The 55,477-nt window shown below is 56.0% G+C and carries 57 protein-coding genes, 1 tRNA gene and 1 pseudogene; 43 read left to right on the forward strand and 16 right to left on the reverse strand.

What is annotated here, in order from left to right; translation table 11 throughout:
• Positions 1-123 precede the first annotated feature (123 nt).
• From INT32_RS18445 to INT32_RS18455, 3 genes and pseudogenes are all read left to right on the forward strand, one after another.
• Positions 124-1,449, forward strand: coding sequence for an NAD(P)/FAD-dependent oxidoreductase (locus INT32_RS18445; protein WP_226817275.1), 1,326 nt, complete (start codon positions 124-126; stop codon positions 1,447-1,449).
• Between the two features lie 181 nt (positions 1,450-1,630).
• Entirely contained in the window at positions 1,631-2,242 is a 612-nt protein-coding gene (locus INT32_RS18450) for a TetR/AcrR family transcriptional regulator (protein ID WP_193090175.1), read from the forward strand.
• 21 nt (positions 2,243-2,263) lie between these two features.
• Positions 2,264-2,420 (forward strand): annotated as a pseudogene (locus tag INT32_RS18455) (IS3 family transposase); the annotation flags it as partial.
• A gap of 104 nt (positions 2,421-2,524) precedes the next feature.
• On the opposite strand, the gene rpoH reads toward INT32_RS18455, so the two are convergent.
• On the reverse strand, positions 2,525-3,403 hold the full coding sequence (gene rpoH, locus INT32_RS18460) for an RNA polymerase sigma factor RpoH (RefSeq protein WP_193090176.1): 879 nt from the start codon (positions 3,401-3,403) through the stop codon (positions 2,525-2,527).
• Between the two features lie 698 nt (positions 3,404-4,101).
• Positions 4,102-4,953, reverse strand: a complete 852-nt coding sequence (gene fghA, locus INT32_RS18465) for an S-formylglutathione hydrolase (protein ID WP_193090177.1) — start codon at positions 4,951-4,953, stop codon at positions 4,102-4,104.
• A 180-nt stretch (positions 4,954-5,133) separates the two neighbouring features.
• On the opposite strand from fghA, the gene INT32_RS18470 reads away from it, so the two are divergent.
• From INT32_RS18470 to glpK, 3 genes are all read left to right on the forward strand, one after another.
• Entirely contained in the window at positions 5,134-5,850 is a 717-nt protein-coding gene (locus INT32_RS18470) for a hypothetical protein (protein ID WP_193090178.1), read from the forward strand.
• Positions 5,851-6,055: 205 nt separating this feature from the next.
• Positions 6,056-7,954, forward strand: a complete 1,899-nt coding sequence (locus INT32_RS18475; protein WP_193090179.1) for an LTA synthase family protein — start codon at positions 6,056-6,058, stop codon at positions 7,952-7,954.
• A gap of 63 nt (positions 7,955-8,017) precedes the next feature.
• Complete coding sequence (glpK, locus tag INT32_RS18480) at positions 8,018-9,502, forward strand: glycerol kinase GlpK (protein ID WP_193090180.1); 1,485 nt, start codon at positions 8,018-8,020, stop codon at positions 9,500-9,502.
• Between the two features lie 31 nt (positions 9,503-9,533).
• Here glpK and dbpA read toward each other — a convergent pair whose 3' ends face one another.
• On the reverse strand, positions 9,534-10,907 hold the full coding sequence (gene dbpA / locus INT32_RS18485; protein WP_193090181.1) for an ATP-dependent RNA helicase DbpA: 1,374 nt from the start codon (positions 10,905-10,907) through the stop codon (positions 9,534-9,536).
• A 317-nt stretch (positions 10,908-11,224) separates the two neighbouring features.
• Here dbpA and INT32_RS18490 point away from each other — a divergent pair, with 317 nt between their 5' ends.
• The 22 genes from INT32_RS18490 to tatC all read left to right on the forward strand — a co-directional run bounded on the left by INT32_RS18490 (position 11,225) and on the right by tatC (position 32,535).
• Positions 11,225-15,973, forward strand: coding sequence for a glutamate synthase-related protein (locus INT32_RS18490; RefSeq protein ID WP_193090182.1), 4,749 nt, complete (start codon positions 11,225-11,227; stop codon positions 15,971-15,973).
• A gap of 13 nt (positions 15,974-15,986) precedes the next feature.
• Positions 15,987-17,453: a glutamate synthase subunit beta gene (locus tag INT32_RS18495; RefSeq protein WP_193090183.1), complete on the forward strand. Its 1,467-nt coding sequence runs from the start codon at positions 15,987-15,989 to the stop codon at positions 17,451-17,453.
• Between the two features lie 186 nt (positions 17,454-17,639).
• A complete protein-coding gene (locus INT32_RS18500) occupies positions 17,640-18,476 on the forward strand; it encodes an ABC transporter ATP-binding protein (protein ID WP_193090184.1) in 837 nt (278 codons plus the stop codon).
• Entirely contained in the window at positions 18,473-19,255 is a 783-nt protein-coding gene (gene mlaE / locus INT32_RS18505) for a lipid asymmetry maintenance ABC transporter permease subunit MlaE (protein WP_193090185.1), read from the forward strand. Before INT32_RS18500 ends, mlaE begins: the two co-directional genes overlap by 4 nt.
• 40 nt (positions 19,256-19,295) lie before the next feature.
• Positions 19,296-19,841 (forward strand): outer membrane lipid asymmetry maintenance protein MlaD, encoded by a 546-nt coding sequence (gene mlaD, locus INT32_RS18510; protein ID WP_193090186.1) that lies wholly within the window; start codon positions 19,296-19,298, stop codon positions 19,839-19,841.
• A 102-nt stretch (positions 19,842-19,943) separates the two neighbouring features.
• Complete coding sequence (locus INT32_RS18515; protein ID WP_193090187.1) at positions 19,944-20,939, forward strand: VacJ family lipoprotein; 996 nt, start codon at positions 19,944-19,946, stop codon at positions 20,937-20,939.
• Positions 20,940-21,123: 184 nt separating this feature from the next.
• A complete protein-coding gene (locus INT32_RS18520; protein ID WP_193090188.1) occupies positions 21,124-21,732 on the forward strand; it encodes a phospholipid-binding protein MlaC in 609 nt (202 codons plus the stop codon).
• Between the two features lie 67 nt (positions 21,733-21,799).
• On the forward strand, positions 21,800-22,600 hold the full coding sequence (locus INT32_RS18525) for an ABC transporter ATP-binding protein (protein WP_193090189.1): 801 nt from the start codon (positions 21,800-21,802) through the stop codon (positions 22,598-22,600).
• The gene (locus INT32_RS18530; protein ID WP_193090190.1) at positions 22,597-23,382 is read left to right on the forward strand and encodes an ABC transporter permease; all 786 of its coding nucleotides are present in this window, start codon (positions 22,597-22,599) and stop codon (positions 23,380-23,382) included. Before INT32_RS18525 ends, INT32_RS18530 begins: the two co-directional genes overlap by 4 nt.
• A 2-nt stretch (positions 23,383-23,384) precedes the next feature.
• Positions 23,385-23,627 carry a BolA family protein gene (locus INT32_RS18535; protein ID WP_193090191.1) on the forward strand — a complete coding sequence of 81 codons (243 nt, stop codon included), beginning with the start codon at positions 23,385-23,387 and terminating at the stop codon, positions 23,625-23,627.
• Positions 23,620-24,876: a UDP-N-acetylglucosamine 1-carboxyvinyltransferase gene (gene murA / locus INT32_RS18540; RefSeq protein WP_193090192.1), complete on the forward strand. Its 1,257-nt coding sequence runs from the start codon at positions 23,620-23,622 to the stop codon at positions 24,874-24,876. The genes INT32_RS18535 and murA overlap by 8 nt, the downstream gene beginning before the upstream one ends.
• Positions 24,877-24,881: 5 nt before the next feature.
• A complete protein-coding gene (gene hisG / locus INT32_RS18545; protein ID WP_193090193.1) occupies positions 24,882-25,550 on the forward strand; it encodes an ATP phosphoribosyltransferase in 669 nt (222 codons plus the stop codon).
• Between the two features lie 9 nt (positions 25,551-25,559).
• Positions 25,560-26,870: a histidinol dehydrogenase gene (gene hisD, locus INT32_RS18550; protein WP_193090194.1), complete on the forward strand. Its 1,311-nt coding sequence runs from the start codon at positions 25,560-25,562 to the stop codon at positions 26,868-26,870.
• Between the two features lie 9 nt (positions 26,871-26,879).
• On the forward strand, positions 26,880-27,467 hold the full coding sequence (gene hisB / locus INT32_RS18555) for an imidazoleglycerol-phosphate dehydratase HisB (RefSeq protein WP_193090195.1): 588 nt from the start codon (positions 26,880-26,882) through the stop codon (positions 27,465-27,467).
• Between the two features lie 16 nt (positions 27,468-27,483).
• Positions 27,484-28,167 carry an imidazole glycerol phosphate synthase subunit HisH gene (gene hisH / locus INT32_RS18560; protein ID WP_193090196.1) on the forward strand — a complete coding sequence of 228 codons (684 nt, stop codon included), beginning with the start codon at positions 27,484-27,486 and terminating at the stop codon, positions 28,165-28,167.
• Positions 28,168-28,257: 90 nt separating this feature from the next.
• Positions 28,258-29,010 carry a 1-(5-phosphoribosyl)-5-[(5-phosphoribosylamino)methylideneamino]imidazole-4-carboxamide isomerase gene (gene hisA / locus INT32_RS18565; protein WP_193090197.1) on the forward strand — a complete coding sequence of 251 codons (753 nt, stop codon included), beginning with the start codon at positions 28,258-28,260 and terminating at the stop codon, positions 29,008-29,010.
• Positions 29,007-29,810 (forward strand): imidazole glycerol phosphate synthase subunit HisF, encoded by an 804-nt coding sequence (gene hisF / locus INT32_RS18570; protein WP_193090198.1) that lies wholly within the window; start codon positions 29,007-29,009, stop codon positions 29,808-29,810. Before hisA ends, hisF begins: the two co-directional genes overlap by 4 nt.
• Positions 29,807-30,199, forward strand: coding sequence for a phosphoribosyl-AMP cyclohydrolase (gene hisI, locus INT32_RS18575; RefSeq protein ID WP_193090199.1), 393 nt, complete (start codon positions 29,807-29,809; stop codon positions 30,197-30,199). Before hisF ends, hisI begins: the two co-directional genes overlap by 4 nt.
• On the forward strand, positions 30,196-30,582 hold the full coding sequence (locus INT32_RS18580; RefSeq protein ID WP_193090200.1) for a phosphoribosyl-ATP diphosphatase: 387 nt from the start codon (positions 30,196-30,198) through the stop codon (positions 30,580-30,582). The genes hisI and INT32_RS18580 overlap by 4 nt, the downstream gene beginning before the upstream one ends.
• A gap of 90 nt (positions 30,583-30,672) precedes the next feature.
• A complete protein-coding gene (gene tatA, locus INT32_RS18585) occupies positions 30,673-30,948 on the forward strand; it encodes a Sec-independent protein translocase subunit TatA (RefSeq protein ID WP_193090201.1) in 276 nt (91 codons plus the stop codon).
• A 67-nt stretch (positions 30,949-31,015) separates the two neighbouring features.
• Positions 31,016-31,744, forward strand: coding sequence for a Sec-independent protein translocase protein TatB (gene tatB, locus INT32_RS18590; RefSeq protein WP_193090202.1), 729 nt, complete (start codon positions 31,016-31,018; stop codon positions 31,742-31,744).
• Complete coding sequence (tatC, locus tag INT32_RS18595) at positions 31,744-32,535, forward strand: twin-arginine translocase subunit TatC (RefSeq protein WP_193090203.1); 792 nt, start codon at positions 31,744-31,746, stop codon at positions 32,533-32,535. The genes tatB and tatC overlap by 1 nt, the downstream gene beginning before the upstream one ends.
• Positions 32,536-33,123: 588 nt before the next feature.
• On the opposite strand, the gene INT32_RS18600 is transcribed toward tatC, so the two are convergent.
• A complete protein-coding gene (locus INT32_RS18600) occupies positions 33,124-34,275 on the reverse strand; it encodes a S1C family serine protease (RefSeq protein WP_193090204.1) in 1,152 nt (383 codons plus the stop codon).
• Between the two features lie 11 nt (positions 34,276-34,286).
• Here INT32_RS18600 and INT32_RS18605 point away from each other — a divergent pair, with 11 nt between their 5' ends.
• Positions 34,287-35,072 carry a Nif3-like dinuclear metal center hexameric protein gene (locus tag INT32_RS18605; protein ID WP_370540257.1) on the forward strand — a complete coding sequence of 262 codons (786 nt, stop codon included), beginning with the start codon at positions 34,287-34,289 and terminating at the stop codon, positions 35,070-35,072.
• A gap of 226 nt (positions 35,073-35,298) precedes the next feature.
• On the opposite strand, the gene mscL is transcribed toward INT32_RS18605, so the two are convergent.
• Complete coding sequence (gene mscL, locus INT32_RS18610; RefSeq protein ID WP_193090205.1) at positions 35,299-35,754, reverse strand: large conductance mechanosensitive channel protein MscL; 456 nt, start codon at positions 35,752-35,754, stop codon at positions 35,299-35,301.
• A 120-nt stretch (positions 35,755-35,874) separates the two neighbouring features.
• Here mscL and petA point away from each other — a divergent pair, with 120 nt between their 5' ends.
• The 6 genes from petA (at position 35,875) to INT32_RS18640 (ending at position 40,314) form a co-directional block, all read left to right on the forward strand.
• Complete coding sequence (gene petA, locus INT32_RS18615) at positions 35,875-36,519, forward strand: ubiquinol-cytochrome c reductase iron-sulfur subunit (RefSeq protein WP_193090206.1); 645 nt, start codon at positions 35,875-35,877, stop codon at positions 36,517-36,519.
• Between the two features lie 51 nt (positions 36,520-36,570).
• A complete protein-coding gene (locus INT32_RS18620; protein WP_193090207.1) occupies positions 36,571-37,956 on the forward strand; it encodes a cytochrome bc complex cytochrome b subunit in 1,386 nt (461 codons plus the stop codon).
• Between the two features lie 22 nt (positions 37,957-37,978).
• Positions 37,979-38,830 carry a cytochrome c1 gene (locus INT32_RS18625; RefSeq protein WP_193090208.1) on the forward strand — a complete coding sequence of 284 codons (852 nt, stop codon included), beginning with the start codon at positions 37,979-37,981 and terminating at the stop codon, positions 38,828-38,830.
• A gap of 140 nt (positions 38,831-38,970) precedes the next feature.
• Positions 38,971-39,582 (forward strand): glutathione S-transferase N-terminal domain-containing protein, encoded by a 612-nt coding sequence (locus INT32_RS18630; RefSeq protein ID WP_014749335.1) that lies wholly within the window; start codon positions 38,971-38,973, stop codon positions 39,580-39,582.
• A 45-nt stretch (positions 39,583-39,627) separates the two neighbouring features.
• Positions 39,628-40,053, forward strand: coding sequence for a ClpXP protease specificity-enhancing factor (locus tag INT32_RS18635; protein WP_193090209.1), 426 nt, complete (start codon positions 39,628-39,630; stop codon positions 40,051-40,053).
• A gap of 185 nt (positions 40,054-40,238) precedes the next feature.
• Positions 40,239-40,314, forward strand: a tRNA-Thr gene (locus INT32_RS18640).
• Between the two features lie 90 nt (positions 40,315-40,404).
• Here INT32_RS18640 and INT32_RS18645 read toward each other — a convergent pair.
• Both INT32_RS18645 and INT32_RS18650 read right to left on the reverse strand, forming a co-directional pair.
• On the reverse strand, positions 40,405-40,965 hold the full coding sequence (locus INT32_RS18645; protein WP_193090210.1) for a cob(I)yrinic acid a,c-diamide adenosyltransferase: 561 nt from the start codon (positions 40,963-40,965) through the stop codon (positions 40,405-40,407).
• Positions 40,966-41,013: 48 nt separating this feature from the next.
• Complete coding sequence (locus INT32_RS18650) at positions 41,014-41,259, reverse strand: HigA family addiction module antitoxin (RefSeq protein ID WP_193090211.1); 246 nt, start codon at positions 41,257-41,259, stop codon at positions 41,014-41,016.
• Between the two features lie 541 nt (positions 41,260-41,800).
• Here INT32_RS18650 and INT32_RS18655 point away from each other — a divergent pair.
• A complete protein-coding gene (locus INT32_RS18655) occupies positions 41,801-42,094 on the forward strand; it encodes a copper-binding protein (protein WP_193090212.1) in 294 nt (97 codons plus the stop codon).
• Positions 42,095-42,448: 354 nt separating this feature from the next.
• Here INT32_RS18655 and hslU read toward each other — a convergent pair whose 3' ends face one another.
• The 5 genes from hslU to INT32_RS18680 form a co-directional block, all read right to left on the reverse strand.
• Positions 42,449-43,780 (reverse strand): ATP-dependent protease ATPase subunit HslU, encoded by a 1,332-nt coding sequence (gene hslU, locus INT32_RS18660; protein ID WP_193090213.1) that lies wholly within the window; start codon positions 43,778-43,780, stop codon positions 42,449-42,451.
• 14 nt (positions 43,781-43,794) lie between these two features.
• On the reverse strand, positions 43,795-44,328 hold the full coding sequence (hslV, locus tag INT32_RS18665) for an ATP-dependent protease subunit HslV (RefSeq protein WP_193090214.1): 534 nt from the start codon (positions 44,326-44,328) through the stop codon (positions 43,795-43,797).
• 72 nt (positions 44,329-44,400) lie between these two features.
• Positions 44,401-44,850, reverse strand: coding sequence for an RNA polymerase-binding protein DksA (dksA, locus tag INT32_RS18670; protein ID WP_128395925.1), 450 nt, complete (start codon positions 44,848-44,850; stop codon positions 44,401-44,403).
• A 99-nt stretch (positions 44,851-44,949) separates the two neighbouring features.
• A complete protein-coding gene (locus INT32_RS18675) occupies positions 44,950-46,059 on the reverse strand; it encodes a GTP-binding protein (RefSeq protein ID WP_193090215.1) in 1,110 nt (369 codons plus the stop codon).
• Between the two features lie 372 nt (positions 46,060-46,431).
• Positions 46,432-46,917, reverse strand: coding sequence for a Fur family transcriptional regulator (locus tag INT32_RS18680; RefSeq protein WP_370540259.1), 486 nt, complete (start codon positions 46,915-46,917; stop codon positions 46,432-46,434).
• Positions 46,918-47,295: 378 nt separating this feature from the next.
• On the opposite strand from INT32_RS18680, the gene INT32_RS18685 reads away from it, so the two are divergent.
• The 3 genes from INT32_RS18685 to INT32_RS18695 are packed head-to-tail and all read left to right on the forward strand — an operon-like array spanning position 47,296 to position 49,263.
• The gene (locus INT32_RS18685; protein ID WP_193090217.1) at positions 47,296-47,592 is read left to right on the forward strand and encodes a hypothetical protein; all 297 of its coding nucleotides are present in this window, start codon (positions 47,296-47,298) and stop codon (positions 47,590-47,592) included.
• 37 nt (positions 47,593-47,629) lie between these two features.
• A complete protein-coding gene (locus tag INT32_RS18690; RefSeq protein WP_193090218.1) occupies positions 47,630-48,406 on the forward strand; it encodes a metal ABC transporter ATP-binding protein in 777 nt (258 codons plus the stop codon).
• Positions 48,406-49,263 carry a metal ABC transporter permease gene (locus INT32_RS18695; protein WP_193090219.1) on the forward strand — a complete coding sequence of 286 codons (858 nt, stop codon included), beginning with the start codon at positions 48,406-48,408 and terminating at the stop codon, positions 49,261-49,263. Before INT32_RS18690 ends, INT32_RS18695 begins: the two co-directional genes overlap by 1 nt.
• Before the next feature lie 10 nt (positions 49,264-49,273).
• Here the strand turns inward: INT32_RS18695 and xerC are convergent, their stop codons facing one another.
• The 4 genes from xerC to INT32_RS18715 all read right to left on the reverse strand — a co-directional run bounded on the left by xerC (position 49,274) and on the right by INT32_RS18715 (position 52,820).
• On the reverse strand, positions 49,274-50,242 hold the full coding sequence (gene xerC / locus INT32_RS18700; RefSeq protein WP_226817276.1) for a tyrosine recombinase XerC: 969 nt from the start codon (positions 50,240-50,242) through the stop codon (positions 49,274-49,276).
• Positions 50,243-50,294: 52 nt separating this feature from the next.
• Complete coding sequence (locus INT32_RS18705) at positions 50,295-50,957, reverse strand: DUF484 family protein (RefSeq protein ID WP_193090221.1); 663 nt, start codon at positions 50,955-50,957, stop codon at positions 50,295-50,297.
• 12 nt (positions 50,958-50,969) lie between these two features.
• The gene (gene dapF, locus INT32_RS18710; RefSeq protein ID WP_193090222.1) at positions 50,970-51,857 is read right to left on the reverse strand and encodes a diaminopimelate epimerase; all 888 of its coding nucleotides are present in this window, start codon (positions 51,855-51,857) and stop codon (positions 50,970-50,972) included.
• Between the two features lie 81 nt (positions 51,858-51,938).
• Positions 51,939-52,820 (reverse strand): lysophospholipid acyltransferase family protein, encoded by an 882-nt coding sequence (locus INT32_RS18715; RefSeq protein ID WP_193090223.1) that lies wholly within the window; start codon positions 52,818-52,820, stop codon positions 51,939-51,941.
• A gap of 348 nt (positions 52,821-53,168) precedes the next feature.
• Here INT32_RS18715 and INT32_RS18720 point away from each other — a divergent pair, with 348 nt between their 5' ends.
• From INT32_RS18720 to INT32_RS18735, 4 genes are all read left to right on the forward strand, one after another.
• The gene (locus INT32_RS18720; RefSeq protein ID WP_193090224.1) at positions 53,169-53,489 is read left to right on the forward strand and encodes a multidrug efflux SMR transporter; all 321 of its coding nucleotides are present in this window, start codon (positions 53,169-53,171) and stop codon (positions 53,487-53,489) included.
• 63 nt (positions 53,490-53,552) lie between these two features.
• Positions 53,553-53,942: a multidrug efflux SMR transporter gene (locus INT32_RS18725; protein WP_193090225.1), complete on the forward strand. Its 390-nt coding sequence runs from the start codon at positions 53,553-53,555 to the stop codon at positions 53,940-53,942.
• 71 nt (positions 53,943-54,013) lie between these two features.
• Entirely contained in the window at positions 54,014-54,553 is a 540-nt protein-coding gene (locus tag INT32_RS18730; RefSeq protein ID WP_226817277.1) for a nucleoside deaminase, read from the forward strand.
• 63 nt (positions 54,554-54,616) lie between these two features.
• Positions 54,617-55,027 carry a MarR family winged helix-turn-helix transcriptional regulator gene (locus INT32_RS18735; RefSeq protein ID WP_193090226.1) on the forward strand — a complete coding sequence of 137 codons (411 nt, stop codon included), beginning with the start codon at positions 54,617-54,619 and terminating at the stop codon, positions 55,025-55,027.
• Positions 55,028-55,477: the final 450 nt, after the last annotated feature.

Raw genomic sequence — 55,477 nt, forward strand, 5'->3', positions numbered from 1 at the left:
AAAAACTATCTTACAAACATTCACTGAAATGCGCTCGATCACGATTGCAGTAAACGACGATAGAACGGACGCGTAGAGCCCCCCTTTGACTATTTCTGTACATTTGGTGTGGCGATGCGCAAGATGAAGGATAAGAAAATGCATGATCTCAGTCACCTCCCGGTGTGCATTATCGGTGCCGGGTCTTCAGGCGTAACAGCGGCAAAACATTTAAAGGAAAAAAATGTGCCGTTCGACTGTTTCGAAGCAGGCTCTCACATCGGCGGCATGTGGAGATACGAAAATGACAACGACATGTCATCGGCATATCGAAGTCTTCATGTGGACACAAGCAGAAAAAATCTGGGATATTCGGATTTTCCTATCTCTGATCGGTATCCAGATTTTCTTTCTCATTCCGAAGTGATTGAGTATCTTGAGGCATATGCTCAAAAGGCTGGCATTTTACCCCTCATTACATTCAACACTAAAGTGCTGCGGGTCGTCCCGAATCCTGATGGCAGTTGGCAAGTTGACCTCGACACAAATGAAACACACCGCTATCGCGCCGTGATTGTCGCCAACGGACATCTCTGGGACCCTCGAGTGGCGCAGTTTCCGGGCCACTTCGAGGGCGATGCCATCCATTCGCACTATTATCGTACTGCAGATCGATTTGAAGATAAAAATGTGCTGATTGTCGGTATTGGAAACTCAGCTGTAGATATTGCCGTCGATGTGTGCAAAAGCGCCAGGCGTACTTTTTTGTCTACAAGGCGTAGCGCATGGATCATGCCAAAATATATTATGGGCAAACCCATTGACCGCTGGATTGGCTTCTTCTCAAAGAAGCTGAAACTTACCACACCATGCAGCCGCGCAATTGTCCAGAAAATTGCCTATCTGGTTACGGGCGATCAGGAACGATTCGGTATCCCAAAGCCTAAGCATCCCATCTGGCGCGAGCATGCAACGTTAAGCCAGGAGTTAATCCCTTACTGTGGACACGGCTGGATAAAAATCAAACCCAATGTGAAGGCGCTTGGAGGCGTCCACGTTGATTTTGAAGACGGCAGCCAAGAGAAAATTGATGCGATTATTTATGCAACCGGATACAAAACCACATTTCCGTTTTTGGAGGGAAATGTATTTTCTGTGCCGGATGGCAAGGCGTCACTATATCGAAGAATACTCGTGCCTGATCGGCCGGGACTATATATGTTGGGTTTAATTCAACCTGTCGGCCCGACGATTCCCCTCGTGGAAATCCAGGCGAAGTGGATGGCCTCGGTCTTAGCCGGAGAAATAGCCTTACCTGGCAAAGAACAGATGCAATCTGAAATTACACAGCACCGCAAAGGGATCGAAAAACGTTATATCGGTTCAGCCAGATATACGCTTGAAGTGGAAGCAAAAAAATACGCAAGGCAGCTGTATTCTGATATCCGGCAAGCGAAAGCCGGGTTTTGAGCACTATCGTATTGTTCTGTTGATTCATCTCACTCATGAGATCTGATGATCTGGCCTCTCACCGGTTTGGTGGGATGGCGCTTCTAATTTTCGGGTACGCACCGTTGCTGATGCTATATGAAATTGCTACTATCGATGTTTATGAATGAATCGTTCATATGCCCTCATTGGAAGATGCCGGATGGCCAAAATGACGTTAAGCAAGCAGTTAATTCTTGATACTGCAGCTGCAATATTTATGCAGCAGGGCTACCACGCCACCAGCATGGATGACATTGCCCGGGAGATGGGATCGACGAAGGGACGGCTCTATCACCACTACACTTCCAAGATCGACCTTTTTTTTGCCGTTCACCGCGAGGGTATGAGACTGCTTTTCGAGGCGGTGGTCCCTGCCTCGACCATGACCGGGTCTGGCATTGACGTCCTGCAAGCCATGCTCAAAGCGCATGCGATGGCCGTTCTTGAACATCACACCTATGAAAGCGTTGTCGCTCAAGGGGTACAGATGCATCGGTTTGGAGCCACGACGCCGAGTGAGCGCCGTACGCTGGATACACTGATAAAGTGCAGAGATGATTTTGAGGCGCTTTTCAAAAAGCAATTGACTGCTGCGAAACTCGATAAAACATTGGGTGACGTAGATGTTTCAATAGCTGTAAAAACAATGCTAGGTGGTATCCAGTGGTCATTAATCTGGTACCGGCCGGAGAAGGATGAGACACCTGAATCAAGAGCAATATTGGCTGATCAGATGACGCGAACATTGGTTGATGGGTTAAAGGCCAGGTAGAAAATGTATTTCCGACATGACGCAATGGAAAGCGTCTTCGGCACACTCAAATCAGAGTGCTTTTATCTGGCCAAATTCGGTTCTATCGAGCAACGGCAGCTAGCCCTGCATCGTTATATTCGCTACTACAATCGTCAACGCATCAAGAACCAAACTAAAAGGCCTGAGCCCGGTATAGTACCGAACTCAGGCCTTGACCCGTAATCTCCAACCGTCCAAATTAGGGCAGTTCACAGGGGTGCGCTTTGTGGCCTGTCGAAGCGACGTTATGGCTTCATGGGGTTAGGCGGCGAATGCGCCACGCATTTTCTTGAGCGCGGCCGATTCAATCTGGCGGATACGTTCGGCCGACACGCCGAATTCATCGGCCAGTTCATGCAGGGTAGAGCTACCGCCTTCGTCCTGCAGCCAGCGCGCCTCGATAATGCGACGGGAGCGGGGATCCAGGACAGCCAGGGCGTTGGATACGCCCGTGCCCTGCATATCGTCATGGGCCCGGCGGTCCAGTACCGTACCTGGTTCCTGCTCGCCTTCGTCGGACAGATAGGAAATGGGCGCGAAATCATCGCTATCGTCGTCTTGCGATTCCAGCGACATGTCGCGGCCGGTCAGGCGCACTTCCATTTCACTGACGTCTTCGGGGCGCACGTTGAGCTTGGAGGCAATGCCTTCGATATGTTCTGGCGTGAGCGTCTGGCCATCGGGACGCATGCTACGCAAATTGAAAAACAGCTTGCGTTGCGCCTTGGTGGTCGCGATTTTGACCAACCGCCAGTTGCGGATGATGTATTCATGAATTTCGGCCTTGATCCAGTGCACGGCAAAGGATACCAGGCGCACACCACGGGTCACGTCGAAGCGTTTGACCGCTTTCATAAGCCCGATATTGCCTTCCTGGATGAGGTCGGCGTGGGGCAACCCATAGCCCAGATACTGGCGGGAAATGGACACAACTAGCCGCAGATGGGACATGATCAGTTCGCGCGCAGCGTTCAGATCGCCCTTTTCCTGAAGGGTCGCGCCCAATTCATGCTCACGCTCGGGTGTGAGCATGGGGATGCGATTCACAGCACTAATGTAAGACTCAATTGTACCCAGCGCACCAGGATTGGTAATCGCCGAGGCAATCGAGTTTTGCAGTGTAAGCGCTTGATTTGACATGGTTTTGTATATCTCCTGACAAGGAATATTCAAAGTACTTATATATTAGCACTCTCTGTCGCTGAGTGCTAATATTGAGTGGGCATAAGCTAAAAAGTTCCGTTTCAAACGGTTATTTGGCGAGTTATTCGCTGTTGTGCCGGCCCTGAGGCGCTGAGACACGGCGACCTGTCTTTGCAGACAGGGCAGGCAGCACTGAGCTTGGGAAATACGCAAAAAATCGTAACAAAAACCTGTTTCGTGCCGGCAAACCTGTATCCAGACTTCATTTTCCTGCTGATGCGTTCGTTTGAATATGCGTTTTAATGTTCTGTTTTAATAACATTCTGCTCTTCTCTTAATAAGACCGCTGCTGCATCCAATCGTTCCCCCGTTCGTTTGTGTACTGCGATGCATTGTGCAATACGGGGAAGGGTGGGGCAGCATGTGCCTTTGGAAAAGAAGGTTTTTCAAAAAGGTGGCGCTCGATGGCGAGAAGGCGGCAGTTGGCTCGGTGCTACGGTCTGATGCTAATGGTCAGGTGCTTGTTTGACGATTTCCATCTGAGAGCTTTTCGATTTTAAAGAGCGCTATATCAACGCTGTATTAAAGATCTCACTTGCCCGGGTGACGGAACACACCATGACTGGTCGTTCTGGGTGGGTCAGCAACCGGATAAGACCGCAGTGGGTCTGCCGGTTGCCTGTTCAGCTCAGCCCTTACTTCAGGCGCTCTGCATGAAAGCGCAGGTGATCTTCCATGAATGTAGAAATGAAATAATAACCGTGGTCATAGTGCTCGTGGCGCCGCAGCGTCAGGGGCTGCCCGGCCTTGGCGCAGGCCGCCTCAAGCAATTCCGGCAACAGCTGGCCATCAGCCAGGAATTTGTCAGCCAGGCCCTGATCGACCAAAATCCCGTCCGGGAACGGTGTTTTGGCTTGTTCCATCAGCTTGCTGGCATCGTAGTTTTCCCAGCTTGTGCGATCCTGCCCCAGATAGCCGCTGAAGGCTTTTTCGCCCCACGGGCAGTTCATTGGGGCGCTGATGGGGGCAAATGCCGACACCGAGCGGAACAGCTCCGGGTTTTTCAGCGCAATGGTCAGCGCTCCGTGGCCGCCCATGGAGTGTCCGAAAATGCCTGTACGGCTTTGATCGCCGCCAAATTCCGGAATAAATTCCAGCAATTCTTTGGTCACGTAGCTGTACATTTTGTAGTTGTCTTTCCAGCCTGGTTCGGTGGCGTCCAGATAAAAACCGGCGCCGGTGCCAAAATCCCAGCCCTCATCTTCGCCCGGCACATTGGCGCCACGCGGGCTGGTGTCCGGCGCCACCAGCAGCAAACCCAACTCTGCAGCCATGCGTTGCGCGCCGGCCTTGGTCATGAACGTTTCTTCGGTACATGTCAGACCGGCCAGATAAATAAGGGCCGGCACAGGGCCGCGTGCCGCTTGCGGCGGAATGTAGACTGAAAACTGCATGGGCAGGCCGATTTCGCGCGAGGTATGGCGATAAAAGCGCTGCGAGCCATCAAAACAATAATGTTCACTTAAAAGTTCGAGTTTGTCGCTCATGGGAAGGCCCCTACTCCTGATATGATGATTGTTGTCGATTTTTTGCCAAATTTACGGCTATGTTCTACCATAGCATTGTTTCAATCATTGTTACAATATATGAAAAAAAACGCCGGTAACCTGCGGGTTTTGCCGGTTTCGTGGCCATGACGGCTTCGCATCCAGTGTACAGTACATTCCATGGCCCGATTACCCCGGCTTTACGCCCCCGGCATTCCGCAACTGGTTCACGCCCGGTTTCTATTTCCGCTTGCCTTGCGCGCTCGGGCTGGCAGCCGGATCCTGGACACCCTGCAGAAATGGCTTTTTGATGGGCTTGCCCGGCACGGGGTCATGTTGCATGCCTGGACCCTGACTGACGACGGTATTCTGTTGTTGGCAACGCCCGACGATGAAAAGTCCCTGTCGCGCCTGATCCAGATGCTGGGCCGTAATCTGGCAACGACGCTGCGCAGCGGTCCCGTTTTCAGCGGACGTTATCGTTCCACGCTGGTTGAGCCTGGTGTATGGGTCATCCCTTCAATGATCTGGCTCGAGTCTTGGGTGGCCCGGGAAAAGGGGGCCAGTGACAGCGAGTTGTGGCCGTGGTCTTCTGCCGGTTTTCACACTGGGGCGTTTATGGGCTCTTGCCCGGTCCTGAATGACCATGCCGATTACTGGTCTTCCGGCAACACGCCATTTGACAGGCAGGCGGCATACAAATACCGCTATACCGAGGGGCTCTCGTCAGGTCAATTGCAACAGATTGCACAGGCGCTGCATGGGCAATGGGCATTGGGTTCGCCAGGATTCATCAACCAGCTTTGCTCGGTAGCCAGCCGGCGTCCGATGCAGGGCAGGCGAGGGCGTCCGCGAATCCGGTCGGTTCAGAATCAGGGCCAGCCTCTGGAAGAATAAGTCTGAGGATTGAACTTCGGCCAGGGCTGAACAAGGCCTTCCGGTCAAGGCGCATATGCGTACATGGGACGCTTTGCGTGCAGTATCAACACGCAAAGAATGCGTGAAAATGCCGTAGCAAACGGTCAGGGTTTTACAAAAATTTTACACTCTGCCCAGTAGAGTTGCGTATACTCCACTGTTTCCTGCTGCTTCTGGAATTATTTTGCGATATCAACTGCTTACGTTTGTCCTGGCGCTGTTTCTCGTATTTTTTGTCAGTCGTGTTTTATTAGTGCTATGGCAGCGCAGGCGCGTTCAGGCGGCCCACGGCATCGGTCGCGTGTTTCTGGGCGGATTGCGCATGGACATGAACCAGATCGCAACCTACGCTGCGTTGCCCGCGGTGCTGATGCCCTGGCTGGGGGATCGCCAGTGGTTTGTTACCGTGACTGCAATCTGGTTCGGCGTGTGGTGGCTGGGCTGCGTGTTCATGGAAATCTGCACGCCGCAGTTCATTGATGAATACGATTCCCGTCCGAACCGTCTGTTCGTTGAGTATCTGAAACACCCCAAAGAGGTGTCCGGGATGCTGTGGCGCGGATACAAAAAAGTGCTGGCGCTGGGGTTGCTGGTTTTTGCCGGGATGATTGCGCTGGCGCTGCATCTGTTTTCAGGCTATACGCCGGCGCCGCTGGGCCCATGGTGGCTCAGACCCATTGAATCGCTGGTCTACGCGGCCCTGTGCTTTCTCATGATTCGCGGTACGTTGAAAAAGCGCCCCATCAATCCGTCTACCGTGGCATTTGCCGGCGATGGCATGGTCAACAGCCTGGCGTTGAACTCCATGTATAGCCTGCAATACGCCATCTATGCGATGAAGTATGAGATGTCGGCTGAAGACGTCTATGGCAAGATGCCGGCCGAGCAGATGAACCGGATTGTATGCGAGGCGGCGGGCATTGAAGTACCGACTGATCCAGGCGCGGGCCCCGCAACCCGGCACCGACAAGAGGTATCGGTCAGCAGTGCCAAACCACTTAATATCGTACTTATCGTTGAAGAAAGCCTGGGGGCGCAATATGTCCAGACGCTGGGCGGGCAGTCGCTGACGCCCAATCTGGATGCCCTGTACGAACAGGGGTGGGGCTTTACCCGCGCCTATGCAACCGGCACCCGCTCCGTACGCGGGCTGGAGGCGCTTTCAGCGGGCTTTCCACCCACTATTACCCAATCGGTATTCAAACTGCCGGGGGCGCAATGCGGATTCTTTACGATCGCCGACGTGCTGGGTCAGCAGCATGGCTATCATTCCCGCTTCCTGTATGGTGGCGAAGCCCATTTCGATAATATGAAAGGCTTCTTCCTGGGCAATGGCTTTCGCGAGGTGATTGACGGGCCGCAATTTAAGGACCCGGCGTTTCTGGGCACCTGGGGCTATTGCGACGATGATATGTTCAATCAGCTGGATCGCCTGTTGCAAGAGGATGCCACGCGTAGCGAGCCCGTGCTGACGCTGGCCTTCAGCGTGAGCAATCACTCGCCTTGGGAGTATCCCGAGGGCCGCATACAGACCACCGGCAACCCGGCAACGGTGGACAATACCGTTCGGTATGCCGACCATGCTTTGGGACAGTTTTTTGAGACCGCCAAAACGCGGGACTACTGGAACAATACGGTGTTTGTGGTGGTGGCCGATCATGATTCGCGCGTGTTCGGCGCCGAGTTGATCCCGCTGAAGCATTTTCATATTCCCGCCGTCATTCTCGGCGGCACGGTCGCGCCGCGTCGCGATGATCGCCTTATCAGCCAGATCGACCTGGCACCCACCTTATTGTCATTGGCCGGTGCCGCATGCGAGCACCCCATGATCGGCCAGGATTTGACCCGGCAGACGCCCGACCGCGCCATCATGCAATATGGTGACCGTTACGGCTACCTGCAAGGCGACCGCCTGACGGTGCTGGAGCCTCATCTGGATCCACAGCAGTTTCGCTACACGGCGCCTGAGTCGTTTGAGCCCATGGCGTCCGATGAGACGCTGGTTCGGCTCGCGCGCGCACATGCACTGTGGCCCTTCAGTGTTTACCGGGATAAAAGCTATACTGTGCCGAAACAACGTTGATCGCAGGTAACGTGCACTTGTGTCGGGGTGCGCCAGCCTGATCTCATTTTCGGAGAGCGAACCATGGATTATCTGCTGGCGCTAGATCAGGGAACGTCCAGTTCCCGCAGCATTTTATTTGATCGCAACGGGCAAATTGTGGGACTTGCGCAGCAGGAGTTTACGCAGCATTATCCGCAATCGGGCTGGGTCGAGCACGACGCGGTTGAAATCTGGCGTACCCAGCTGGTCACCATGCAAAAGGTGCTGCATCAGACCGCGGTGGACATTGCCCGGGTGCGCGCAGTCGGCATTACCAATCAGCGCGAGACAACGGTGTTATGGGACCGTCGGACAGGCGAACCCCTGGGGCCGGCAATCGTATGGCAGGATCGTCGGGGCGAACCGTTATGCCGCCAGTTGCGCGATCAGGGGCATGAGTCCATGATTCTGGAGAAAACCGGCCTGCGCCTGGATGCGTATTTTTCTGCGACCAAGCTGGTCTGGATGCTGGAGCATCTGCCGCAGGCCAGGGCGCGTGCCGAAAAAGGCGAACTCCTGTTCGGCACCATTGACAGCTGGCTGATCTGGCAACTGACCGGCGGCAACGTGCACGCCACCGATGTGACCAATGCATCGCGCACCATGCTGTTTAATGTGCATACAGGACGGTGGGACCCGCAGTTGCTGGATCTGTTCCAGATTCCCGCCAGCCTGCTGCCGCAGGTGATGGCCTCCAGCGCTCACTATGGCGATATCCCTGCCGATCTGCTGGGTTATGCGCTGCCCATTTGCGGCGTGGCGGGCGATCAGCATAGTGCGCTTTTTGGCCAGGCGTGCACGCGGGCGGGGATGGCTAAAAATACCTACGGCACAGGTTGCTTTGCTCTGCTGCACACCGGCACGCGCTTTACCGCTTCTGAAAATGGACTGCTCACGACCCGGGTTGCGCAATATGGCCAGCAACAGCCGGAGTTCGCGCTGGAGGGTAGCGTCTTTGTGGCGGGCGCGGCCGTGCAGTGGCTGCGTGACGGTCTTGGGATCATTAAAAGAAGCCGGGATGTGCAGGCGCTGGCCCAGTCGGTTCCCGATACGGGTGGCGTCATGTTCGTCCCTGCTTTTACCGGTTTGGGCGCGCCGTACTGGAACGCAGACGCCCGTGGGACGCTGGTCGGCATCAATCGCGCCACGACCGCTGCGCACATTGCCCGTGCTGCAGTCGAGAGCATTGCCTATCAGAGCGCCGCACTGCTGTCGGCCATGGCGCGCGACGGCGCGGGGTTGGAGCAGTTACGGGTAGACGGCGGCGCCAGTGTCAATGATGCGCTGATGCAATTTCAGGCCGATCTGCTGGGTATCCCGGTGTTACGTCCGCAAGTGGTGGAAACGACCGCGCTGGGCGCTGCTTATCTGGCCGGGCTGCAGTGCGGCATCTGGTCCGACGTTGAGCAGATCGAGCAGCTGTGGCGTATCGATAAAACCTTTGAGCCTGCCATGAGCCGGGACCAGGCGCAGGCGTGCATGCAGCGGTGGGAAAAGGCAGTTGCGCAAACGATTAGCGGCACCTGATGACTGGGCGACCCAGCCCGCGCAGCCGCGTTTAGCTCAGAAAGCGCATCTGGAATGATCGACCCTTGATAGGGCGCTGGCTCAGGCGCTGCAGTGTATCTTCAGCAATGCTGCGGTCAATGGCCACGAAGGCCACAAAATCAAAAAGACTGATTTTACCGACCTGATCGGCTTGCAGGCCCAGGTCTTTGGTAAGCGCCCCCAGCAGATCGCCTGGCCGCAGTTTGTCCTTCTTGCCGCCCCGAATGCAGATCGTGCGCATCGGGGGCGTGAAGGCGCCGCGAGCGCGCTTGAGCGTATTCATGTCCAGCCAGGCCAGTGGCTTGCCCAGCGCCTGTTCGATGCGTTCGGCGCGAAATTTTTCTTTGGGTGTGCACAAAGTGAGCGCCAGTCCGCCTCGCCCGGCAACCCGGCCAGTGCGTCCCACACGATGGATATGAGTTTCCGCGTTGGGCGACATATCGACATTGATCACTGCATCAAGGGTGGAAATATCCAGGCCCCTTGCGGCCACGTCGGTGGCCACCAGGACCGAGCAGCTTTGTCCGATAAAGTCGACCAGCACATCTTCGCGGTCTCGCTGGTCCATATCGCCGTGTAATGTACGGGCTTCGATGCCGCGCTCCAGCAGAGAATCGGTCAGTGCCTCGCATTGGGCCTTGGTGTTGCAAAAGGCCAGCGTAGAGACGGGACGATAGGCATTGAGCAGTGTGGCGGTGGTTTCAAACCGGTCGGCGTCTTCGGTAGCCACGAACCAGGAGTCGGTGTCGGGATGGTCGGGCTTGTCGTCTGTGCGCACATGCACCGGATTCATCAGGAACCCCTCGCTGGCTTTGAGGATGGCGGGCGGAAAGGTTGCCGAGAACAGCAAGTTCTGTCGCTTGAGCGGGCAGGCCTGGGTGATCGCGCTGATGTCTTCGTAAAAGCCCATATCGATCATGCGATCAGCCTCATCCAGCACCAAAACCTTGACTGCAGACAAATTAAGGACGTCGCGGTCGACCAGATCCAACACCCGGCCGGGCGTGCCGACAACAATATGTGCACCATGCTGGAGCGATTCTGCCTGCGGCTTCAGGGCCGTGCCCCCGTATAGTGCAAGCACTTTGATATTGCCCAGCGCGCGTGCCAGCTTGCGCACTTCCTGTGCAACCTGTTCGGCCAGTTCCCGGGTCGGGCACAGGACCAGCGCCTGGCAACCGAAATAGGCAGGGTTCAATCGTTGCAGCAGGCCCAGTGCAAAGGCCAGTGTCTTGCCGCTTCCCGTTTTTGCCTGAGCCAGTACATCCCGGCCCTCCAGGACGGCCGGCAAGCTGGCAGACTGGATCGGCGTCATCGTTTGAAAGCCGAGTTCGGCCAGATTTTTCTGCTGGGCATCGGAAAGGGGAAGGGTGGAAAAAGACATGGTGGCCTGATGGTGACGAAGGCGCAAGCAATGCGGCCTTGCTAAAAAATGAGCGCGATAGGAAAAGCGCAATGAAATCGAAGACTTATTGTACCTTAAATCGTCATAATCATTGATCTGTCCCTAATTAAAACCGAACCAAAATAGTGCACGTTATATTAGGGTCCGTCCCTTATTATTTTTCTTGCCACACTAGGGTAATCGCAGTATTCTTTCTTGTCCCTTATTGCGCTGCACGATAGCGTTTAAGTAGTTTAAGCAGTATCCCGGTCCAATCGCGGCGCATTTTTTTACGCAGCACTCTGCGGAGTTTTCCTATGTCAGTTCATTCATCTTCTTTCGATGGTCAGGTGTCGGTTGTCGACGCCTCTGCCATTGGTCATCGCCCTCATCGTATGCCCAAAGCGCAGGGCATGTATGACCCGGCCAACGAACACGACGCCTGTGGTGTCGGCTTTGTGGCCAATATCAAGGGCCGTAAAAGCCATGCCATTATTCAGCAGGGTCTGAAGATTCTTGAAAATCTGGATCACCGGGGTGCCGTGGGCGCCGATAAGCTCATGGGCGACGGTGCCGGGATTCTGATTCAGATTCCCGATACGCTTTACCGTGAGGAAATGGCCAAACAGGGCGTGACCCTGCCTGCCGAGGGCGAATACGGTGTGGCTATGGTGTTCCTGCCCAAGGAAACGGCTTCCCGTCTGGCCTGTGAGAAAGAACTGGAACGCGCCGTGCGCGATGAAGGCCAGGTCTTGCTGGGCTGGCGTGATGTACCCATCGATCATGACATGGAAATGTCGCCCACCGTACGCGATTGTGAGCCGCTTATTCGCCAGCTCTTTATCGGCCGCGGGCCGGACGTGATGGTGCCCGATGCCCTGGAGCGCAAGCTTTACGTTATTCGCAAGACCGCCAGCCACGCGATTCAAAATATGCGCCTGGCCCATGGCCAGGAGTATTTTGTACCTTCGGCCTCGGTGCGCACCGTCGTCTACAAAGGGCTTCTGCTGGCCAACCAGGTTGGCATTTACTATCGCGACCTGGCCGATACCCGGGCGGTGTCTGCGCTGGCGCTAGTGCACCAGCGGTTTTCAACCAATACGTTCCCGGCCTGGCCGCTGGCCCACCCCTATCGCATGATCGCTCATAACGGCGAGATCAATACCGTCAAGGGCAACTTCAACTGGTTGCGTGCACGTGAAGGCATGATGGAATCGGCCGTGCTTGGCGATGACCTGAAAAAGCTCTATCCGATTGTGTATGAGGGTCAGTCTGATACGGCTACGTTCGACAACTGCCTGGAACTGCTGGTGACGTCCGGCTATTCGCTGTCCCATGCCATGATGATGATGATCCCGGAAGCCTGGGAGCAGCACGCCACGATGGACGAGAACCGTCGTGCATTCTACGAGTACAACGCGGCCAAGATGGAGCCTTGGGATGGTCCGGCGGCAGTGGCGTTTACCGATGGTCGCCAGATCGGCGCCACACTGGACCGTAACGGCTTGCGTCCCGCCCGCTATCTGATTACCGATGACGATATGGTCATTCTGGCTTCCGAGGCCGGCACGCTGACCGTTCCGGAAAACCGCATTATCAAAAAATGGCGCCTGCAGCCCGGTCGCATGCTGCTGATCGATCTGGAGCAGGGTCGCATCATTGGCGATGATGAAATCAAATCGCAATTGTCCAACAACCGTCCCTATGGCCAGTGGATCAAGCGCCTGCGCGTCAAGCTCGATGACATTCTTGTGCATGAGAAAAATCACCCGCAAGCGGTCAGCTCGCCAGCGGCGCTGCTGGATCGCCAGCAGGCCTTTGGCTGGAATCAGGAAGATCTCAAGTTCATTATCGAGCCCATGTCCAAAAACGGCGAAGAGGCCATCGGCTCCATGGGTAACGACACGCCACTGGCTGTACTGTCGTCCCGAGCCAAGTCGTTCTACAACTATTTCCGTCAGCTGTTTGCGCAGGTGACCAATCCGCCTATCGATCCGATTCGTGAGCAATTGGTGATGTCGCTGGTGTCCTTCATCGGTCCCAAACCCAATCTGCTGGATATCAATAACGTTAATCCGCCGCAGCGGATCGAAGTGTCCCAGCCCATCCTGGACTTTGCCGGCATGTCGGTGTTGCGCGATATCGAAAAATATACCGACAACAAGTTTCGCAGTGCCGAGCTGGATATTACCTATCCGGCAAGCTGGGGCAGCGAAGGTATCGAGGCCTGTGTCGCCGCATTGTGTGCCAGTGCCGCCGATGCGGTTCGCAGCGGGCTCAATATTCTGATTCTGTCCGATCGCAATATGGATGGCGAGCGGGTGGCCATTCCGGCCTTGCTGGCCACCTCGGCCGTGCATCAGCATTTGATTCGCGAGGGCCTGCGTACTGCAACCGGTCTGGTCGTGGAAACCGGCTCGGCGCGTGAAGTGCATCACTTTGCGCTGCTTGGCGGGTTTGGCGCAGAGGCGATTTATCCGAATCTGGTCATGGAAAGCCTGGCTGGCTTTCCGGAACCGGAAAAGGCAGTCAACAATTATGTGAAAGCCGTGGGCAAAGGCCTGAACAAGGTCATGTCCAAAATGGGCATCTCCACCTATATGTCATACACAGGCGCGCAGATTTTCGAGGCGGTCGGCCTGCAATCGGCGCTGGTAGAAAAATATTTCTCCGGCACGCCCAGCAAAATCGAAGGGATTGATGTCTTCCAGGTCGCAGAAGAAGCACTGCGTCTGCATCAGGCGGCATATAGCGAAGATCCTGTCCTGAAAAACGCCCTGGACGCCGGCGGCGAGTATGAGTTTCGTGTTCGGGGTGAAGAGCACATGTGGACACCGGACTCCATCGCCAAGCTGCAACATTCCACCCGCGCCAATAACTATCGCACCTACAAGGAATACGCCCAGCTGATCAATGATCAGTCACGCCGTCACATGACCTTCCGCGGTCTGTTCGAATTTCGCGTCGATCCGGCCAAGGCCATTGCGCTGGAAGAGGTTGAGCCCGCCAAGGAAATTGTCAAGCGCTTTGCCACCGGCGCCATGTCGCTAGGATCGATCTCTACCGAAGCGCACTCGGTGCTGGCCGTGGCCATGAACCGTATTGGCGGCAAATCCAATACCGGCGAGGGCGGTGAAGACGAACTGCGCTATCGCAACGAATTGCGCAACGGCGTCAGCGGTATCAAAAACGGCGATACGCTGGCCTCGGTGCTGGGCGCGGATCGCATTGAAGCCGATGTCCCGCTGCAGCAAGGCGATTCATTGCGTTCCAAGATCAAGCAGGTTGCGTCAGGCCGTTTCGGCGTGAGCGCAGAGTATCTGTCCAGTGCAGATCAGATCCAGATCAAAATGGCGCAAGGCGCCAAGCCTGGCGAGGGTGGCCAGTTGCCCGGCCACAAAGTGTCCGAGTACATTGCCAAGCTGCGTTACTCCGTGCCCGGCGTCGGTCTGATTTCCCCGCCGCCGCATCACGATATCTACTCTATCGAAGATCTGGCGCAATTGATCCATGATCTGAAAAACGTCAATCCGACGGCATCCATTTCCACCAAACTGGTTTCCGAGGTGGGTGTAGGGACCGTTGCCGCCGGGGTGGCCAAAGCCAAGTCCGATCACATTGTGATTGCCGGACATGACGGCGGCACAGGAGCGTCGCCCATTTCTTCCATTAAGCACGCCGGTACCTCGTGGGAACTTGGCCTGTCGGAAACCCAGCAAACGCTGGTGCTGAACAAGCTGCGCAGCCGCGTACGCGTGCAGGCGGATGGCCAGATGAAAACAGGGCGGGACGTGGTCATTGGTGCGTTGCTGGGAGCCGATGAATTCGGCTTTGCAACGGCGCCGCTGGTGGTCGAGGGCTGTATCATGATGCGCAAATGCCATCTGAATACCTGCCCGGTAGGCGTGGCAACGCAGGATCCGGTGCTGCGCAAGAAATTCCAGGGCAAGCCCGAGCACGTGGTCAATTTCTTCTTCTTTATTGCCGAAGAGGTTCGCGAAATCATGGCGCAACTGGGCATCCGCAAGTTCGACGAACTCATCGGTCGCGCCGATCTGCTGGATACGCGTGCCGGCATCGAGCACTGGAAAGCGCGTGGGCTGGACTTTAGCAATGTTTTTCATCAGCCTGATGTGGACACCTCTGTGCGGCACACTGAAGAGCAGGATCACGGGCTGGGCAAGGCGTTGGATATTCAACTGCTGGAGCGCAGCAAGGCAGCACTCGAACGCGGCGAAAAAGTGTCATTTATTGTGCCGATTCGCAACCGCAACCGGACGGTCGGCTCCATGCTGTCGGGCGCGGTTGCCCGCAAATATGGCCACGAAGGGCTGCCCGACGATACGATTCACATTCAGTTGAACGGCACGGCAGGCCAGAGTTTTGGCGCCTTCCTGGCGCACGGCATTACTTTTGATCTGGTTGGTGAAGGCAATGACTACGTGGGCAAGGGGCTCTCGGGCGGTCGCATTATCGTGCGCTCACCCAATGACTTCCGCGGTTACGGGCCGGATCACATCATTGCAGGCAATACCTTGCTTTATGGCGCGCTGGCCGGTGATGCCTATTTCAATGGCGTGGTCGGCGAGCGGTTTGCGGTGCGCAACTCCGGCGCCGCTACGGTCGTGGAAGGCACCGGAGATCATGGGTGCGAATACATGACCGGCGGTACGGTCGTGGTGCTGGGCGAAACAGGCCGCAACTTTGCTGCCGGTATGTCCGGCGGCGTGGCCTATGTGTGGGATCCTGAAGGGGAGCTCAAATCGCGTTGCAATATGGCAATGGTAGAACTGGGCGAGGTCGCGGCACACGACGATCAGCTCAAGGAAAACCGGCAGGACGGCTGGCATTGTGTCCAGCGCGGACAAGAGCGTCAGACCGACGAATCGATCCTGCACACGCTGGTGGAAAATCATTTCCGCCTGACCGGCAGTTTCCGTGCGCGCGATCTGCTGGGTGACTGGGACAAGGCCCGCAAGCAATTTGTCAAGGTCATGCCGACCGACTATAAACGTGCTCTGGCAGAAATCTGGCAGTCAGAACAAACCGCCCGCAAAGCAGCTTAAGGAAAGATCTATCATGGGTAAAATTACCGGTTTTATCGAATTCGAGCGGGTTGCCGAATCGTACGAGGCGCCCGGTGCGCGCCTGAAACACTATAAAGAGTTTGTCCTGTCGCTGGAGGACAAGCAGGCGCAGGTGCAAGGCGCGCGCTGCATGGATTGCGGCATCCCGTTCTGCAACACCGGCTGTCCGGTCAACAATATTATTCCCGACTGGAATGATCTGGTGTACCGTCAGCAATGGAAACAGGCGCTCGAGGTTCTGCATTCGACCAACAACTTTCCCGAGTTTACCGGCCGCATCTGTCCCGCGCCTTGCGAAGAGGCCTGTACGCTCAATATCAACAATGATCCGGTTGGCATCAAGTCCATTGAGCATGCCATTATCGATAAGGGCTGGAATGAAGGCTGGGTGGTACCGCAGCCGCCGTTGAAAAAAACCGGCAAAAAAATCGCCGTGGTCGGCTCCGGTCCCGCTGGGCTGGCTGCTGCGCAGCAACTGGGGCGCGCAGGGCACAGCGTGACGGTTTTTGAAAAAAGCAATCGTATTGGCGGGTTGATGCGCTACGGAATTCCCGACTTCAAGCTGGACAAGAGCCTGATCGAGCGTCGCGTTTCCCAAATGGAAGCCGAAGGTGTTGAGTTTCAGGCATCCACTTATGTGGGCGCCGCTGGCGATGCTACCGAAGACGGCCTGAATGTCATCACGACGGCAGAGCTGGACAAGCAATTTGACGCCGTCATCATGGCTGGCGGCGCCGAGATGCCGCGCGATCTGCCAGTGCCGGGACGTGAGCTGAGTGGTGTTCACTTTGCCATGGATTTTCTGCGTCAGCAGAACAAACGCAATGCGGGCGACCGTATCGCCAATCAGATCTCGGCTGCAGGCAAGCACGTGATTGTGATCGGTGGCGGCGATACCGGTTCAGACTGTGTGGGTACAAGTAACCGCCAGGGTGCGGCATCGGTTACGCAGATTGAGCTGATGCCCCGGCCGCCGGAGCACGAAAACAAGGCACTGACCTGGCCCTACTGGCCTGCCAAGCTGCGTACTTCGTCTTCGCATCTCGAAGGGTGTGAGCGTGACTGGGCCATCACCACCAAATGCTTCAAGGGTGACAAGGGCAAGCTCAAAAAGCTGGTCTGCACACGTGTGGAATGGATCAAGGACGAGGCAACCGGCCAGATGAAAATGCAGGAAATCGAAGGGTCGGAATTTGAACTGAAAGCGGATCTGGTATTTCTGGCTATGGGCTTTGTTTCTCCCGTCGCTGCGGTACTGGACGCGTTCGGGGTGGAGAAAGACCAGCGCGGCAATGTGAAAGCCAACGTTGAAAACTATCGCTCCTCCCGGGACAAAGTGTTCACGGCAGGCGATATGCGACGTGGCCAGTCGCTGGTGGTCTGGGCCATACGCGAAGGTCGTCAATGCGCGCGTGCGGTAGATGAATTTTTGATGGGGGCCTCGCTGCTGCCGCGCTAATTTCCCCTGCCGGGCAGTGTGAAGCAATTGTTACGCTGCATTACGCAATCTCCCCGGTAGTTTGTCTTGAGCGTGCGCAAGTGCCTGTTTTCAAGTTGAGCAGGCACTTGCGCATTTTTGCGTTTTGTTTTTACCAACTCCCGTTAAACAGATACAATAGGGTCTCTTTTTCAAGAAATTTCTTTGATGACAGTAGAGTCACGTCACTCCTCCCCGCCGGTTATTCGGTTTGCGGATGTCACCCTTGGTTACGATACACGCGTCATTTTGCGGGATCTGAATCTCGAAGTATACAAAGGCGAAGTGGTTGCACTTATTGGTGGTTCCGGTTCTGGTAAGACCACCTTGTTGCGCGCAGCAACGGGCCAGATTCGCGCCCAGAAAGGGGCCGTTACGGTCTTTGACCACGATGTCAATCGCATGACGCCCCAGCAACTGGGCGCCGTGCGTCGTCGCATGGGCGTATTGTTCCAGCAGGGCGCCTTGTTTACAGACCTGAGCGTATTTGGCAACGTGGCGTTTCCCTTGCGCGAACTGAGCAAGGATAGCGAAGCCGTTATCCTGGAAAAGGTGCTGGACAAACTGGATCAGGTCGGGCTCAAGCGCGCCGCGCATTTGAGTGTTTCCGAAATTTCGGGCGGCATGGCGCGCCGGGTTGCGCTGGCCCGGGCCATTGTGCTGGAACCCGAGATTATTCTGTTTGACGAACCCTTTGCCGGGCTGGATCCGATCTCGCTTGGCATGACGGCTCGTCTGATCCGCAGCCTGACCGACAAGCTCGGCTGCGCCACCGTACTCATTACGCATGATCTGGAAGAGTCCTTCCTGATTGCCGACCAGGTTTATATGGTAGGTGACGGCAGCCTGGTGGTATCGGGCACGCCGGACCAAGTGCGCCAGTCTGACAATTCGCTGGCGCGGCAGTTTCTCAAGGGTGCCTCCAGCGGGCCCGTGGTGTTTGAGTATCCGCCCTCTGACGATTTCGATCGCTGGCTCAGCCGTCATCGTGAGGGCGTCAAATGATCGTCAATTTTATTACTGCGCTGGGCGCGCGCGTTACGCGTCCCATTCTGACGCTGGGAATCTGTTTCCGGTTTTTTCTTGACGTCCTGGCGCGTAGCGGGGTGGTGTTCAAGCGCCCCCGGCTGGTCATTGAGCAAATTCATTTTATCGGCAACTATTCGCTGATCATTATCGCGGTATCGGGCCTGTTTGTTGGCTTTGTGCTGGGTTTGCAGGGCTATTACACGCTCACTCGTTATGGTTCCGAAGAGGCGCTGGGCGTCATGGTGGCTCTGGGCCTGGTGCGCGAGCTGGGGCCGGTCGTGACCGCGCTGTTGTTTGCCGGCAGGGCCGGTACTTCCATTACCGCGGAAATCGGCCTGATGAAGGCTGGCGAGCAGATCGCGGCCATTGAGGTGATGGGCATTAACCCGTTGCGACGCATTGTGGTTCCGCGTTTTTGGGGCGGCGTGATCGCCATGCCGATTCTCGCGCTGATTTTTTCGGCTGTCGGTATTATGGGCGGCTGGCTGGTTGCGGTGGTGCTCATTGGCGTGGATGGTGGTTCATTCTGGTCGCAAATGCAAAGCGCTGTCGATATTCGGGACGATATTCTGGCAGGATTCATCAAAAGCGTGGTATTCGGTCTGGCAGTCATGCTGGTTTCAGTCTATGAGGGCTGGATGTCGCGGCCCACGCCGGAAGGCGTAGCGCGTGCCACGACACGCACGGTGGTGGTCAGTTCGCTACTGGTGCTTGCGCTCGATTTCCTGCTCACTGCAGTGATGTTCGGTGGTTAGTCGCGTTTTGTGACGTGCACACGAAAAAGGTTAAATTCAAATGAGTAAGAAAACAGATTTTCTGGTTGGGTTGTTCGTGTTGCTGGGTATTCTGGCTGCGGTGTTCATGATGCTGCAGGCAGGCAACCTCAGAACCTTTTCTATCGGGCAAACCTATCATGTGACCGGTAAATTCGAGAATATCGGCGCGCTCAAAGTGCGCTCTCCGGTCAAAAGCAATGGCGTGGTGGTTGGCCGGGTCAGCAGCATCGACTTTGACAATAAAGTGTTCAAGGCGGTTGTGGGTATGGATATTGAAGCCGGCTATCAGTTTCCTGAAGACAGTTCGGCGTCCATCATGACCTCGGGGCTGCTCGGTGAGCAGTATGTGGGCTTGACGCCTGGCGCCGAAGAAAAAAATCTGGCTGACAACAGTGAAATTATCTATACGCAGAGCGCTGTGGTGCTCGAAGAGCTGATCAGCAAGTTCCTGTTTTCCAAGGCAGAATCGGAAGGATCCAGTGCTTCGGGCAGTGGCGGTGCGGGCCAGCAGCAAAGTGCGCCGGCGCTGACGCCGCCTGCATCTGCACCGGCGCCTGTGCAATAACTGTTCAAATACTGGTATATTTAGGCTAATGCAAGGCGCTGCAGTCCGGATGGCAAGTTACCGTCTGGATCGGGCCTGTCGACACAAAATAACGAGTCTCCTATGAAACAAACTCAAATACGCCTGGTTGGTCTGGGTTCCGCCTTGGTGGTGCTCGCCGGTTGTGCGTCGGTCAAAAATCCGACGCCCGGCGATCCACTGGAAAGTTACAACCGCAGCATGTTTTCTTTCAATGATGCGGTTGACCGCAACCTGCTCACGCCTGTGGCCAAGGGTTATCAGGCGGTTGTGCCAAGTCCGGTGCGCACCTGCGTTACCAATATTTTCAACAACTTCGGCGATATCTGGTCGGGGGTGAACAGCTTTTTGCAGGGCCGTGGCCTTGATTCGGTCAATACCTTCGGCCGGGTGCTGTTTAACTCCACCATGGGCCTGGGCGGGTGTATCGACGTTGCTTCCATGAAAGGCGCGCCGCGCATCCAGAACGATTTTGGCACCACCCTTGGAGTCTGGGGTATAGGCCAGGGCCCTTATTTTGTGCTGCCGCTGCTGGGGCCGTCAACGTTTCGCGATACCGCCGGCACGGTGGGCGACGGCGTTGGCGGATCTGCAGTCTATGCTTCGCCCGGCGCCATCAACGATGTACCGGTGCGCAACACGGTCTGGGGTGTCAGCATTGTCAACTCCCGCGCCAACCTGCTTAACGCCAGCGATCTCATGAACGATGTCGCGCTGGATCGATACAGCTTCCTGCGTGATGCCTATTTGCAGCGTCGCCAGGCATTGCTCAATCAGAAACTGGGCCCTGTCGTGCTGGATCAGCCAGGCGGGCAGAGCAAGGCCGGTAGCGGCAACCTGCCGTCATACGATGACCCTGAAGCGGGCAGCGCGGGTGCAACCGGCGCTGCTGCTAATCCCAATTTGCCGATGTACGATGATCCGGAAGCCGCTCCGGCAGGGGGCGCGGCCCAAAGTGCACCCAAGCCGGCCTCCCAGCCGTCAGCAGCCAGTCGGCAACAACCTGCAGGATCGCCTGCGGGCGGTCCCGCCAATGCAGACTCATCCGTCCCCGTCTATACGGACCCGGAAGGCAAGTAATTGCGCGCATGAATACAACAGCCTGAAATGGGATTGTCGACCCATTCCTTTCAGGCTGTTTCATTCGGCGGGTTCTTTTACTCTTGCTGACACTTCCCATGTATCCTCGGAAATACAATGAGTCAATTGGGCAGGTACCGGCCAGTCCGGACTGTCACGTCACAGATCAGAAAGGAGATCACGTATGAAATTCGCAGGTATTCTCAGGACCACCCAGGCCGCCATGATCGCCGGGTTCCTTTCGGCAGGTGCCATGCAGGCTGCTGTGGCTGCCCAGGATCCGAATCAATTCGTCGAGCAGATCGCCAATAACACCTTGCAGGCCGTGAATCAGAACGAAGCGGCCAAAGGTGGCGATGTTGGCGCCATCAATGGCATTGTCACTCAGTACCTGATGCCGCACATCAATATGGAGAAGACCACCCGTCTGGCGGTGGGCCAGCCGTGGCGCCAGGCCACTGCGCAGCAGCGTTCGGCGCTGGTTAACGGATTTAAGCAGACATTGCTGCGGACTTATAGTGGCGCGTTTCGCAATGTGACGCCAAGCACCACCATTACCATGCAGCCGTTCCGTGGTGATGCCAACGCCAGCGATGTGGTCGTGCGCTCTACCATTACGGCCGGCCAGGGGCCTATTTCGGTGGATTATCGTATGGAAAAGGCCGGCAGTGGCTGGAAAATCTATGACCTGAACGTGGAAAACATCTGGCTTATCCAGAATTACCGCAATCAGTTTGCCGGTCAGATCTCGCAAGGCGGCATTGATGGCCTGATTAAGGCACTCAATCGCTGATTCTACGGGCGTATGAGCTATAATGAAATGCTTGCTTCATTGGTGAAGCAAGCATTTTTTTATATTCATGTCCGCCGTCCAAGTACAACATCTTTCCAAAGTCTATAACAGTGCCCGCAACGCGGGCTGGCGGCGTTTTTTGCCGTCCCGGGTAGACCCTGCGCGTGCGCCGTTTCGTGCACTCGATAATGTGAGCTTCACCGTTGAAGAGGGTGAGTTTTTCGGCCTGCTGGGTCCCAATGGAGCAGGCAAAACCACGCTGATTTCCCTGCTGGCCGGCCTGTCCCAGCCCACCGCCGGCACTGCCAGTATCTGCGGTTTTGACGTTGCTGCGCAGTACAAACAGGCCCGTCGCTCGCTGGGAGTGGTGCCGCAGGAACTGGTGTACGATCCGTTTTTTACTGTACGCGAAACCCTGCGTTTGCAATCGGGGTATTTCGGTATTCACCGGAATGACGACTGGATCGACGAAATTTTGCATAACCTGGGCCTGACCGACAAGGCTGATGCCAATATGCGCGCACTATCGGGCGGCATGAAGCGGCGCGTACTGGTGGCCCAGGCGCTGGTGCACCGCCCGCCCGTGATTATTCTGGACGAACCCACCGCCGGCGTTGATGTGGATCTGCGTCGCAGCCTGTGGGATTTTATCGTGCGCCTGAACAAAAGCGGCCACACCATCATGCTTACCACGCACTATCTGGAAGAGGCCGAGGCCTTGTGCAACCGCATTGCGCTCCTGAAACGCGGGCACATTGTTGCGCTCGATACCACGCAGGCGCTGATGGCGCGCGTGGGCGGCCGGGATCTTGAAGAAGCGTTTGTGCACATCATGCATAACGGCCTGCAGGAGGAGATTGCATCATGAACCCCCTGCAGAAAGACATCAAATTCGGTTCGGGTTTTCCGACGCTGCTCTACAAGGAGCTACTGCGCTTCTGGAAAGTTGCGTTCCAGACGGTTGCCGCACCGGTCATGACGGCGATGCTGTACTTGTTGGTCTTTGCCCATGTGCTGGAGGACCGGGTCCGGATGTACGATTCGGTTCCCTATACGGCCTTCCTGATTCCCGGGCTCATGATGATGAGCATGCTACAGAACGCCTTTGCCAACCCGTCGTCTTCGCTCATTCAGAGCCGGATTACCGGTAACCTGGTTTTCGTGCTGCTGCCGCCACTGTCCCATTATGAGTTTTTCTCCGCCTATGTGATTGCCGCGGTCCTGCGCGGCCTGGTCGTTGGCCTGGGCATCTGGATCATGGCGTCGTTCTTCGTGCCCATATGGCCGGCCAGCATCCTGTGGGTGCTGGTGTTTGCGGTGCTTTCCTGTTGTATTCTGGCGGTACTGGGTATTGTCGCGGGGCTGTGGTCGGAAAAATTCGACCAGCTGGCGGCGTTCCAGAATTTTCTGATCATGCCCGCTACGTTTTTATCGGGTGTATTTTATTCTATCCACTCGCTGCCCCCATTCTGGCAGTCGGTATCGCACTGGAACCCCGTTTTCTATATGATTGACGGGTTCCGTTACGGATTCTTCGCAGTATCGGATGTCTCACCATGGCACAGTGTGGCCGTGGTGGCGGCCTTTTTCGTGTTGCTCTCTGCCTACGCCCTGCGTCTGCTTGCGCAGGGATATAAACTCCGGACATAACTATGTTACCTACTCCCGAACAGATTCAGCACTACATCGAATCGCACCTGCCCTGTGAGCACATTGAAGTGCGCGGCGATGGCTCGCACTTCGAAGCGCTGATCGTCAGCACTGTTTTTGAAGGCAAACGCCCCATTGCACGGCACCAGGCGGTGTACGCAGCGCTAGGCGAAAGAATGAAAGCCGAAATTCACGCGCTTTCAATGAAAACCCTGACCCCCGAAGAGTACCGCAAGCATGGATAAACTCAGAATTGTCGGCGGGCGACGCCTGGACGGAGAAATCACCATCTCTGGCGCCAAGAATGCGGCCTTGCCTATCCTGTGCGCCGCGCTGCTCACAGCAGAGCCCGTGACGCTGCGCAATGTGCCGCAGCTCAATGACATCAGCACCACAGTGCGTCTGCTGGCCGACCTGGGCGTTAAAATCACTCAGGAAGCCGGTGGTATTGTGCATCTGCAGGCCGACCAGATCACCAATCTGGAAGCCTCGTACGAGTTGGTGAAAACCATGCGTGCTTCTATCCTGGTCCTTGGGCCGCTACTGACGCGGTTTGGGCAGGCCAAGGTCAGTCTGCCTGGCGGCTGCTCCATTGGCCAGCGCCCGGTAGACCAGCACATCAAGGGACTGACGGCGCTGGGCGCAGACATTGCCGTGGAACATGGCTTTGTCGTGGCAAGCGCTACGCGCCTGAAGGGCGCATCCATTGTGACCGATATGGTGACCGTGGGCGGTACCGAACAGTTTCTGATGGCTGCGGCACTGGCTGAAGGCCAGACTGTGCTGGAAAATGCCGCACGCGAACCGGAAGTGGTGGACCTGGCTGAAATGCTGATCTCCATGGGCGCGCGCATTTCCGGGCATGGCACGGACCGGATCGTGATTGACGGCGTTGAGCGCCTGCACGGCACAGACTACACGGTGGTGCCCGACCGTATCGAAGCCGGTTCTTTCCTGTGCGCCGTCGGTGCAACCGGTGGCGACATCATGTTGCGCAATGCCGCGCCCGACACCATGGGAGCGACGCTGGACAAGCTTATCGACGCCGGCCTGACGATTCAAACAGGCGCGGACTGGATTCGCGCCTCTATGCAGACACGGCCCAAAGCCGTGGGCTTTCGGACCCGTGAGTATCCAGGCTTTCCAACAGACATGCAGGCCCAGTTGCTGGCACTCAATACAGTGGCAGTCGGTACGGCATTCGTTGTCGAAAACATATTCGAAAACCGTTACATGCATGTACCCGAACTGATGCGCATGGGTGCCGATATTGAACTGGACGGTCACACGGCCGTCATCAACGGCGTGCAGCAACTCATGGGCGCTCAGGTCATGGCGACCGATCTGCGGGCCTCTGCCAGCCTGGTCATCGCCGGACTGGCAGCGACCGGTGAAACCATCATCGATCGCATCTACCATCTGGATCGTGGTTACGAAAAAATGGAAGACAAGCTGCAAGCGGTGGGCGCCGACATCCAGCGACTGCGGAGCTGATACTCATGACACAGAATCCCCAACTGACCATGGCCCTGTCAAAAGGGCGTATCTTCGAAGAAACGCTGCCGCTGCTGGAGCAGGCAGGCATCGTCGTGACTGAGCATCCCGACCAGTCACGCAAGCTGATACTGCCTACCAGTCGCGATGATCTGCGGATTTTGATTGTGCGCGCCTCTGATGTGCCCACTTATGTGCAATATGGTGCGGCAGACTTCGGCATCGCCGGCAAAGACGTGCTGTACGAATACAGCAAAGAACATCCGGGCGGGCTGTATCAGCCTATTGACCTGAATATCGCACGCTGTCGTCTGGCCGTTGCCGTGCGCGATGGGTTTGACTATGAAGCAGCGGTGCGCCAGGGCGCGCGCCTGCGCGTGGCCACCAAGTACGTTAACGTGGCGCGAGAGCATTTTGCCCGCAAGGGCGTGTATGTTGATATTATTAAGCTGTACGGCTCCATGGAGCTGGCGCCGCTGGTCGGGCTGGCCGACGCCATTGTCGACGTTGTCTCTACCGGAGGCACCCTGCGCGCCAATGGCCTGGTCGCCGTCGAAGATGTCATGCCCGTGTCTTCCCGGCTGATCGTCAACCAGGCCGCGCTCAAAACCCGTGCCGCGGTCTTGCAGCCCATTCTGGATGCCTTTGAACACGCAACGCCCTCGCAGGGATGATCTGAAGCTATGAAACCTGTAATTAATCGACTGGACTCCCGTGCCGATGGGTTCGCGGGTAAGCTGCGCCGGCTGCTGGCTTTTGAGGCCAGCGAAGACGCCCATATCGAACAGGCCGTTGCCGGCATTTTGCAGGACGTCCGGCAGCGCGGCGACGCTGCCGTTCTGCAATACACGGCCAAATTCGACCGTTTGCCGGTTAACGAGATGGCAGATCTGGACATTTCGCCCTCAGAGTGCCAGGCTGCGCTGGACGCGCTGGAGCCGGCACGTCGCAAGGCGCTGGAGCAGGCGGCGCAACGCGTGCGCATGTATCATGACCGGCAGAAAGCCGAATCCTGGCAGTACCAGGAAGAGGACGGTACGGTGCTGGGCCAGAAAATCACGCCCATGGATCGCGTCGGTCTTTACGTCCCGGGAGGCAAGGCGGCTTATCCCTCTTCGGTGCTGATGAACGCGATTCCGGCCAAGGTAGCTGGGGTGGGCGAAATCATTATGGTCACGCCAACGCCCGATGGCGTGCGCAACCCGCTGGTGCTGGCTGCCGCCGCCGTGGCCGGGGTTGATCGCGTGGTTGCCATCGGTGGCGCCCAGGCGGTGGGGGCGCTAGCGTACGGCACCGATAGTATTGCCGCCGTGGATAAGATTGTCGGTCCTGGCAATGCCTATGTGGCTGCGGCCAAGCGCCGGGTTTTCGGTACCGTAGGCATTGATATGGTTGCCGGCCCCAGCGAGATCCTGATTATCTGTGACGGCACCACGCCGGCAGACTGGATCGCCATGGATCTGTTTTCCCAGGCCGAACATGACGAATTGGCCCAGGCTATTTTGCTGTGCCCCGATGCCGATTTCCTGGAAAAAGTGCAGGAAGCGATCGTGCGCCTGTTGCCGACCATGCCGCGTGCCCAGATTCTTGCCAAAAGCCTGTCTGACCGCGGCGCATTGATTCTGGTGCAGAATCTTGACGAAGCAGTGTCTATTGCAAATGAAATTGCACCCGAGCATCTGGAAATTTCCACCGCAAATGCGCCTGCGCTTGCCGAGAAAATCCGCCATGCCGGTGCGATTTTTCTGGGACGGTTTTCGTCCGAAGCGCTGGGCGACTATTGCGCCGGACCCAACCATGTGCTGCCCACTGCACGTACCGCCCGCTTTTCCTCGCCGCTGGGCGTCTATGATTTTCAGAAACGCAGCAGTATTATCCAGGTGTCCGAGGCAGGAGCGATTACACTAGGGGCGATTGCCGCCGAACTGGCCGATGGCGAAGGCCTTGCTGCGCACGCGCAGAGTGCGCGTTACCGCCTGAACACTACTACCTGACGATAAGTTATGCGAACCGCTGACATTACCCGAAATACCAATGAAACCCGTATCGCGGTTTCACTGAACCTGGATGGCACAGGCAAACAGTCCATTAATACCGGCGTGCCTTTTCTTGATCACATGATCGACCAGATTGCGCGCCATGGCCTCATTGACCTTGACATCAAATGTGAAGGCGATGTGCATATCGACGATCACCACACTGTGGAAGATGTCGGCATTACACTGGGCCAGGCCGTGGCCAGGGCGGTGGGCGACAAAAAGGGAATAACCCGCTACGGCCATTCCTATGTGCCGCTGGATGAAGCCTTATCGCGCGTGGTCATTGATTTTTCCGGCCGCCCCGGCCTTGAATATCATATTCCGTTTACTCGCTCGCACGTCGGGCGCTTTGACGTCGATCTGATGCGTGAATTTTTCCAGGGCTTTGTCAATCATGCGCTGGTCACAATGCATATCGACAATTTGCGCGGCACCAATTCGCATCATCAGGCCGAAACCGTTTTCAAGGCATTCGGACGGGCGCTGCGCATGGCGCTGACCCCCGATGCGCGCAGCGAAGGCATGATTCCGTCGACCAAGGGCGTGCTGTAATGGCGGGAATGCGTTCATGAGCAGCAAAATTGCCATTGTCGACTATGGCATGGGAAACCTGCATTCAGTAGAGCGCGCCTTGCGTCATGCGGCAAGCGAAGCGGATGTCTATCTGGCCTCCGACGTGGCGGCGCTTGAGAAGGCAGACCGGATTGTTTTTCCTGGGCAGGGGGCCATGCCCGATTGCATGCGCAACTTGCAGCGTTCCGGGCTGATGGAGGCAGTGCAACGCGCCGCCGATAGCAAGCCCCTGCTGGGCGTCTGTGTTGGTGAGCAGATGCTGATGCAGCACAGTGAAGAAGGCGATGTACCATGTTTGGGTATTTTTCCCGGCACTGTGCGCAAGTTTGCCGGACCGCAATTTGCCGTGAATTTGCAGGAACAGTCTGATACGTCTGCCGCGCTGGTGCAGCACGAGGCACGCCTGCTCAAAGTGCCGCACATGGGCTGGAGCCGGGTAAAGCAGGCAAAACCGCATGCATTGTGGGAAGGCATTCCGGATGATAGCTATTTTTATTTCGTCCACAGTTATTATGTCGATCCGGCAGAAACCGCCATTTCGGTGGGAGAAACCGTATACGGACACCATTTTACCTGCGCTGTGGCGCGGGACAATATCTTTGCAGTACAGTTTCATCCCGAGAAAAGCGCGCAATTAGGCTTGCGTCTTTATCGGAATTTTGTAAACTGGGATATCTGACCATGAAGGTCATGGCAGTTGGGTGAATTGTGAAACCGCATCATGCGTTCATAATTTTAATTTTATTCTTATTTTGATAATCTGATTGTTATGCTGCTCATACCAGCCATTGATTTGAAGGACGGACGTTGTGTCCGCCTGCGCCAGGGGGACTTGCAGGATGCCACCATTTTTTCCGAAGACCCGGTTACCGTCGCGGAACAATGGTATGACCAGGGCGCAAGACGCCTGCATCTGGTCGACCTGAACGGGGCCGTCGCTGGCAAGCCCAAAAACGAAGATGTGATCAGGGCCATCGTGCGGGCCGTCGGAGACGACATCCCGGTGCAGATTGGCGGTGGCATCCGCGATCTGGATACCATTGAACGGTATCTGGATTTCGGCATCGAATATGTCATTATCGGGACGGCGGCGGTGAAGGATCCTGGCTTTCTGCAGGATGCCTGCAGCGCTTTTCCGGGCAACATCATTGTGGGGCTCGATGCCAGGGATGGCAAGGTTGCGACCGATGGGTGGAGCAAACTGACCAAGCACGATGTGCTCGATCTTGGCCGCAAGTTCGAAGACTACGGCGTTGAGTCCATTATCTACACCGATATCGGCCGCGACGGCATGTTGAGTGGGGTCAATATCGAAGCCACGGTGCGTCTGGCCCAGCATGTCAGGATTCCGGTCATTGCCTCGGGCGGCGTCACGGACCTGACAGATATCGAAGCTTTGTGCGAGGTCGAACAGGACGGTGTCGAAGGCGTTATTCTGGGCCGCAGCATCTACGAAGGCACGCTGGATTTTCAAGCGGCACAGGAAATGGCTGACGAGCTGAACGGGGACGAGCAGGAGTGACACATTCTACGGCTGCCGCGCACACCCTGACCACCCGCGTCATACCGTGCCTTGATGTAACGGCCGGGCGCGTCGTCAAGGGCGTGAATTTTGTCCAGTTGCGTGATGCCGGTGACCCGGTGGAAATCGCAAGGCGCTACAATGAACAGGGGGCCGACGAACTCACTTTCCTGGACATTACGGCTACCAGTGATGGCAAGGATCTAACCTTGTCCATGATAGAGCAGGTGGCATCGGAAGTGTTTATTCCGCTCACGGTCGGTGGTGGAGTGCGGGCGCTGCCCGACGTGCAACGCCTGCTCAATGCCGGCGCCGACAAGGTATCTATTAATAGTGCGGCTGTGAATGAACCCGAGTTGGTGCGTGCCTGCGCCGATTATTACGGTTCACAGTGCATTGTGGTGGCTGTGGATGCGCGCCGGGTCTCGGCGCCAGGTGAGCCGCCGCGCTGGGAAGTGTTTACCCATGGCGGGCGCAAGCCCACGGGCATCGACGCTGTTGCCTGGGCCGTACGCATGGCCCGCTATGGTGCCGGTGAATTATTGATTACCAGCATGGATCAGGACGGCACGCAAGCGGGGTTTGACCTGCAGCTGACCCGAACCATTTCCGATGCTGTGGCGGTGCCGGTCATCGCCTCCGGCGGGGTTGGCAATTTGCAACATCTTTGCGACGGTGTTAACGAAGGCCGCGCCAGCGCGGTGCTGGCCGCCAGCATATTCCATTACGGCGATTACAGTATCGCGCAGGCCAAGGCGTATATGGCCGAACACGGGATACAGGTCAGGAACACTCAATGAACTGGATAGATGACGTAGTATTCGACGCGGACGGCCTGGTGCCTGCTATCGCGCAGGACTGGCAAAGTGGCCGGATTCTGATGGTTGCCTGGATGACTCGCGAGGCGCTTCAGGAAACCGCGGAAACCGGCAGAGCCGTCTATTGGTCGCGGTCGCGCAAGCGGCTCTGGCGCAAGGGCGAAGAGTCGGGCAATACCCAGCGGGTGTGTTCGCTGCGTCTCGATTGCGATGGAGACGTCATACTGCTTACCGTTGAGCAGCAGGGCGGCGTGGCCTGCCATACAGGCCGCGAGAGTTGTTTTTTTCGCGAACTCACCGGCAGTGCGGATGCACGGCAATGGCAGATAACCGATGCGGTGCTCAAGGATCCGCAGAGTATGTACAAATGACGCAAGATACCCTTCCGGCACCCACTGCCGATATTCTGGTTCGTTTGGCCGATGTGTTGGAAACGCGCAGGCCACAGGCCGGCGGTGATTCACAATCGTCATATACCGCCAAATTGCTGGCGCGTGGGCCCGACGCTTTTCTCAAGAAAATCGGAGAGGAAGCAACCGAACTGGTGATGGCCGCCAAAGACGGCGTACCCGAGCGGATTGTGTCTGAAACGGCTGATTTGTGGTTTCACTGTCTGGTCGCGCTAACCCATTATGGGCTTCGACCTGAAGATGTACTGGCCGAGCTGGCACGCCGCGAAGGCCTGTCCGGGCTTGAGGAAAAGGCAGCGCGTAGTCATGAAGGCGCCGATAGCGCGCCGGACCGCAGTGCATAACTGCGATTACGGTCATGATATTTCCCTATTGATTCGCCAATTAATTGGTATAGTATGCGTATTCACGCAATCTGATTTCAGGAGTAAAACATGGGCAGTCTAAGTATCTGGCACTGGTTGATCGTACTGGTCATTGTCGCCCTCATTTTCGGTACCAAAAAGCTGCGCAACGTAGGCGAAGATCTGGGCGGTGCAGTCAAGGGATTCAAAAAAGGCGTCAAGGATGCCAACGAAGAAGCCGATTCGTCCAAAGACGATGGGCTCAATCGCAAGGTAGCCGACACGCAGGATCCTGCACGGCCCGACACGGCTGCGCGCTCCAACCCGGATGCGATCGACGTGCAGGCTCGCGACAAGTCTGAGTAAATACGTCGTGCCGACGGTCGGCATCAGCTGCGGCATACCCCGCCGATCTTCTTGAAAAGTAGCAAGTATGTTTGGTTTAAGTTTCGGAGAGCTGTTCGTTATCGGTGTTGTGGGGCTCATTGTGATCGGCCCCGAACGCCTGCCTACGGTCGCCCGTACGTTGGGCCATCTGGTGGGTCGTGCGCAGCGCTACGTGAGCGATGTCAAAAGCGATATTCAGCGGGAAGTGGATATCCAGGAAATTGCTAAAATCAAAGAAGAAATGCAGTCTGCGGTCAGCGACGTCAAATCGTCGGTCGAAGATACTGCCAGCGCCTTGCGCAACCCGGTCAATGCCCTGCGGGATGACCTGGAGCGTACAGGCAATTCGCTACGCGATAGCGTTAGTCCGAACACCACGGCAACACAACAAAGCGAATCAGACACCACAGCCGCAGGCAATCTTGCGGCTGATACACAGGCTGATGCCACCGGGGCCGACGCCGATTCATCGAAAAGGGTTGCGCCAGCCGCCGCGTCCACGGTGGCCGGTCCGCAATCGACTACAGCAGGGGTTGCAGACCTGATGGCGCCGCTGGCAGAGCCTCCTGTCGAGCCTGCTGTTGGCGCCGATGCGACGGCCGCAGGCAAAACAGCGACCGCAGCTGTCGGCCCCTCGTCTGTTGACAAGTCTGCCCCCCAGGCTGCGCAGAAGACTGCTTCACCCTTGCCTGCCGCGGCTGATCGGCCCGATGTCAAATCCACAGAAGCCGATGCACCTGCTTCTGCCGTTACCCGTTCCGATAAGCATTCCTGATGGCCAATCCAATTCTTCCTCCCGACAACGCGCAGGAAAGTCTGCCTGAAGACAGCTTTTTTTCCCATCTGATCGAATTGCGTACGCGCTTGATCAGGGCGCTACTGGCCGTGATCGGACTCTTTGCCATTCTGTGTATCTATCCTGGTACGGGCGCGGTCTACGATTTCATTGCCCAGCCCATGATTGCGTCGTTGCCGGCCGGCAACCGGATGATCGCCACCGGCGTGATCACGCCGTTTCTGGTTCCGCTTAAAGTAACGCTGCTGCTTGCGTTCATGATTGCCCTGCCTTACGTGCTGCACCAGGCCTGGGCTTTTATCGCGCCGGGCCTGTATCGCCATGAGAAACAGTTGGCCATGCCGCTGGTTGTCTCCAGCACGATGCTGTTCTTTTTCGGGATGGCATTCTGCTACTACATTGTTTTCCATACCGTCTTTCATTTCATCGCCATGGTCTCGCCCGAGTCTATCAATTTCGCGCCTGATATCGAGGCGTATCTTGGCTTTGTGATGACCATGTTCCTGGCTTTTGGCGTCACGTTTGAAGTGCCTATTGTCGTTGTCGTGCTGGTCAGTACCGGCATGATTTCAGTGGACAAGCTCAAGGCAATGCGCGGCTATGTCGTTGTCGGGGCCTTTGTGGTGGCGGCGGTGGTGACGCCGCCCGATATCATGTCGCAATTTCTGCTGGCGGTTCCCTTGTGCCTGTTGTTTGAGCTGGGGCTGTTTGCCGCGCGCTTTGTCAAAATCAGCAAACTGGATCAGCAGGAATCAGAATCTGAAGAGTAGGGCGATCTGCCTGTACGGGCGCGATGGCCCCTAGCGGTACACCGGTCGTGGTCGAAGCCGCATAGGCGGTGCCGGCCGTGCGCAGCGGCGGTGCAGGCAGAGGACCTGCGGCAGCCGTCGTATTACAGCGGGGTATTGCAGTTTTCTGGCGAGATAACGGCGTGGCGCAGATCGCTCCTGTTGATGCTGTCGCGCCTCTCTTGGTCGTTTCTACTTTCTCTTATTCTTCTTTCTTACTTTCGCTTTCCCTCCTGCGGTCTCTGTCGTTTCCACGCTACGGCTTTGTCCGGGCAGCTGTTCACCCGTTGTGCGTATCATCCCTAGCATTCAGTCATCCCGCTGTCATCCATTTCAGACTATTGAATTTTCTGCGTGCAATGCGATCCTCATTGCTGCGTTGGTGCGCGGCAGACGCAGTGGTGTCACGGGTGCGGCAAGCGAGCACGGTGGAGCTCATGGATGATGGCCAGCGGCTGCGATTCGCGCGTTGGTATTGTTTTGATGCGGCCGGCAGGATGAAGGTGACGTGACAGGAAGTGTGCGGCAGAAGGATACGGCCGGACCGCCTGTCTGCCGTATCGGTCGCGATCAGTTGGTGGTGCTTACCTGCGGCCGTTTACCCAGCGTTACGATGAAGTCGTGCTTTTTGCCGCCGCGCAAAACGGTGAAGGTGACTTTGGATTGGGGCGCAAATTCGGCGATTTTGTTCAGCAAATGATCGGTGCCGGGAATGTCTTCGCCATTGGCCGCCAGCAGGATGTCGCCAACCAGCAGGCCAGCCTGTCCGGCCGGACCATTCGGGGCCAGTGTGGCAATAATCACCCCATTGGTGTTTTTCAGATTGAACGCCCTGGCCAGATCGGTGGTGATGTCCTGTGGCTCTATGCCAAGCCAGCCGCGCGAAACGCTGCCGGTCTTGATGATTTCGTACATGATGCGCATGGCGGTATCGGCCGGCGTGGCAAAGCCGATGCCCAGCGAGCCACCGGCAGCCGATTCGGTATAGATGGCCGTGTTTATGCCGATCAGATCGCCGCGTGTATTGATCAGTGCTCCGCCGGAGTTGCCCGGATTGATGGCGGCATCGGTTTGAATGAAATTTTCATAGGTATTGATTCCCAGGCCGGTACGACCCAGCGCCGATACAATACCCATGGTGGTTGTCTGGCCCACACCGAACGGGTTGCCGATTGCCAGGACCACATCGCCGATCCGTGGCGTATTGCCGGCGTTGTAGTGGATGACCGGCAGGTCGGGAAGATCGGCCTTGAGCACAGCCAGATCCGTATCGGGGTCGGTGCCGATCAGTTTGGCCGGGGCCTTGCGCCCGTCTGCCAGGCCCACCTCAATGGAATCGGCCGCTTCGATCACGTGATAGTTGGTCAGAATATAGCCCTTGTCCGAGGCGATAACACCAGAACCCAGATTGGTGGGCCCCATCGTGTTCAGATCCTTGTTATCCTTGATAAAGGGTTTGAGCGCAGGAACATCCGGCAAGTTTTTGAAAGGCGATTCGATGTTCTTTGTGGTATAGATATTCACAACGGAAGGCGTGGCAGCGGCAACGGCCGAGGTAAAGCTCAGGCTCTCGTCGGCTGATGTAAGCACCGTGGCGGGCGGAACGCGTGGACTGTCGCTGGCGCCAGGCGTCAGCCAGCCCGGGCGCAATGTTGTAATGGTGAATACCAACGCCAGGCAGACGGTGATCGCCTGAGATAACAGTAACCAAAAACGATACATAGGAAAACGTCGTGAATAAAATTTTCGTGCAGGATTTGCTGGGCTGGCTGGACCAGCAACTACAACCAGCCCTCTTTCAAGATTATGCACCAAACGGGCTGCAGGTGCAGGGTAAGGCCGAAATAAAAAAGGTGATTACGGGCGTTACTGCCTCGGCGAGACTGTTGCAAATTGCTGCAGACAAAGGCGCCGATGCCGTTCTTGTTCATCACGGATGGTTCTGGAAAGGCGAGAATCCCTGTGTGGTCGGCAGTAAATATCATCGCATGCAATTGGCGATAAGGCATGGCTTGAACATCATTGGCTACCATTTGCCGCTGGATGCGCACCCGGAATGGGGCAACAATGCGCAATTGGCAAGGATTCTGGGCCTTATTCCCGATCGGGCCGAGGACGGCAGCGGACAGCCGGTCGTATTTGGCAGAGGCGGTTTGATCTGGTCGGGCACATTGCCGCCCGGTCTGCGTACGCTGGGCGATCTGGGCGCGCAAATTGAATCGGCCCTGGAGCGGCATCCGTTGCTTATAGGCAACAGTGAGCAGCCGTTGCAGCGTATTGCCTGGTGCACCGGTGGCGCCCAGGGCATGTTCGAAGAGGCGATTGCGCGCGGGGTGGATGTCTATCTGACCGGAGAGGCGTCGGAACAGGTCTATCATCAGGCGATGGAATCGGGCGTGGCCTACATTGGCGCCGGCCATCATGCGACCGAGCGCTATGGTGTTCAGGCGCTGGGGCAGGCTGTAGCAGCGCGCTTCGGCCTGGATGTAGAGTTCGTGGATCTGCCCAACCCCGTGTAGCGCAGCGCGTCAGTGATGGCTGGGACACGCATATTCTCCGTGGTCACAGTGACAGATGCCGCCGTGCAGCTTGTCCATTTGCCTGCCATGGCAATCCGAATGAAATGCTGCCGGATAAAAAAACAACATCTGCGATTGATCACAGATGTTGTTTTTTTACTGCAGGTCTTGCCGTTAGGGTCAGGCCTCAGGACCCGAGGCCTGCGGTGACAATGAGCGTAGCAGGTCAGACCGTAGGTTTCTGACGCAGCAGATCGCGGATCTCTTTGAGCAGGGCGACATCGGCCGGATCGGCGGCAGCTTCGGCCTCTTTTTCTCGTTCAAAGGTGGCGCGCGCTTTGGCAACGGCTTTGACCAGGCAGAAGACAACCAGTGCCAATAAGATGAAATTAAGGAAGATTGTGAGAAAATTGCCATAGCCCAGCAGGATGGCGCCGGCTTTGCTCATGGCTTCGTAGGTGCGTGCTCCAGCATAGCCAGCAGGCTCGGATAAGACAATGAATTTATTGGCAAAATCAACAGACCCACCGAGGATGAAATTGATCAAGGGCATGATGACGTCTTTCACTAAAGAGTCAATGATCTTTCCGAAAGCGGCGCCGATAATCACACCAACCGCCAGATCAATCATGTTGCCTTTGACTGCAAACTCTTTGAACTCGTTTATAAAACCTTTACTCATGATTATGTCCTTTTTCCCACGCCCGGCACGGGCACCGGTATATAATAAACGGTTGCCAAATTATGTACACATAAAATATAGTAAATTTTAGTACCTTGAGTGTATCAACAAGGATGGATAATGAGTCAGGATTCTATACAGCAGTATGATAATCAGGGGCCCGCTACGCCAGCGGTGCTTCCCTCTGATCCGCAAAGACGCTTCTGGCTGGGTACAGCCTGTGCGGTCGGTGGTGTGGCAGGAGTGGCAACGGCCGTTCCCTTTGTAGCATCAATGAACCCGTCCGATCGGGCCAAAGCAGCTGGTGCGCCAGTGGAAATCGCGTTGGGCGGCATTGCCCCAGGCGGCATGATCACCGCCGAATGGCAGGGCAAGCCGGTGTGGGTCATCCGCCGTACGCAGGCCATGATTGACGGGCTGACCAAAAACGATTCGCACCTTGCCGATCCAAAGTCCGAGCGTCCTGACTACACCCCCGATTTTGCCAAGAACGAAGGCCGTTCACGCAAGCCGGAATGGTTTATTTGCGTTGGTATCTGCACACACCTGGGCTGTTCTCCTTCACCCCGTTTCGCCATCGGCGGTTCCGAGGGTATGGGTGCCGACTGGGAAGGCGGCTTTCTTTGCCCTTGCCATGGTTCCCATTTTGATCTGGCCGGCCGGGTTTTCAAAAATCAGCCCGCGCCTGACAATCTTCTCATTCCCCCTTATTACTTTATCGACGATAACACCATTATGGTCGGTTTAGAAAAAGCGGAAGGCTGATCCCAATGATCCGTCTGATCTCTTGCCTAGTTAGAAAAGGAGCCCTGTAAAATGGCTGGCGAAAAAGTTGTCGAAACGACAGGATTGTTGGGTTGGGTTGATCGGCGTTTCCCACTGACAAGTCTGTGGAAAGCCCATCTGTCCGAGTATTACGCACCCAAAAACTTCAATTTCTGGTATTTTTTCGGATCACTGGCTCTGCTGGTTCTGGTTATCCAGATCGTGACCGGTATTTTCATGGTCATGCACTACAAACCCGATGCCGCCCTGGCGTTCACATCGGTGGAATACATCATGCGCGAAGTGCCGTATGGCTGGATCATCCGCTATATGCACTCTACCGGCGCTTCCATGTTCTTTGTGGTCGTGTATCTGCACATGTTGCGTGGCCTGTTCTACGGCTCCTATCGTAAACCGCGCGAACTGGTCTGGATCTTCGGCGTGGCCATTTTCCTCTGTCTGATGGCGGAAGCCTTCTTCGGTTATCTGCTGCCATGGGGTCAAATGTCATTCTGGGGCGCCCAGGTGATTGTGAATCTGTTCTCCGCCATTCCTTATGTCGGTCCTGACCTGTCCATCTGGATTCGTGGCGACTTCGTCGTATCCGATGCCACACTCAACCGCTTCTTTGCTTTCCACGTGATTGCCATTCCGCTGGTGCTCATTGGTCTGGTCGCTGCCCACCTTATCGCCCTGCATGAAGTTGGCTCGAACAACCCGGACGGCATTGAAATCAAAGAGAAGAAAGATGCCAGCGGTCGTCCGCTGGACGGCATTCCCTTTCATCCGTACTATTCCGTACACGATTTGATGGGCGTTGTCGGTTTTCTCATTGTTTTTGCCGCAATCATGTTCTTTGCGCCAACCATGGGTGGTTACTTCCTGGAAGCCAATAACTTCCTGCCGGCCGATGCATTCAAGACACCGCCGCATATTGCGCCTGTCTGGTATTTCACGCCGTTCTACTCCATGCTGCGTGCAACAACAGATGAATTTACCTGGGTGCTGGTTGCCCTGGCGCTGATCTTTGCCGTAGGCCTGCTGTTTAGCAAAAATCTCAAGGGTGTCTGGAAAATCATTTTCCCGGTTATTCTGGTGCTGGTTGCGGTTGCCCTGCGTGTCTACGATGCGAAATTCTGGGGTGTGGTTATTATGGGTGGCACCGTGGTCATCCTGGGTTTCATGCCTTGGCTTGATCATTCCCCGGTCAAATCAATCCGCTACCGTCCAGGCTGGCACAAGCTGGTGTATGCGGTATTCCTGATCAACTTCGTGATCCTGGGCATCATTGGTACGAAGGCGCCAGGTCCTGTCCTGAATATTATTTCTCAAGTGGGTACACTGATTTACCTGGTTTTCTTCCTGTTCATGCCAATCTGGAGCCGGCTGGGCACGTTCAAGAAAGTCCCTGATCGTGTGACCTTCCATCCCCACTAAGTTGAAAAATACAGGAATGAACATGTTTAAAAAGTTAATAGGCGCATTGTTATTGGTCGTCACTTTTGCCACTCCTGTCCTGGCCGCCGAAGGCGGCATGGAGTGGGATCGTGCCCCCAACCGTGTCAATCATCTGCCTTCTTTGCAAAATGGCGCGAAGCTTTTCGTCAACTACTGTCTGAATTGTCACAGTGCCAATGCCATGCGCTACAACAAGCTCACGGAACTTGGCCTGACCGAAGAGCAGATCAAGGAAAACTTGCTGTTTACCGGCGATAAGGTCGGTGAACTCATGCACGTTGCCATGAGCCCGGCTGACGCCAAAGCCTGGTTTGGTGCAGCTCCGCCTGACCTGTCGGTCATGGCGCGCGCCAAGGCTGCCAATATGGGCCAGGACGGTACTGACTACATCTACACCTACCTGCGTACGTTCTACCGCGATGCGTCCCGTCCTTTGGGCTGGAACAACCTGCTGTTCCCGAACGTAGGTATGCCGCATGCCATGTGGAACCTGCAAGGGCCGCGCGAACTGGAAACTGTCGACATCCATCCTGTGGAAAAAGACGGCAAGCAGGAATGGCGCAAGATCATCACGAAAGTGGACTCCGAAGGCTTCAAGTCTGTCGTGAGCGACGAGCCCCTGCCTGAGTATCATGGCAGTGCATCGTCACACTCGACACTGAAGTATCTGGATCCATCCAAACAGGCGCAGTTTGATAACGACGTTGCTGACCTGACCGCATTTCTGGGCTGGATGTCCGAGCCGGAACAACTGCTGCGCAAGAAGGTGGGCGTATGGGTGCTGTTGTTCCTCGGACTGTTCTTTATCGTTGTCTGGAGGCTGAACGCGTCTTACTGGAAACACGTTAAGTAAGCGTTGTCGGTGGCAGTCGGGGGGAGTGCAAAACCCTCCCTTTGTTGCCGATGTCAGAACCACTGTGATTCGGGTCAGTGCTTGTTGTATGATGGCACTGACCTTTTCTTTTTTTTATTTTTTGCGGGAGACTGCACACCATGATGGTGCTATATTCTGGAACCACGTGTCCATTTTCTCAACGCTGCCGTTTCGTCCTGTACGAAAAAGGCATGGACTTTGAGGTTCGTGATATTGACCTGTTCAACAAGCCCGAGGATATCTCGGTCATGAACCCCTACGGTCGCGTGCCCATCCTGGTAGAGCGCGACCTGATTCTGTACGAATCCAATATTATCAATGAGTACATTGACGAGCGTTTTCCGCATCCTCAACTGATGCCTGCTGACCCGGTCATGCGCGCGCGTACCCGCTTGTTCCTGCATAATTTTGAAAAAGAGCTGTTTGTTCACGTTGGGGTGCTGGAAGATCGTTCTGCCCGTTCCGACGAGAAGAAGCTGGAAAATGCCCGCCGCATGATCCGCGACCGTCTGTCTCAGTTAGCGCCATTGCTGATCAAAAATCGCTACATGCTGGGTGAAGAGTTCTCCATGCTGGATGTGACCATGGCGCCGCTGCTGTGGCGTCTGGACCATTACGGTATCGAGTTGCCCAAAAATGCAGCGCCGATCCAGAAATACGCTGAGCGGATTTTCTCGCGCCCGGCATATATCGAGGCCTTGACGCCGTCAGAAAAGGTAATGCGTCGCTGATCCATTCCGGGACAGTTAACACAGCCGCAGACAAAAGGAAAGTGAATGGAAAAACCATCTACCAAACCATATCTGTTGCGTGCCTGGCATGAGTGGTGTACCGATGCCGGCTACACCCCTCATCTGGTGGTCCATGTCGATGCGGCCTGCCAGGTACCCAGGGAGTTTATCCGTGATGAACGCATTACTTTGAATGTGGGCGCCATGGCAACCAATCGCCTGATCATGGGCAATGACTGGATCGAGTTTCAGGCAAGATTTGGCGGGTCTTCGCGGCAAATTTCCGTCCCCGTGGCGCGCGTCGAAGCGATTTATGCACGCGAGACACAGGAAGGGATGCAGTTCGAGGTCGAAGAGTACGATTTGACCGACATGGGTTCCGATGCGCATGATCCGTCATCGCCAGACGACGATCCTCCACCGTCGCCCACACCGAAAGAAAAGGCGCCCTGGCTTAAGGTAGTCAAGTAATCAGGTCGCCCTGGTCGGCAGTGGCCAGTGCTGGCGCCATGCCATGGCCAGGCCCGTGCAAACTGTGCAGGCAACGGTCCGGATGGCGTTTTTGCAGCTAAAACAAGACATGAATGTGACTTTTTTGACCCTGTATGTCGTAAAACTGGACTTTTCCCGCCAGCTTCACATATAATCTTTCTTTCGCCGGTTTAGCTCAGTTGGTAGAGCAGCTGATTTGTAATCAGAAGGTCGAGGGTTCAACTCCTTTAACCGGCACCAGAATTTCAAACGCCCCGTCTTCAGTCATGCCCTTGGTATGTTGATTGCGGGGCTTTTGTTTTGGCCAGCCAAAAATGGGTGCTTTGTGGGCTAAGGTTTTATTTTATCGGCGGCCTGCCAGAAGATATCGCTTCGTCCTGCACACTGATTCAGAACCCGGGCGATCACGAACAGGCAATCGGATAGCCGGTTCAGATAATGTCGGGCCGCGTCGCTGACAGGTTCGGCAGCATTGACGGCGACCACGCTGCGTTCGGCGCGCCGACAGACGCTGCGGCATACATGTGCCTGCGCAGCCGCCACGCAGCCGCCGGGCAGGATGAATTCGCGCAATGGGGGTAGGGTCGTATGATACGTTTGCACCGCCTGCTCCAGCATCGTGACGTGATCTTCGGCCAGCGCGGTATAGCCCGGCACGCTAAGCTCTGCGCCCAGATCAAACAGTCGGTGCTGCACCTGTTGCAGCAATTGGATAATGTCTTGCTGCAGGGACGGTTCAGCCAGGAGCAGCCCAAGCTGGCTGTTGAGTTCGTCTACATCGCCGATAGCCTGAATGCGGATACTGTTTTTGGAGATACGCGAACCGTCACCCAGGCCGGTGGTGCCATCGTCGCCGGTTTTAGTAATGATTGAAGTTAGTCGGTCGTTCATGGTGCTCAGAAGCTCCTTTTGATTAGTGAAGACACATTGCCTATATCCTTATCGCGCAACCTGGGGCAGTTCGTAGTTCATCTGCAGCTGCATCCACAATTGCGCTGTGCCTGCGCCGGCTTTTTCCAGACGCGCCGCCATATCAGGACTCACGCCATGATGGCCGTTGAGCAGCCGCGATAACGTTAATCGGGACACGCCAAGCCGGGCGGCCGCCTCGGTGATATCCAGGCCTGAAGGTTCGATGACATCTGTTCGAATCAACTGGCCTGGATGAGGGTGTTTTTTCATCATAAAGAATCCCTTTTCAGTGGTAATCCACAGAATTGATCAGCTGCACATCAGTCCCAATAAATCGGAAGATAACGCGCCAGTTTGCGCTAACGGTGATCGCAAAATAGCTCTGCCATTGGCTTTAGAATGGATGTAGTCTCAGTCCTGGCAGGCTCAGACATTGTGGCGAATCTGCTGCATCACGGTAAGCCAGCAACGGATGCGGCCTGTTCGTGTGAGAAGCCAGCGCTTCTTTGGCGGAGCCTGTTTTGTACAGGATTTGCCGTCCTTTATGTTTGAATAAGACGAACATGTGGGTTTACGAAGATATTTTTATTGTGTCGTAATCATAATCACGGCACAAGTTTCAGAACCAACAAGTTTGGCGTATATTATGCAGTTATGCAATTGGGAAATTTTGCCCTGTCGTGGATCTGTATTGCGATGCAGGCTAAGTGCCTCGCAGCCTGAAGCGCCATGTAACGACTGAAACGTACCCTTTTCGTCGGACACGGTCTTTTGCCCTAAAATGAAGGTTGAAATGCAAACACCGGAGATGCGCATGAAAAAGTCAATTGCAACTGTGATGTTGGGGCTGGCCGCAGCCATGGCTGTCACCAGCGTCGCTCACGCCCAGGAAACGGGGCGAGGCAGCGGAGAAGTGCGCCGCATTCAACCTGAACAGGGCAAGATTGCCATCAAGCAGGACGCCATCAGCGATCTGAAGTTGCCGGCCATGACGCTGTCCTACAAGATCGATGCCGCGCTGCTCAAGGATATCAAGCCTGGTGATTCGGTCAGTTTTACTGCCGAACGGGTCGGCAAGGACTACGTCATCAAGGAAATCAGCAACTAGCCTGAAGACCTTGCCGGGGGCGTTGGTCGTGGCAATGGCTCGTTGTACGCCAGTGCAGTATCCAGACAGACGCCGCAGTTTAAAGCGGTGCAGGCAGCGCAGGGCAGGCACAGAAGAGCGAAAGTGCTTTGGGTGTGAGCGCGTGTGCTTGTGCCCGCAGACCCCGGTAAAATCCTCTATCGGCGTATTCTGCAATAACCACCCTGTTCATTTTCCAGTCTGCCGCGAGTCCTGCGTGATGTGCAGATCATCGGGCCAATGTACGCGAGCCAGTGGCTGATGCAAAAAAAGGTGCAGGACTCATATGAGTGCCTGCACCTTTTCGTTTTCAGCCGTATTGCCGACTGCAATTGCTTACAGTACGTAGCGTGCCAGATCCTGGCTGCTGGCGGCTTCTTCCAGCTTGCTGTTGACATAGGCGGCGTCGATTTTGACGACTTTGCCGCTGCTGGTGGTCGCATCGAATGACAGATCTTCCAACAGTTTTTCCATGACGGTATAAAGTCGACGTGCACCGATGTTTTCGGTGCGCTCGTTGACGTCAAAAGCCAGTTCCGCCAGGCGATGGATGCCTTCGTCAGTAAAATCCAGTGCTACGTCTTCGGTGGCCATCAACGCGGTGTACTGCTTGGTCAGGGACGCATCGGTGTCTGACAGAATGCGGACGAAGTCGGCGGTGTTCAGCGAATCGAGCTCTACCCGGATGGGGAAGCGGCCCTGCAATTCGGGGATCAGGTCCGAAGGACGGGACAGGTGAAATGCGCCCGAGGCGATGAACAGAATGTGATCTGTACGCACCATGCCGTATTTGGTATTGACGGTCGTGCCTTCTACCAATGGCAGCAGGTCGCGCTGCACACCCTGGCGGGAAACATCGCCACCGCTGTTTTCCTGACGGGTCGCGATCTTGTCGATTTCATCGAGAAAGACGATGCCCTGCTGCTCGGCGTTTTTTACCGCAGCGGTACGGATTTCCTCTTCATTGACCCGTTTGGCGGCTTCTTCGTCCACCAGTAGCTTGAAGGCGTTTTTGATGGTCATTTTCGACGTCTTTTTTTTCTCCCGACTCAGACCAGCAAACATGCCCTTGAGCTGCTCGGTCATGTCTTCCATGCCCGGTGGCGCCATGATTTCCATTTGCGGCATGGCTTGGTTCACTTCGATTTCAATCTCTGTGTCATCCAGCTGTCCTTCGCGCAGTTTCTTGCGAAAGGTCTGGCGGGCAGTATTTTCCTGACGCAGTGGTTCGCCGTTGCTGTCGCGCGGTGGCGCTACCAGAACGTCCAGGATCCGGTCTTCTGCTGCATCTTCGGCCTGGGTCCGCACCCTGCGTGTTTCCATCTCACGGGTCTGCTTGATGGAGATCTCGACCAGATCACGAATAATGGTGTCGACATCGCGACCGACATAACCCACTTCAGTGAATTTGGTGGCCTCGATCTTGATGAACGGGGCATTGGCCAGCTTGGCCAGGCGCCGTGCGATCTCTGTTTTGCCGACCCCGGTGGGGCCAATCATGAGAATATTCTTGGGGTGAATTTCGTTGCGCAAGGGCTCGGGCACCTGCTGGCGACGCCAGCGGTTGCGCAGGGCAACGGCGACAGATTTTTTTGCCTTGTTCTGTCCGACAATGTTTTTGTCCAGTTCAGAGACAATTTCTTTGGGGGTCATGACACTCGCTGACATTCTGATATTTCCGATTAGAGTGTTTCAACAATATGGTTGCTGTTGGTGTAAATGCACAGATCGCCTGCAATTTCCAGGGACTTTTTGACCACCACATCAGGCGCCAGGTCGGTATTTTGCAATAGCGCCAGGGCTGCTGACTGTGCATAGGCGCCACCGGAGCCGATGGCAGCGATGCCGTTTTCGGGTTCCAGTACGTCGCCGTTTCCGGTCAAAATAAGGGTGTGTTCGGCATCCGCCACGATCAGCATGGCTTCGAGCCGGCGCAATATGCGATCGGTGCGCCAGTCGCGGGTCAGTTCGACCGCAGAGCGCATCAGGTTGCCTTGGTGTTTTTCAAGCTTGGCTTCAAAGCGTTCCTGAAGCGTAAAGGCGTCGGCCGTCGCACCTGCGAAGCCGGCCAGAATTTTATCGTGGTATAAGCGGCGGATTTTGCGGGCAGTGCCTTTGATGACAATATTGCCCAGAGTGACCTGGCCATCGCCGCCGAGCGCGACCTGATTGCCGCGTCGGGCACAGACGATGGTAGTAGCGTGAAATTGTTCCATAGAGCCTTCCTGTTGTTTCCCTAGTTAGATAGGGGCGGCACAGAAAGATTTCAAGGAACCCGGATCAATTAATTAATCACCGTACATTTTCTGGCGTTTTTCGCGCCGTTCCTGGGCTTCCAGCGACAAAGTGGCGGTTGGACGGGCCAGCAGACGGCGCAGGCCGATAGGTTCGCCGGTTTCTTCGCACCAGCCGTAGTCACGCGACTCGATATGGGCAAGCGATTGCTGTACTTTCTTGAGCAGCTTGCGTTCGCGATCCCGGGTGCGCAATTCCAGTGCGTGTTCCTCTTCAATCGTGGCGCGGTCGGCCGGATCAGGCACGAACTGGGTTTCACGCAGATTTTCGGTGGTTACGCCTGCATTATTGATGATCTCGTCTTCCAGGCGCTTTAAGCGGTCGCGGAAAAACGCCAGTTGCTCATCGTTCATATAGTCAGATTCGGGCATGGCGAGCAGTTGCTCTTCAGTCAGAAGAGGGGCTTGCGTTGTTGCATCTGTTTTTTTAGCTGCCTTAGCCATAAAACACTCCATATATCACTTCAATAATGTTGAATATAGCGCACAATGGATTGAGATTGCGTGATCACATGTGTGCGCAATATGATGCTTCAGTGTCCGCTATTTCTGTACCAGACACTGGTTCAGCCCGTTAAGGATGACATCCTTGGGCAATTTACGGCCAATAAACACCATGGTGTTGGAGGGCTTCTCCTTAGGCCCCCATGGTTTACCGGGTTCTGCACCCATTAGCATGTGCACACCCTGGAAGATCATGCGCTGGCGCATACCTTTCATGTAGAGAATCCCTTTGTAACGATACAGGTCGGGACCGAACACCTGCACGACACCGCTTAAGAACTCTTCAAGGCGTTCCGGTATGAACGGTTTTTCGGATTTGAAAACAAAGGCGCCGATTTCATCATCATGGTGAGCGTGATGATGATCGTGATGGTGGTGGTCGTGGTCGTGATGTTCGCCATGCGCGTGGCCGTGATCATGATCGTGCCCATGATCATGATCGTGATCGTGCGCCGCATCGGGGTGTTCTTCTTTCAGAAACTCGGGATCAATGTCAAGAATGGTATTCAGGTTAAAGCCGCTGATGTCCAGTACCTTATTGATATCGATTTGGCCAAATTGAACCGGCATGATTTCGGCGCGCGGGTTCATATGCAGCAACCGATGGCGCAGGGCGCTGTATTCCTGGTCTGTGACCAGGTCTTTCTTGGACACCAGGATGCGATCGGCAAACCCGACCTGTTTTTGGGCTTCAGGCTGGGTGTCCAGCGTTTCCATGCCGTGCTTGGCATCGACCACCGTAATCACGGCATCGAGCCGATAGAAAGCGGCGACGCTGTCGTCCATGAAGAATGTCTGGCAAACCGGGCCGGGGTTGGCTACGCCGGTGGTTTCGATCACCACGCGTTCGAATTTCAACTCGCCTTTCTGATGGCGAATTTTAAGATCGTTGAGCGTGTTCAGCAGATCGCCGCGAACAGTGCAGCAGACACAGCCGTTGGACAACTCGATAATCTGCTCGTCGCTATCCTGCACCAGAAGTTCATTATCTATGCTTTCCGGTCCGAATTCATTTTCGATGACGGCGATGCGGTTGCCGTGATATTCGGTCAGGATGCGTTTCAGGAGTGTGGTTTTACCTGCCCCCAGAAAACCGGTAAGAACGGTGACAGGGATCATTTTATCTGCTTGTGCTTGCGTTTTGGTCATAGCGTTTTAAACGTCTTACCGGCAACAGAAACCGGCCGGTTCTAAAAAGACGTTCCTAAAGTCAATCGCAGGATTACATCATAGCTTTGCGAAAGTCGCAAACGTTAATTGTTTCTCGAAGAAAATAAACCTCAATACTGAGGATAAACCCTAAGATCTTGATTTGTGTAATGAAATTTACATTCTGGTATGCCTGGCAATAATAATGGATGTTCATCGGCCGCCTCTTGCGAAAGAGGGTGGCGATATTGTGTCGTACTCGCGCCTATTTCCGAACGCCTGTTCCGTGCAATCGGCCTGTTTATTCCGCAAGGGCGGGTTAGCGTCGGTTTCAGCCAGGGCAGCCGTGTTGCGGTGGGCTGCCGGTTTCAATCATGGGGCCGAGGCCGTTTCGTCCTGTTTTTGGCTGCAGTCTTTGCACATGGCGCGCAGTTCGGTTTCGCTTGTTGTCTGAATGAAACCGGCTGCATGTATCATGTCCTGCAACTGGTGGCTGATAAGCGGGGCGCTCAGTTCGGCGACCTTGCCGCAACGCGTGCAGACAATCAACAGGTCGTGGTGGTGACCCGATACGTCCTGGCAGGCGGTCCAGGCATTGACGGCATCCAGTCGGTGGATCAGGCCTTCTTCAACCAGGAAATCCAGGGCGCGGTAAACCGTGGGAGGTTTGGCCTGCGGATACAGCTGCTTCATGGCCTCCAGCAGTTCGTAGGCTTTCAGGCTGCGGCCTGCTTCCAGCAACAGGGTGAGCACGTGCTGGCGAATCGGTGTCAGGCGGGTGCCGCGTTGCTCGCAATGGCGAATGGCTTCCAGCAACTGATAGGCCACAGAGTGGGCATGGGCGCCATGCTGGTGCATCTGTTCCGGGTGATCTGTATCGGGTGGCGTTCTGGGGGTCATGTGACAGGCAATCGTTGAGCGGGGATGGTTGGAATGATACTGCCATCGCCAGCGAGGAGGAAGTTTTCAGGCTATTTTAGGCCATTTCAGCGCCTAATTTGTGTATTATGATATAACATATCATTTTGGAAGAATGGTGCGGCAGGGATAAGGATGCCGGCGGCACGCAATTGAGGGTGCGGCCGCAGAGCGTTCAGGCAGTTGCAGCGTAGGTGTAATTCAGCGCAGTGTATTCAATGCTGTTTAAGGGACGCTCGGGCAGTTTTTACTCAGACGTACGACCGCTAACTCATCCGGCTGATCCATCCATTAACATATTCGTTAAATCAGACAACTATGCACAATGATATCCTGTTCCCGACCTTGCGGCGCGTCTATCCCACAGTGACAGGGATGCCTTTTGTCGAGCAGGCGCGCGCCCAAGCTGCTGATACCGTACCGGCGGCATCCGTCGCAGGCCGGCGTGGTTCGTTTTCTTCAACTGGCGACGCATTGCGCATGCCGGCCGATTCAACTTCCACGGTTTTTCTGGCATCAGCCGTTGGCAGGCTGGGGCCCGTGCTGGGCGTCATCCTGCTGTTATGGGGCCTGATCGCCTGGTCGGCCGGCTGGCTGGGCGCGATTGCCGGCTGATTGCCCGCATCCGCACTTTCCGATTCTTACTGACACCATGCCCATGCCCTCCGCGACAAACAGCGCCTGTGTTGACCGTCCCGTTGCAGCGGCGTCAACCGCGGCCAGGCCGGTGATTCGGCTTGACGACGTGACCGTAGGCTGGAATGGGGTGTCGGCGCTCAGCGGCGTGACGGGCACCTTTGTAGAGGGCTCACTGACAGCGATCCTGGGCCCCAATGGCGCCGGTAAATCGACACTGCTCAAGACAGTAACAGGGCAACTGACGGCGCGCACCGGCAGGGTAACGATCCACGATCCTTTCCGGGGCGGTATTTCCCTGCTGCCGCAAATCAGCGAAATTGATCGCAGCTTTCCAATTACCACCTATGATCTGGTCTCCATGGGGGCCTGGCGCCGCGTGGGCGCCTTCCGGCGCTATGACAAGGGCGAGCGCCAGCGCATTCATGACGCGCTGGCCACCGTCGGGCTGACAGATAAATCCCGCGACCTGATTTCCAGCCTGTCCGGCGGACAAATGCAACGTGCGCTGTTTGCCCGTCTTATCGTGTGCGATGCGCCGGTCATGATCCTGGACGAGCCTTTTACTGCTGTCGATGAGGGAACCTGCGACTTGCTGCTGCAGATTCTCCTGGATTGGCATCGCGAAGGGCGCACCGTGCTGGTGGTGCTGCATGATGCTGCGCTGGTGCGCCAGTGCTTTCCCCAAACGCTGCTGTTGGCGCGGCAGGTTGTGGGCTGGGGCGACACCGCCAGCGTTCTGACCGAAGCCAATCTGGACCAGGCCCGCTCGCTGGCGCTGGGAGGGTTCTGATGATCGAGGCGGTTGTTGCGGCGCTGCTTACGCCTTTTACCGAATTTGCGTTTATGAGCCGGGCCTTGTTCGGTTCGATATTCGTGTCGCTGGCCGCGGGGCCGCTGGGGGTATTTTTGATTTTGCGGCGCATGAGCCTGATGGCCGATTCCATGTCGCACGCCATTTTGCCCGGCGTGGCGGTGGCATTTCTGCTGGCCGGCGTTTCCATGACGGCAATGCTGGTCGGTGGCCTGGCTACCGGTTTGCTGGTTGCCGTGCTTGCAGGGAGCGTGGCCCGCTCAACCGGCCTGAAAGAGGACGCCAGTTTTGCCGCTTTTTACCTGATATCACTGGGCCTTGGTGTGTTGTTGATTTCTCTGAAGGGCTCCAATCTGGACCTATTGCACGTGCTGTTCGGCACTGTGCTGGGGCTCGATGACAGTCATCTGGTTTTCATCATGTGCGTCTCCAGTGTGACGCTGGTTGTGCTTGCGCTGATGTACCGGCCGCTGGTCATCGAGTGTCTTGATCCGGCTTTTCTGAAAATGGAAGGTGGAGGCGGCTCGCTGGTTCATGGCGGCTTTCTGATTCTGCTGGTGGTCAATCTGGTGGCCGGCTATCAGGTCATGGGCACTCTGTTGGTGGTGGGGATGATGATGCTGCCGGCCGCTGCGGCGCGCTTTTGGGGGCGTACGCTGGGGCGGCAACTGGTCCTGGCGGTGTGTCTGGGCGTTGTGGCCTCTTATATCGGCCTGGTGCTGTCCTATCACTTCGGTCTGCCGGCTTCCAGCGCCATCATTCTGTCAGCGGGCGCCTTGTACATCCTGTCAATGCTATTTGGCAATCAGCACGGCCTGCTGCGATCTGGCCGCTAGTACAAAATCCTTATTTCTCCTTATCGGTTTCGTCCATTTTGGCACGGGGATGCGCCTTGTCGTACACCTGGGCCAGATGCTGAAAATCCAGCCTGGTATAAATTTGCGTGGTGGCAATATTGGCGTGCCCCAGCATTTCCTGCACCGCACGCAGGTCCTGCGCCGATTGCAGGACGTGGCTGGCAAAACTGTGACGCAGTACGTGAGGATGAACCTGCGCGGGAATGCCGCTGCGCATGCTCAGTTTTTTCAGTTGCAATTGAACCACCCGCGGGGCAATGCGGCGACCGCGAGCGCCCAGAAATACGGCGGACTGATCGTCTGTCGTGCTACCTGGCGGCAGCAATTTATGCCTGACGGTCAGCCATTGCGTCAGGGCGCCGATGGCGGTGCGGCCCAACGGCACGCTGCGCGTTTTACCGCCTTTGCCGGTGACCGTGACCTCGCCTTCATCCAGGTTGAGCCAGCTGACCGATTCATAGCCGTCCTTGCGGGTGTAATGAATGTCCAGGCTGACCAGTTCGGCCAGACGCAAGCCGCTGGAATAGAGTACTTCGAACATGGCCTGATCGCGCAGGTCGGCCGGTTCCGTGCCGGTGGCCACGGTCGGATGGTCCAGCAGCGCCTGGGTTTGCTCCACCGATAGCGCCTTGGGAAGCGAGCGGGCGATCTTGGGCGTCTTTACATCCAGGGCAGGATTGACTTTGACCGTGGTCTGGGGAATCCACCATTGATAAAAGCCGCGCCAGGCCGACAGAATCCGCGCCAGGCTGCGCGGGCTGTAATCCTGGGCATGTAGCCGTGCGATGGCGTGTCGGATCTGCGCATTGCTCAGATTCTCGGCGGGGATGTCCGGGTAGAAACCCAGCAACAGCACCAGATCACGCCGATAGGCCGACAGCGTGTGGCTGGCATACCGCTGGTTGGTCTGCAGATAGGCCAGCCATTTTTCCATTGAATCGGGCAGAATGCGTGTCATGGCGCTTCCCATAGGTACTGCTGCACCTGGCCGAAAGACGGTGTGGCAGGTGTCAGGCTGTGTAATTCAGGCGGCTTAAGCAGGCGCTGGCCAGCTTGCCGAGAATTTCAAGAAATGTCGTGCCCATGTCCGGCTTGAAGTGCTCGGACCCTTCTGCGGCGAAGACCAGCACGCCAATCGTGCGCCCCTCATGCGTTAACGGCACCATGGCGACTGAGCCGGGCTTGCTGTCGAACCAGCCGTGCGCCGGCAGATAGCCTTCCTGGCCACAATAAGGCTTTTGCAGCCCGGCCACAAAGGCCTGGAGCATATCGTCGGAGCCCTGGAAACGCTCGTCTTTGAGGGCTGGAAGATTCCACAGGCGCAGGGCGACTTCCAGCATATCGAATTCCTGGCGCAGCCCGTCAACGACGCGTTGCGGCAGTCTCTGCGGATCCTGCTCGGCCAGCATATGCGTACACCAGAGCGTGACATGATCGCTGATGGTTTCGTTGGAATTGGCATTGTGCAGCAGCTCAGACAGCTTCCACTCCAGTTCCTTGTTGCGCGTGCGCAGCGTCAGAATCTGGCGTTCACCCAATGACAGTGTGTTGCGTGCATGAGGGTGGGGTACCTTCAGAGACGAAAAAATATCGGCGTGCTCATCAAAAAAAGCAGGGTTGTCCTGCAGAAATTGTGCGACGGTTTCTGCTGTCAGTGTGGCAGCTTCAGACATGAGTACGTTCCTTTATAAAGCAGTGCTGTTGCGATACTGCGCAACCAGGCGATCAATGTTTATTTCACTTGAAAATACCGTCACGGCCGGGCCGCGCATGGTAATTTGCGTGCCGTCCCAGGCGATGTTCAGGTCGCCGCCGCGCGTATGGACGGTCACCGGCGATTGCAGGCGCCCGCGCCGGATACCCGCGACCACGGCGGCGCAGGCGCCGGTCCCGCAGGCCAGCGTTTCACCAGCCCCGCGTTCATAAACCCGCAAGTTGATCGTATGCGGGTCCACGATTTGCATAAACCCGGCATTGACGCGATTGCCAAAGCGCGGGTGCCCTTCGATCAGCGGGCCTTGCACGGCGACCGGTGCGCTGGCGACATCATCTACGATCTGCACGGCATGCGGGTTGGAAATGGCAACCAGCGAGAGCGTGACGGTATCGCCATTGCTCAGCGGCAACGACCATAGCGTGTCGTCATGATCGCGCGTGCTTGGCAGATCGCTTGTGTCAAATGCGACAGCCTCGGGTTCAAAGCGGGTTTGTCCCATATTGACCGTGACCGTTGTGTCATCGGCTTCTTCGAGCGTGATCAGGCCGGTTGCAATTTCGGCCTTCAGCGGATTGCGCGAAGACAGTTTCTGTTCGTGCACAAAGCGGACAAAGCAGCGAGCGCCGTTGCCGCAATGCTCTACTTCAGTGCCATCGGCATTGAAAATGCGGTATCGGAAATCGGCCTCGGGGTGGCTTGGCGCTTCGACCAGCAGGATCTGGTCTGCGCCGATGCCAAATTGCCGGTGCGCCAGCGCGCGAGCACGCTCGGGCGTCATGTCGATGGACTGACGTACGCCATCGAGCACAACAAAGTCGTTGCCGGCGCCGTGCATTTTCGAGAAAGACCAGATCATTGAACGTTTTCCTGATTGAACCGCTGATTATTGGACATTATTATCGCCGATCCTGCACGGCAGCACCATGACCATGCGCAATCAATAAAATTTCTTTTCCCCTTCGGGGCGGGTTTTGAAGCGCCGATGCACCCAATAATACTGGGGCGGATCGGCGCGCACCCACTCTTGCAGCTGTTGGTTGCCGAAAAGCGTGGCCTGCTCCAGGCTCATCTGGCCTGGAAAATCGTCAAAGGCAGGTAGCACCCGGGTGTGATAGTGACCGGTGGCGCTGTCCCAGCGGGTCACGATGGGAATCACGTCGGCCTTCCAGGTCCGGGCAATTTGGGCGGTTGCCGGCAGGGTCGCTGCCGGTACGCCAAAGAAAGGCACAAAGAGGGCGCCTTCGCGGCCAAAGTCCATGTCCGGCAGGTAATACACCGGCGTGCCCTGGCGCAGTTGCCGGATGAGACCGCGAATGCCCTCCTTGCGAGGGATCTGGGTCACTTTATTGAAGCGACCGCGTCCTTTGATCATCAGGGCATCAACCTGCGGATCGGATGCAGGCGTGTACATGGTGGCCGATTTGACCAGATGCATGGACAAAATAGTGGCTGCGGCGTCCAGCCCGACAAAGTGCGGGGCGAACATCAATGTGGGTCGGGAGGAGTCGATGCTGTTCTGGATGTGTTCATAACCGCTAAGGTGCACCATGCGGCGGATTTTATCTTCCGAGCCGTACCATAGCACAGCGCGATCAATCATGGTCTGGGCCAGGGCACGAAAATGTTCCCGCAACCAGCGCTGGCGCTGAGCTGGCGTAGCCTCGGGGAAACACAATTGGAGATTGGTGCTCACGATGAAGCGGCGGCGCTTCATCAGCGTGCGCATCAAGGTAGCGCAGATACTGCCCAGGCCCAGACGCAGGCGGTCCGGTAATAGATTGATGGTGCGGAAAAGAAAAACGAGTAATGCGGATTTCATAATGTTTGAAGATGAGCGAAATGCGTGCTGACAATATGTGCTGGCAGTGCGCCGTGACAAGCACGTCGCTGGCTGCCGGCCTGGCGGCATTGCCGGCAGACGGGTGCGATCCTGAATTTTTTCGATTGTAATGGAGAAAAGGATGGCATGGTCCAGGCGGTTGCCTTGACGAGCAAGACGGGTACACTGGCAAAAAACACTATATATGCATGCGCAAACAAATATATTGACGCGCATCTTTGTTTCTTATAATATGCATGCACATGCAAACAATAAATAAATGAAATCTGATGATCTCCATTGCCTTGCATGAAAGCAAACTGTTGAACACTTTATAAAGGAAATATGATGAGCTGGTTATATCTTGGAATCGCCGTGGTCTTTGAGGTCGCGGTCGCAATATCGGCAGGCAATGCCAAGGGATTCACCCGGGCAGGGTGGACGATCGCCACCCTTGTCAGCGGAGTTATTGCCACTTATTTTCTCAGCCTTGCGCTGCTGACCTTCGATGTGGGCATTGGCTACGCAATCTGGACCTCGGTCGCAGGCGTAGGCATCGTTATTCTGGGCGCACTGTTCTTTGGGCAGCGACTGAACTGGAACAAGGTCCTCGGGATTGTTTTGGTCATCGGAGGCGTTGTCGGTTTGCAGCTCAGTGGTGCGGCGTAAGGCGTTGGCAGTCATTGACAGATATTGGTTAATTTAATTTATATAACTTTGAAGGAAATAGATATGTTGACAACAAACAAAAAAAATCCGGGTAGTGGGCAGGCGTGGATGATGTTGCTGCTGGCCGGTGCGTTCGAAATCGGTTATGCGCTCAGTGTTGGTGGGAGTCAAGCCTTTACCGTGTTGAGCTGGTCGCTTGCCGCCATCGTTTTCTTTTTGCTCACGCTGTATTTTCTCAGCGCCGCCCTGAGGACGATTGACGTGGGGATCGGCTACGCAGTCTGGGCGGGTATTGGCGCGGTCGGCGCGGCTGCTTTTGGCAGCGTCCTGCTTGATCAGCCACTGACGGCGGTGCAGGTATTTTGGCTGGTCGTTATCATCGCAGGGGTCGTCTGGCTCAAACTGGCCGATAGCGTCAAACTGCAGGCAGAGCAAAGCAGCGAGCCATTCTGAGCAGAGGTTTGTTGCGGTGCTGAAAAATACCGACAGGTATATCCAGGAGGAAAAAATGATCTTTTTATCCAATGACAGCTTCGGTTTCTCATGCGGTAAAAGAGGCAAGAACGCGGGTGGCTCCGATGGCCGTTGATCTTGCGAAACGTCTGCCGCCGCTTATGCAGGAGGTCGTCGCCTTCTCCATGGAACATGTCCATCAAGGTGGTATTCCATTTGCCGCATTTGTGGTCGATGGCGGTGGCACAGTCCTGGGGCGCGGGGTCAATCGCGTATGCGAGTGTCGTGATCCGACCGCGCATGCCGAGGTTCAGGCCATACGGGATGCATGCCGTGCCCACGGTATTGGCCGTTTGCACGGGGCAACGCTTTTGGCTTCAGGAGAGCCTTGTGCGATGTGTTATATGAGTGCACTCTATGCGGGTATCACGCAGATATGCTTTGCTGTTGATCGGGACGAAGCGGCAGCCAATGGCTTTGACTATCGTGGCAGCTACACGGTTTTGGCCAGCGATCCCATTGACTGGCATTCGCCCGTGGTCCGAAAACTGCCTGTGCCCGAAGGTTTGCAGCCGTTTCTGGCGTTTCGCGCCCGGTCTGCCTCGGCTTGATTTTGCATGGACATGCATATGATAAGATATTTTGCTGAACGATTAAGGACGTGGTGAACTTCGATGTCAAAGAAAAGTGATACATGGCTTAAGCTGATTCAGGTGATCGCCAATGTCGAGGCCAGGCTTGGCGCGGTGCTGCAGGCAAAGCATGGGCTTGGTCTTTCAGAGTATCGTGCACTTGAGGTATTGGCGCGTTCGCCCAACGCCGAATTGCGCATGCAGGAGCTTGCGTCGCATCTGCGCCTGAACCAGAGTTCGGTTTCGCGGATGGCTGAGCGTCTGGAACGCGTCGGGTTTACCATTCGCGATCTGTGCCCGGACGACAAACGAGGGGTTTATACAGTGATCACCGATAAAGGGCGGGCGCATCTGGATGGCGCGCGAGTCGATTACGAAAATGCGCTGGATGAAGCAGTCAAAGAATGCGGGTGTGAAAAGCTGCTGCTCATGAAATTTATCAATGCAGGATAGCTGGCCTGACGCTATCATTACGGCTGCGCCACTTTGAAGGGGTGAGGGTGTCAGGCGCCAGGTTATGTCGGCCCGGCATGCCGCCGGCAGTTGGCGACAGTGTGTTCAAATGCACGTCCTGGAGGGCGGCGTACCCTGGATGGTTTACAGGCACGAACAGCGCACCCATCGGTTTTCCACAATTGACAAAATCCTGGACAATTCTGTACATTAACACCTGAACCGATGCGGACCCTCCCGCACCGGTCCCTGATCAATAGGCGGGTGTCATCAACACCAGCATCAGTACGATCAGGATAAGTAGAAATACGATCTGCTTCATCGTAAACTCCTTATCAGATTGGCCCGGCTTCGGTCGGGCCTTTTACCGTCGGCTGTTTATCAGCGCTGTGGCAAAGGCGCCTGGCCCCTGCCACAGCGATATTTTCTGCAAACCCATGCCCTTGCGGT

The organism is Advenella sp. FME57, from assembly GCF_014897675.1.
GTDB lineage: Bacteria > Pseudomonadota > Gammaproteobacteria > Burkholderiales > Burkholderiaceae_B > Advenella.

What these genes read in the sequence shown, in the direction of transcription:
- mlaE (WP_193090185.1), top strand. Translation starts at nt 18,473, where the DNA reads ATGATCGTCAATTTTATTACTGCGCTGGGCGCGCGCGTTACGCGTCCC.
- INT32_RS18675 (WP_193090215.1), bottom strand. Translation starts at nt 46,059, where the DNA reads ATGACCAAAACGCAAGCACAAGCAGATAAAATGATCCCTGTCACCGTT.
- INT32_RS18630 (WP_014749335.1), top strand. Translation starts at nt 38,971, where the DNA reads ATGATGGTGCTATATTCTGGAACCACGTGTCCATTTTCTCAACGCTGC.
- INT32_RS18650 (WP_193090211.1), bottom strand. Translation starts at nt 41,259, where the DNA reads ATGATGAAAAAACACCCTCATCCAGGCCAGTTGATTCGAACAGATGTC.
- INT32_RS18580 (WP_193090200.1), top strand. Translation starts at nt 30,196, where the DNA reads ATGACGCAAGATACCCTTCCGGCACCCACTGCCGATATTCTGGTTCGT.
- INT32_RS18535 (WP_193090191.1), top strand. Translation starts at nt 23,385, where the DNA reads ATGTTACCTACTCCCGAACAGATTCAGCACTACATCGAATCGCACCTG.
- INT32_RS18620 (WP_193090207.1), top strand. Translation starts at nt 36,571, where the DNA reads ATGGCTGGCGAAAAAGTTGTCGAAACGACAGGATTGTTGGGTTGGGTT.
- INT32_RS18725 (WP_193090225.1), top strand. Translation starts at nt 53,553, where the DNA reads ATGTTGACAACAAACAAAAAAAATCCGGGTAGTGGGCAGGCGTGGATG.
- hisG (WP_193090193.1), top strand. Translation starts at nt 24,882, where the DNA reads ATGACACAGAATCCCCAACTGACCATGGCCCTGTCAAAAGGGCGTATC.
- glpK (WP_193090180.1), top strand. Translation starts at nt 8,018, where the DNA reads ATGGATTATCTGCTGGCGCTAGATCAGGGAACGTCCAGTTCCCGCAGC.
- INT32_RS18685 (WP_193090217.1), top strand. Translation starts at nt 47,296, where the DNA reads ATGCACAATGATATCCTGTTCCCGACCTTGCGGCGCGTCTATCCCACA.
- INT32_RS18655 (WP_193090212.1), top strand. Translation starts at nt 41,801, where the DNA reads ATGAAAAAGTCAATTGCAACTGTGATGTTGGGGCTGGCCGCAGCCATG.
- INT32_RS18600 (WP_193090204.1), bottom strand. Translation starts at nt 34,275, where the DNA reads ATGTATCGTTTTTGGTTACTGTTATCTCAGGCGATCACCGTCTGCCTG.
- dapF (WP_193090222.1), bottom strand. Translation starts at nt 51,857, where the DNA reads ATGATCTGGTCTTTCTCGAAAATGCACGGCGCCGGCAACGACTTTGTT.
- hslV (WP_193090214.1), bottom strand. Translation starts at nt 44,328, where the DNA reads ATGGAACAATTTCACGCTACTACCATCGTCTGTGCCCGACGCGGCAAT.
- INT32_RS18500 (WP_193090184.1), top strand. Translation starts at nt 17,640, where the DNA reads ATGACAGTAGAGTCACGTCACTCCTCCCCGCCGGTTATTCGGTTTGCG.
- INT32_RS18445 (WP_226817275.1), top strand. Translation starts at nt 124, where the DNA reads ATGAAGGATAAGAAAATGCATGATCTCAGTCACCTCCCGGTGTGCATT.
- INT32_RS18695 (WP_193090219.1), top strand. Translation starts at nt 48,406, where the DNA reads ATGATCGAGGCGGTTGTTGCGGCGCTGCTTACGCCTTTTACCGAATTT.
- dksA (WP_128395925.1), bottom strand. Translation starts at nt 44,850, where the DNA reads ATGGCTAAGGCAGCTAAAAAAACAGATGCAACAACGCAAGCCCCTCTT.
- INT32_RS18715 (WP_193090223.1), bottom strand. Translation starts at nt 52,820, where the DNA reads ATGAAATCCGCATTACTCGTTTTTCTTTTCCGCACCATCAATCTATTA.
- dbpA (WP_193090181.1), bottom strand. Translation starts at nt 10,907, where the DNA reads ATGTCTTTTTCCACCCTTCCCCTTTCCGATGCCCAGCAGAAAAATCTG.
- INT32_RS18735 (WP_193090226.1), top strand. Translation starts at nt 54,617, where the DNA reads ATGTCAAAGAAAAGTGATACATGGCTTAAGCTGATTCAGGTGATCGCC.
- INT32_RS18525 (WP_193090189.1), top strand. Translation starts at nt 21,800, where the DNA reads ATGTCCGCCGTCCAAGTACAACATCTTTCCAAAGTCTATAACAGTGCC.
- fghA (WP_193090177.1), bottom strand. Translation starts at nt 4,953, where the DNA reads ATGAGCGACAAACTCGAACTTTTAAGTGAACATTATTGTTTTGATGGC.
- petA (WP_193090206.1), top strand. Translation starts at nt 35,875, where the DNA reads ATGAGTCAGGATTCTATACAGCAGTATGATAATCAGGGGCCCGCTACG.
- hisH (WP_193090196.1), top strand. Translation starts at nt 27,484, where the DNA reads ATGAGCAGCAAAATTGCCATTGTCGACTATGGCATGGGAAACCTGCAT.
- hslU (WP_193090213.1), bottom strand. Translation starts at nt 43,780, where the DNA reads ATGTCAGCGAGTGTCATGACCCCCAAAGAAATTGTCTCTGAACTGGAC.
- INT32_RS18645 (WP_193090210.1), bottom strand. Translation starts at nt 40,965, where the DNA reads ATGAACGACCGACTAACTTCAATCATTACTAAAACCGGCGACGATGGC.
- INT32_RS18515 (WP_193090187.1), top strand. Translation starts at nt 19,944, where the DNA reads ATGAAACAAACTCAAATACGCCTGGTTGGTCTGGGTTCCGCCTTGGTG.
- hisI (WP_193090199.1), top strand. Translation starts at nt 29,807, where the DNA reads ATGAACTGGATAGATGACGTAGTATTCGACGCGGACGGCCTGGTGCCT.
- tatB (WP_193090202.1), top strand. Translation starts at nt 31,016, where the DNA reads ATGTTTGGTTTAAGTTTCGGAGAGCTGTTCGTTATCGGTGTTGTGGGG.
- xerC (WP_226817276.1), bottom strand. Translation starts at nt 50,242, where the DNA reads ATGACACGCATTCTGCCCGATTCAATGGAAAAATGGCTGGCCTATCTG.
- INT32_RS18530 (WP_193090190.1), top strand. Translation starts at nt 22,597, where the DNA reads ATGAACCCCCTGCAGAAAGACATCAAATTCGGTTCGGGTTTTCCGACG.
- INT32_RS18680 (WP_370540259.1), bottom strand. Translation starts at nt 46,917, where the DNA reads ATGCACCAGCATGGCGCCCATGCCCACTCTGTGGCCTATCAGTTGCTG.
- rpoH (WP_193090176.1), bottom strand. Translation starts at nt 3,403, where the DNA reads ATGTCAAATCAAGCGCTTACACTGCAAAACTCGATTGCCTCGGCGATT.
- INT32_RS18635 (WP_193090209.1), top strand. Translation starts at nt 39,628, where the DNA reads ATGGAAAAACCATCTACCAAACCATATCTGTTGCGTGCCTGGCATGAG.
- INT32_RS18470 (WP_193090178.1), top strand. Translation starts at nt 5,134, where the DNA reads ATGGCCCGATTACCCCGGCTTTACGCCCCCGGCATTCCGCAACTGGTT.
- hisA (WP_193090197.1), top strand. Translation starts at nt 28,258, where the DNA reads ATGCTGCTCATACCAGCCATTGATTTGAAGGACGGACGTTGTGTCCGC.
- INT32_RS18705 (WP_193090221.1), bottom strand. Translation starts at nt 50,957, where the DNA reads ATGTCTGAAGCTGCCACACTGACAGCAGAAACCGTCGCACAATTTCTG.
- INT32_RS18690 (WP_193090218.1), top strand. Translation starts at nt 47,630, where the DNA reads ATGCCCATGCCCTCCGCGACAAACAGCGCCTGTGTTGACCGTCCCGTT.
- INT32_RS18730 (WP_226817277.1), top strand. Translation starts at nt 54,014, where the DNA reads ATGACAGCTTCGGTTTCTCATGCGGTAAAAGAGGCAAGAACGCGGGTG.
- hisB (WP_193090195.1), top strand. Translation starts at nt 26,880, where the DNA reads ATGCGAACCGCTGACATTACCCGAAATACCAATGAAACCCGTATCGCG.
- INT32_RS18625 (WP_193090208.1), top strand. Translation starts at nt 37,979, where the DNA reads ATGTTTAAAAAGTTAATAGGCGCATTGTTATTGGTCGTCACTTTTGCC.
- INT32_RS18495 (WP_193090183.1), top strand. Translation starts at nt 15,987, where the DNA reads ATGGGTAAAATTACCGGTTTTATCGAATTCGAGCGGGTTGCCGAATCG.
- hisD (WP_193090194.1), top strand. Translation starts at nt 25,560, where the DNA reads ATGAAACCTGTAATTAATCGACTGGACTCCCGTGCCGATGGGTTCGCG.
- mscL (WP_193090205.1), bottom strand. Translation starts at nt 35,754, where the DNA reads ATGAGTAAAGGTTTTATAAACGAGTTCAAAGAGTTTGCAGTCAAAGGC.
- murA (WP_193090192.1), top strand. Translation starts at nt 23,620, where the DNA reads ATGGATAAACTCAGAATTGTCGGCGGGCGACGCCTGGACGGAGAAATC.
- INT32_RS18490 (WP_193090182.1), top strand. Translation starts at nt 11,225, where the DNA reads ATGTCAGTTCATTCATCTTCTTTCGATGGTCAGGTGTCGGTTGTCGAC.
- tatA (WP_193090201.1), top strand. Translation starts at nt 30,673, where the DNA reads ATGGGCAGTCTAAGTATCTGGCACTGGTTGATCGTACTGGTCATTGTC.
- INT32_RS18450 (WP_193090175.1), top strand. Translation starts at nt 1,631, where the DNA reads ATGGCCAAAATGACGTTAAGCAAGCAGTTAATTCTTGATACTGCAGCT.
- tatC (WP_193090203.1), top strand. Translation starts at nt 31,744, where the DNA reads ATGGCCAATCCAATTCTTCCTCCCGACAACGCGCAGGAAAGTCTGCCT.
- mlaD (WP_193090186.1), top strand. Translation starts at nt 19,296, where the DNA reads ATGAGTAAGAAAACAGATTTTCTGGTTGGGTTGTTCGTGTTGCTGGGT.
- INT32_RS18520 (WP_193090188.1), top strand. Translation starts at nt 21,124, where the DNA reads ATGAAATTCGCAGGTATTCTCAGGACCACCCAGGCCGCCATGATCGCC.
- INT32_RS18720 (WP_193090224.1), top strand. Translation starts at nt 53,169, where the DNA reads ATGAGCTGGTTATATCTTGGAATCGCCGTGGTCTTTGAGGTCGCGGTC.